This is a genomic window from Anabaena sp. CCY 9910 (assembly GCF_963920875.1).
Lineage (GTDB): Bacteria > Cyanobacteriota > Cyanobacteriia > Cyanobacteriales > Nostocaceae > Trichormus > Trichormus variabilis.
On the sequence record NZ_CAWUDJ010000039.1, the window covers coordinates 1 to 57,671 of the forward strand.

Consider the following 57,671-nt stretch of genomic DNA (forward strand, 5'->3'; position numbering starts at 1 on the left):
TGGACATTGCACAGTAGATGACCTCAATTCATCCCTCTATTATGCAACGCCAATATTTCATATCCCCCTAAATCCACGCCACTGGCTACAACGGGGAATTAGGGGGATCAGTAAATGCTGACAATCACAACCAAGAACTTGTTAAACAATCTCCTAACGTTCAACGCTTAGAAGTGAATGGTTATATTTATTCTGTTTGCTTAAACTCAGAAAAAATAAAACAAAAATAACCATCATTAGCATAAAAATATATTGCGTTCCGAGCAACGTCATCACTATTGCCGATAAAATTGGCCCAGCCGTACATCCCGCACTATAAATGGAGGTAAATAAAGCACTACCAGAAGACAATTCATCAACTGCCAATTTTGACCCAATTAAAGCCAAGGATAAGGGAAAAACGGGACTCATTCCTACACCAGAAATAAAAGCTAAGAAAGGCGTGATATTAGGGTCGTCGATAAAAGATAAACCGATAACCGAAATAATCACTACAATCACACTATACTTCAATACTTTAATTTTACCTATGCGATCAGCTAAATGAGTTACCGGAATTGTTGAGATTAATCCTCCTAGAATAAACAGCCCGAAAATATAACCAATGCGCTCAACACCGTAATTTTGTTCTAGCAAATAGAGAGGGTAAAGAGATACTAATGTGGCAACACTAAACCCATAGGCAAAGGAACCATGTAAGGGAAGCCTCAGCTTTTTAATAATTTGAAATCGGGGGATTTGAAACTTAATTTCTTTTTCTGGTAGTCCTAAATATACAACAATAATGCCACTTAAAATTAACCCACTGCCTAAGAAGAATGTTGTTTTAGGGGAAGCATTGTAAAAAGCTGCTCCCATGACTGGCCCAATTCCAAATCCCAAGCTAAAACATAAAGCATCTAACCCGTTAACAATGCCCCGATTTTTATCATTACAGAAATAGTTGATAGCAGTTTGTCCAGAGATGAGATATAAACAACAAGCTAAACCCATGACTGCACGAATCAAAAACCAAGCGGACAATTGGTTTGTGAAGGGAAATAAAGGTGCAGTTATTCCCATGAGCAAAAACCCTGACATCATGGTTTTACGCAACCCTATTTTACGGATGACTTTGGTAACGAATGGGGTGCCAATAGCAATGATAAAAAAGTAGAGTGTAGAGTTAGCACCAATGACAATATCATTGATGTTATTTTGTTTCATTAAGGTGGAAATAAATGGATTGAATAACCCTAAGGACATTCCTGATAAAAATGCCACAATATAAAGGGCTGGCAGTCCAGGCGCAAAAGGAGAATCGATTGTTTTAGTAGTCATAAATCATTGTTAATATGTGTGGATTATTGAGCCAGAAGCTAAACATGGAATGGACGGTAATAGCAGTATTGAGATGGCAGGTTAAGACCTTGTAATTTCAAATTTTGTAGGCGATATAAATAGGCAGCACCTTGCATAATATGTGTGGCTACGTCAACAACTGTGCGATTTTCAGGTAATTCTAAATAGGAACCTCTCACCCATTCATTAAAGGAACCCATCGCGGGGCCGCACCAGATTTGATAATCCATTTGGCGCTGCTCATCTCCACTAGTTGACCAACGAGAAGATAATCCTAAATACCAGCGAAAAATCAGGGCCATTTTACGTTTAGGGTTGTTATTAGCCCGTGCAATTTGTTCAGGATCTCGTTGGGAAAAATAAGCAACGGTCTCATCCCAAACTTGATCTAAATTTTTGCGGAAAATTTGTGTTTCTAGGGTTTGACGTATCTCTGGGGGAATCTCTTCAATTCCTCCATAAGTTTTATAGAGGTCGTACAATTTTTGTGCGCGCATGGGGAACAAACTACCCCGTTTAAGTAGTTGTACCTTAACCCCCATTTCAAACATATCAGCGCAGGGTGCCATCACCATATCAGCCATGCTTGCTTGGGCTAATAATTGTTTGGTATGGTCAGAGGTTCCAGCTTCTATGCAGCTATGGTTGATCGAACCTGTAACAATGTAACTAGCCCCCATCATAAAGGCAGCTAAAGCCGCTTCCGGTGTGCCAATGCCGCCAGCAGCGCCTACTCTCACGGGATGTTCATAATGGTATTGCCGTTGAATTTCATCCCGCAGGGCGATAATGCTGGGTAGCAGACACACCAAAGAACGATTATCAGTGTGACCCCCTGAGTCGGCTTCAACGGTAATATCATCTGCCAAGGGGACTTTTTCGGCTAAAGCAGCTTGTAACGGTGTAATATATCCCTGTTCTACTAAGGATTTGAGGAATTTTAGCGGGGCAGGTTGGAGAAATTTTTGGGCTACTTCAGCGCGGGAAATTTTGGCAATGACTTTATTTTGGGTTTGAATTTCCCCTTGAGAATTTAGGTGTAGCCCGGCTGCCCGATAGCGGACAATATGAGGGGTTAAATCCATGTAAGCTGAGGCTTCTATTGTTCTCACCCCATGTTTAAGGTAAAGTTCCACAGCCCCTTGCTCTAGGGCTTCCTCTGAGGGGCTATGAATCAAATTGAAGGCATAAGGGCCGGTAGGCAGGGCTTGTTGAATTTGTAAAATAGCTTTTTCTACCCGTTGCGGTACTAATCCTGCTGAGCCGAAACTGGCTAAAAATCCCGCTTTTCCCAAAGCAATGACTAGGGTTTCCGAGGCAATACCCCCCGCCATCGCACCAGCCGCATAGGCGTAGTCAACTCCATGAAAGTCAAGAAAACTGCGATCGCCCAATTTTTGGGGTAAGATGGCATTCACCATCATTTGTGCTTGTATGCCTTCAATGGGTTGATGGGATATTCTTATTTGATTATTTTTTAAAAATACATAACAAGGTTGATGTAAGTCCAGTAATTTTTGTTGAATACCTGCATGATCAAAAGCAATAGAATCTGGTGGATTTAGAGTGGCGATGGATGTACCTTGAGGGAGCATTTTTGGTAACCTCAAATAATAATTGAATGGGTATTGTTGGTTTATGGCGAATTTCTTAGGAATGTTGAGACTGGGTGTAGGGGTGTAGAGGTGTAAGGGTTTAGGGGTGTGAGGGTGTGAGGGTGTTAAGTTATAAGGGTGTGAGGGTTGCAAACATTTATCTATACCCCTATACCCTTAATCTTGCGTTTTCATGTGTAAATCATGCTTCTACTAAGCACAGAGCAATATCTTTAATTTCGTAAATTCTTAAGTCTTCTTTCCAGAGGCTGGCATCACCAATAATTGTGATGCGATCGGATGAAACTTCAATCTTAGAAATATGAACTTCTAAGGACATCAAGTGATTTTCTGGAGTAATTTGTCCCCGATATTTCCAAGTTATTTCATGATTAATAGCTTGACCAAATCGAGGATCTTTGAATGATTTACCTAAGTCTAATTGCAAAGCATAGGCCTGCATAGCTTGGATAATTGATTCCACTCCTAAGGCTCCAGGCATGACTGGATCTTGATAAAAATGGAAGGGGAAATACCAATCTTGATGGGTAATTGATTTTCTAGCATATATATACCCTTTTTGATAGTTTCCACCACCTTCAATGATGAACATTTCATCCAGAAAATCTAAATATTTTTCTGATAGGCGATAATGGGGTTTATTCGGATTAAATTGATGGAGTTTCTGCCGCCAATTGGGTTCTTTTAAGGGAATTGTTTTTAAATTCAAAGCAGAAGTTTCATGTTCTTGATACCAAGGTTTCAGGCGTTTTCCTCCGTCTAACCCCACTTGATTGGCTAAGACGGCGGTGCTAAAGTCACCAAAGACCATATTGCCGCGATAAAATGGTTCTCCTTCACAAGATAATTCAAACTCATATTTTTGAATTATTGCCCCTTTCACAGCAGTCGTAGATAGAAGACGGACTTTATCAGTAATAGTTTTATTTCTGAGGTCAAGTTCTTTAAGAATTGTCCCCTGCCCATCTAAATTACGAAAATGTAGATCATCATCAGGAGATAATAAGGTTGCCCCCATATAAACCCCTAAGAAAATGCAAGGTTGTCCAGCAATTTCAATGTAGGTGCAGTAGGGCAAAGTGGGGTAAGCATTATGTTCGTAAAACCAAGCATCAGGTTTTACGTCATATTCTGTAATTATTTGGGAAGGTTTTTGCAGTTCATGACGCTTTCCTTCTATTTCTAAAACTCGACTAACTAACTGGAACTCTCCATTAGGTAGGCGAACAGATTGGCGATTTTCATATATATCAAATTCTGAACCAAGACAAGCAGCAACCGAGCCTTTGGCGAATTGCTTTAGTTGTTCTTCATTGAATAAAACGGGTTGATGATTAATCTCAGTGATAGAATTTTTGATGGCAAGTGGTTTTTCAACAAGCTGAACACCAATATTTTTAATAGTAGCAATGGTCTTTCCGCCAAAAATAACATCCACATTAGCCACAGCATATGGTTGAGGAGAGAGTCCAAGTTCTAATACCTCCATTTGATACATTAATGTGCCTGTTTGGGGGGTAACTTGTCCTCGAAAACGTGCTGCTTGAGTTTTGCCAGGAATGATTTGAAAACGAGCATCTTTGGTTCGAGTTTGTAACCCTAAAAATAAACAATAAAATTGAACTAGTTGGATACATCCTTCAATCATTAAATTCCCTGGCATAGTGGGATCATTGCGAAAATGACAGAAGAAATACCAATCTTCCGGTGTGACTTCTTTTGACCCAATGGCTAACCCTATTCCAGCTACTTCTCCCTGTGGATTAACCATCATCACATTATCTAACATGAGTAGTTTTTCTGGTGGTAATCTTAAGGATGGATTTAGGGAATTTTGTTGATATTTTTCCCCAAAACATTGACCCAAATTACCTATAGTTAAAGCAAGAATATCTTCTGATGTAAAGTTGGATTTAGAGCAATTTAGTAGAGGTGTAAACAGTTGTTTTGTAATTCGCTGACGTTCTCTTGCTTCACTTTCGGAAATAACAATTCCTTGCCCCTGTTCTAATTCTTCATCAGAAAACAGTCCAGCACAGCCATCATGGAGTTTCATCCACACTTGATCGCCGATTAAAGCTTCTCCTTGGAAAAAGATGAGTAAACTTTTTTCAGTTTTCACAGAGGAAGTAATCTTGACTCGACACTTCAATGTTTTTATCGATTCTGGCTGTTCAAAGAGGAACGTTGCTGATAAATCTAATAAGCGGAAAGAACGTTTACCTTGATTTTCAAAATCTGTTCCCAGATAACTTAATAACATCAACAGTCCGTGACCAGCTTCTTTACAGATGCCGACAGTTAATTGACCATCAATGGCATACCAAGCATCTTGGGGAATATCATATTCTGTTTCAATAAATCCTGATTTATAATCCCCTAATTTCCCTTCTAATTGAGTTACACGACTCACAAATAAAAAGGGAGGTGAGGGCATTCTTACTCGTCTACTGTAGTTGTCAATTTCTTGATAGTTTTCGCCAAAGACCTTTGATACTTTCCCTTCAATAAACTCTAAAATATCATCTTCGTTAAATAGACAAGGAGGAGAAGCTACCAAGGTAGGAACTGTTTCCTTCTGGGTGATAATTTGGGTTGATGTTTCTTGGGAAAGATAGAGGGGTGATAAATCTAGGTCTACTTGATGGCTCACCAATTGGGCTAACATTTTAACAATGGCAGCCAAATCATCTACACCTCGACGATTGACGCACATAGCGAGGTGATCTTGTGTCTGGAGAGTTTCTGTAATCCAACGGGAACAGCTACCGCCTGATCCTAACTCTAGGAAAATTCTGACCCCATCTTGATAAGCACGATCAATTAAACGGGGAAATTCCAAGGGTTGACAGACTCCTTGTGATAAGTTTTGCGCGATCGCTAACTGTTCTAAAGGAATTGGTTGATAATTAGCAGAGGAATAAAATACTGTATCCGGTGGTGTTCCCATGTTGACAGTGTTCAGCTGCATAAATGCGGCAAATTCTGACTGCATAGCTTCACAGTGCAGCACCATATCCGACGGAGAACGAAAAGCATCACATTGTAAGCGTTCAATCACCCGTAAACAGCCTTGGGGGTCGCCAGCAATCACCACTTCTTGGGGTGCATTAACATGGGTAAGATAAACTCGTGGTTCTTGTTCTAAGCATTGTTTGACTGCTGCTGGTGAAGCCATTAACACATGACTACTCCATAAATTTTCCCCAGCAGGTTCGCCCCAATATTCTGCTACTGTTTGTTTTGTCCCAATTAAGCGATCGCGGAACAGTGGGGAAGAATGAATATATTGACTCCCTGTATCAGCATTAGGCCAAACTCCCAAACTATACATCATGGTACTTTCCCCCATACTGTAACCAAAGGCTGCTTGGGGTTTAATCTGGAAATATTGCTGCATAATGTCCGTGAACATCACCGCAAAACCAGTTCCGGTTTCTAGTAGGGATAAAGGCTTGGCAATAAACTCAGTTTCTAAGGCTTCTAAATCTCGCTGTGATAGGGAATATTGGCTTCTGGGGTAGAGGTGTTTTGCTTGCAAGAATTGGTCGGGATTTTGAATCAAGCTAGTGATGCGGTTCCACAATTGGGGAAACAATTGGAACAAATCGCGTCCCATACCTAAATAGGAATTAAAAGCCCCTGGATAAACAAAAGCGATTTTCCCCTGTTTACCAAGGGGTTTGGGAGTAAAATAACTTCCTTTAGGGCTTTTCCAAGATTTTCCTTCCCTAAATGCTTTCTCAATACCTTTTTGCGCTTGTTTAATTTCCCGTTGTAGGGCTTCTTTGTTGTCGCCAACAATCGCTACAACATAAGGGGACTGGGAATTACGTTGAAACAGGCTAAAATTTTCTTGGGCAGTTTGAGGTAAAGATAAACTAGTTTCAATTTTGGCAGCTAAATCATCTAGTTGTGTCTGCAAAGATGAAGCCTCATCAGCAGCGATGGGAAAAAGGTAAAACGAAGCGTAGGGTAAATAACTAGGACTGCGGCTGGTTTGAGTCGTGTCTTCTGAGAGAAGAATATGACCATAAATGCCATCTTCTGCAACCATATTCACAGCAGCTTGGCGCTTTTCCTGATTTTTGGACAAAAACCAAGGATAAGAACTTGTAGGCACATAAAAAGGGCTATTTTGCCAGATTTCTGGGTGTTGGGGTTGCTGCCATTGGGGGTATGCTGGCAAATAACGATGATAAACACATAGGGCTGTTTTAATTAAGCTAATGACTCCCGCCGCAATACCCAAATCACCGAGATTTGCCTTGACACTACCTACAGCGCAGGTTAGGTCATGTTGATGGGTAGCGTAAGCATTTATTAAGCCGATAAATTCTGGGCTATTTTCTTCTGCTAGGTTTTGGTGGCAAACTTCAATATAGCCAACGTCTGGAGGGCTGATGTTGGCTTGTTGCAAAGCTTTTTGACAACTTTGTTGAATGGCTACTGATGAAGGAGAGAGGGTATCTGCAATGCGGGTGAAGCTTTCTAGAACCGCATAGATGCGATCGCCATCTTTTTGAGCCACTGCATAATCTTTAATAATAATGGCTCCACCATGAACACTGTTAGCATTAAGGTCAGAATTAACTACACTAATAATGACAGTATCAACTTCTTTTGCTGTTAACAGCAGTTGGGTAATTTCTAAAGCTTTAAGTAAACAATCTTTCTGACCATCTAAATTAAATGTAATTGCGGCAAAGTTCCATAAATTAGATAGCTGTTTTCCCAGATGGTCTACCGAATTTTGAGCATTTATAGTTTCATTATTGGCTGTAATGACAGCAACATTTTTATAACAATTAACTTGGCAGTCTTGCAGGGCTTGATGAGAGATTTTCGATAAAACAGTGAAAGATTCTAACTTATTATCAAGATGATTAATGTCTTTAGTGGTCTTGCCATCATAAATTAATGCCGAGAAGATTGCTGAATTAAAATACTGATTAAAAAAGCAATCTAAGCCAACAATAGCCAGTCGAGAACGTTCCATATATACTCCAATAAGACGGATACATGATTGGGTTTTTAGAACCAGACAACAACTACATACAAACAGTATTTTTAGAAGCGACCGTATTATTCAGGAATAGTTGATTTAAACGCGCACTTGTAGTTACCTGCATATTAGTAGCTTCCAGATATACTTTCCCTTGAGTATCACAGGCGATCGCACTGGCAACTACTTTAGTTTCGCTCTGCTCTTCAATAGATAAGTTAATCAAAAATTCCTGGTTAAAAGGGAGAGTGTAAAACTGTTTCAATGCCGTTAATTCCAGAGGTAAACTACCTAAGCCATAGGTTTGTCTTACCCAGATTAATAAACATTGAAAAAACATATCGGCTGTGTAAGGATTAAAAGACTGGGTTAAAAATTGCCCTTGTTCAGTAGGAGATATTTCTGGTAACAAACATGAAGCAATTAACTTATTAGGAGTGATTTCGAGAATCTTTTGAATACCTCTAAATCTCTGATGATGAAATAAAATCCCCTCTTGATAAGGATCTAAACTCAAAGAAGATTCATAATAGTTAAAATCTTCAAAAGTTAAAGCTTGTTGAGCATGGGATTTTTGACTAATGTTAATCAATGCCCGATAATGATATAAAGGAATACCTTTAGGAGTTTCACTCCAAATCAAAGCTTCTAACTGAATTTCTTCCTCAGATTTTTCTACTTCGGTTAAATCAAGACAGTATAAATTAGCTAAGTTATCATCAAAAACAATACCCTTAAGCACCTTATATTTTTGACAACTCAAAAAATGATAACCAGGATAAAATTGCTCACAAATATTTGTCATCCAAGCTAAGGCACAAACAGCAGGTAAAACAGCATTACCACCGATTACATGATCGTAAACAAAAGGATTACCCTGTAAGGTTAAGCGCCGATATAAACGATAACTATGTTTTTCTGGGCTAAAAGCTTTTGGTAAGACGGAAATCCCTTTACTCATAATAATAAGTTGGGGAACTTTTGAATAGTCTTGGGTTAACTCTTCCGCCAAAATTTCTGCCCCTACCCTGAGAGGAATTAGTTTAATATTTTTTTGTGCAAATAATTGTTTCAGTTGTGGCGTTACCATGCCTCCATCCCAAGGCCCCCATCCAAAGGAAACCACATGGCACTCTGGATATTTTACTTGTAATAAATAAGCATATTTATTTAAAATTTCATTAGCTAAAGAGTAGTCAGATTGACCGACATTGCCATAAAAAGAAACAAAAGAAGAAAATAAAGCAATAAACTTTAATTGTGAAATCTCTACACAATTTATTAAACTATGTAAGCCTTCTATCTTGACATTATAAACAGTTTCAAAATCTTGTTCTGTTTTATTTTCAATTAACTTGTCTGCCAGATTTCCTGCCCCATGAATAATGCCTGTAATTTTTCCCAAGCGTGCGACGACAGGAGCTAATGCAGATTTTAAAGCAGAGGCATCTGTCACATCAACACTTAAATATTCTGCCTCACCACCTCCTTGCTTAATATCAGCTAGGGTTTGATAAATTTCCCGACTTTGGCATATTTTTTTATAAATATTCTGCACTTTTATGGGGGTTGGTTTTTCTTTCTGCTCTATTAAATGTTGCATAATTCGTTTTTTTAATTCCGATTCATCAACACAACCAATACTCCATTCCGGTTCTGCTGCTAAAGCAGAACGACCAAGCAGAATAAATCTACACTGATACTGTCGAGCCAAATAAATAATACATTCCGATGTAATTCCTCTGCCACCACCACTGACAACAACGACAGATGATGAATTTAGCTTAGTATTAGTATTCATGGGTAAAATCAAGTAATTAGCAGTTATTATTTATTGACTACAAATGTTAAATGAAACGAGTAATAATATCATGCTCGTTCAAGTCCGAATAATATCTGTGGCGATTGGTATTTAGTAATGGGTAATAGTGAAAAATACCTGTGAGCTATTACCCGGTACATATCAAACCAAATTATACGTAATTAGCAGAACTTGATATAATCTATTGCTAATGGACAAAATTAAACAGGAGTTTAGTTGAGATCATTTTCCTAAACTCCTGACAATTTAAACTCCTAAATCAGCTAATTCACAAGTCAATGTAACACGACCTTTTTTGGTATAGCCCACTTCTTGAATTAAAGCATTGGGATCATGTAGTTCTGCGAGGATAATTTGAGCAGTAGTAGCTGCATCTAAATCAGGGCTAATATCAAGGGAACGACAAAATACAGCAGTCCACTCTAAATTTAAGGTTTTGGTTAATCCAAATAATCCGCCACTAACTGCACTAAAATCTTGTTGTCCACTTAATCCAAACTCTCCATCTAAATGAGCCAAAGTCATAAAACTACTCCTTCCTTGCCCTGCTGCTTGAGTGAGGCTAGATTTGAGATGTTTAGCTAATAAAAATACTTGCTTAAGAATAGCCTTATCAGGGTTTACTAGAGTGTTTGGTTGATGGTAAAGGTACTGGCTGATAGGGTGTAAATGGATAAAAGTTCCAATCAAACCATAAGTCTGAAAAATCCCTGCTAATTGAGCTTGTAAATGTTCTTCGCTCAAGTTGGTCAGAACTACTCGGTGAACTGTAGCCGGAAGGATAGGACGCTTAGGAACTAAAGAATTAGGGAAACTGAGAACTATAACCTGCCATCCGCGATCGCTTAAACATTGAGCCACTTCAGTCGTGGTTGATGAACCATCATCGGTTAATAAACAAGTTTGGTAAGGAGTGTTAGGAACATTCCAAAAATCAGGGGCGGGTAAAGACATCAGTTTCACCTGGTAACGTCCAATCTCTCCATGACTCCGAGGATTCGGAGCCACATTAACTAAGCTATTTTTTTTTCTGTCACCATGATTTGTCCTGCCAAATATTGGACAATTTGCGCCAGGGTACGCTTTTCCGCGAGTTCTTCGGGGCTGAGTTTGGGTAACTGAGGAAAAGATTCATGTAGAGTTCCCATAATTTCTACACGCTTGATGGAGTCAACCCCCAAATCCGCTTCTAAATCCATCTCTAATTCCAACATTTCTGTAGGATAACCAGTTTTATCACTGACAACCTCCATTAATGCTCGGCTAATGTAGCTTTCATTCGCCGCAGGAGAAGCAGTTTCAGTTACAACTGGTGTGGGTTGAGGAGTGGGGGCAGAATAACGAGGCTCTAAATAGCTGGCAATATGGGAGATATGAACGGGTTCAGCTACAGGTGCAGGAGTTACCTGGGGAGGTTCTACTACAGGTGCCACAGGGGTCTTGGGAAGTTCAGCCACAGGAACGACGGGTGTCTGGGGAGGTTCCACTATAGGTGCAGCAGATGTCTGAGGAAGTTGCACCACTGGTGCTGGTACAACAACTGTTTGCTCCGCAATAGCAGAGGTTGAACTTTGAGGAATAATAACTTCCTGTTGTTGCAGTAATTGTAGAAATGCTTGAAAACTCTGGGATTGAGTTTTTACGTATTGTTCGTGAACCTGTAGCATTTCTTTTTGATGTTGATAAAACTGTTGGAAAAGATAGGCGATAGTATTATGAGTAGAGTTATTCATGATATTTGTTTCGTCCTTAGAGATAATAAATTGGTAATCAGATTGATGGTAAATTTCTCCTAGAGATACCGACTCTTCCATCACAGAGACAGGGGTAATGGCAACCTCATCATTTGTGGAAGCAACGAAAAGTTGAGCAGGAGAATCTAAAACAACAGTTGCTGCATCAGAAGTAACCTGATCAAGAGGGGTGGAAGCTAGCTGCACTACAGGCTCAGGTTTGAAAGCAGATGCAAAGGCAGCTTTTGTTTTGTCACTGATGTAGTTGGTGGCATTGAGCTTAATAGATAATCCTTTAGATTTGCTTTTTTGGGCAGGCAATTTTCGGGGAGAAGCATCAAGATCCTTCAGGGACAATCCCATGACTCGGAGTTGGATGACTCCTTGACGCAGTTGGACATCACTGTCTTTTTGGCGACTGGGGTTGAGGGCAATGGCTACATGGGGGCGATCGCCTAATGTCTGCTTAACCAAGTTGGTCAGAATTTGTCGGGGGCCAATTTCAACAAAGCAATATCCTCCTTGGGCATACAGATTTTCGATTTCCTGTGCAAATTGAACTGCATTCAGAAGATGGGCTTCCAAAAGTTTCCTGATGGCAGTTGCCTCCGTCGGATAGGCATTACCAGTCATGTTTGCATAGACAGGAATTTGAGGAGTATTAAAGGTCACTCGATTGAGCGCCTCTGCAAAGGGTTGACTTGCATGGTGAACAAAGGGAGTGTGAAAAGCAGCAGAAACAGGTAAAGGGGTAACAGTATAGCCCTGTTTGCTTAATACTTTCTCTAGGGTGGCAATTTCCGGTTTAGAACCAGACAGTACTACTTGTTCTGGAGCATTATAATTAGCAATCTGCACCTTGGCCATACCGACGATCAGTTGCTTAATTTTTGCCACATCACCACTGACGGCTAACATCGTACCGTGATCGCAATCATGAGACCCTTGGGGAATAGTCATGGCTTGCCCCCTAGCTTTGATCAGGTAACAATAATCCTCATCACTAAACACCCCAGCCGCCCAAAGTGCGGTTAATTCCCCAAAGCTATGACCAGCCACAAAATCGGGCTTAAATCCCACGTTTTGCAAAATTTTATACAATCCCAGGCTCAAGGCTCCAATGGCAGGTTGAGCGTTTTCTGTGCGCTGTAATTCCTGGGACTGTTGCTTGATTACCTCTGGGGTAAAGGCAGGTATAGGAAAGGCGATATCAGACAAAGCTGGCAAGTTATCCTGAGCCATCAACTGATCCAGAGCTTGATAAGCTTGTTGTATCTCTGGGAAGTTCAAGCTAATTTCTCGCCCCATATTCAGATATTGCGACCCTTGACCAGGGAATAAAGCTACAACTTTGCCCTTGAGAGATAAACCAGTTTGGCGGTAGTAAATCCCTTGAGGATGTTCCCAGGCTTCAGCTTGGGGCTGTATTTGCAGTTGTTTGATTGCTGCTTTCAGTAATTTTTGGGCTTCTTCTAGAGAGGTAGCCACAAAGCCGACACGGGCAGATGTTTCGGGGATGAGGGCTGTTTTGCTGTGATTTTGCAGTTGGTGATATTGTTCGCCGCCGTTGTCAGATTGCAGTTGCTCAAGAGTAGCTTGACACTTTTGAGATAATTGTTGTGGCGTATCAGCCCACAATAAAATAGATTGGGCTGTGGAATGGATGCGATCGCCTCCTTGGGGGAGTGTCGGGGTATATTCTTCTAGAACCACATGATAGTCAGTACCGCCAAATCCAAAAGAACTAACCCCCGCCCGTCTGGGAGTGTCACCATTTTGTATCCAGGGACGAGTTTCTGTATTGATATAAAAGGGAGACTCTTCTATTTTGAATTTTGGGTTGGGTTGGGTAACATTAATGGTCGGTGGGAGAATTTTGTGGTGTAAGGCCAGGGTAGCTTTGATTAAACTAGCAGCGCCAGCAGCAGCTTTGGTGTGACCGATTTGAGATTTAACACTACCAAGGGCGATTTGTTGTCTTCCTGCCTGATTTTCCGTCAAAACTTGATTAAGCGCCGTAAATTCACAAAAATCTCCAGCTGGCGTACCTGTACCATGAGCTTCCATTAATCCTAAAGTCGCAGGGGAAAAGCCTGCATCTTCATAGGCTCGCCGTAAAGCTCGCACTTGTCCTTCTGTACGGGGCGCATAGATACTCTTATAGCGACCATCACTGGCAGTACCGATACCTTTAATTACTGCATAGATGCGATCGCCATCTCTTTCTGCATCTGCCAACCGCTTGAGAACTAACATTCCTAACCCTTCTCCTACCATCATGCCGTCGGATGTGGCATCAAAGGGATTAAGATAGTCTTTTTTAGAAAAAGCTGGGGTTTTACTGAAACACATATAGTTGAGGATGGAGTTATCTGTGTCAAAGCCCCCGCTCAACATCATGTCACAGCGACCTTCAATCAGTTCACTAATTGCCATTTTTAAAGCACTTAAAGAACTAGCACAAGCCGCATCAACAACACAGTTAGTTCCTCCCAAATCTAGACGATTGGTAATTCTTCCTGCGACCACATTAGGCAACATACCTGGGAAAGAATTTTCTGTCCAAGGTACAAAAGCAGCCTGCATTTTTTCAATAATTTTTTCGGTCTGTTCTGCTGATAGACCACTATTTTTTAAAACTTTTTCCCAAAGGGGATATTGTAAACGAGCAGTTAATGGAGTAATACTTTTCCAAAGCCCACTAGCTCCTAAAATTACCCCTGTTGTTTCTCGATTAAATTCTTTTCCCTCACCATAACCAGCATCTTTCAATGCTTGCTTCGCCAATACTAGCGATAGTAAATTTGCTGAATCTAAAGCTTCAAGAGTATCAGGTGGCAATCCAAATTCTAAAGGATCAAAATCGATTTCTGGGATAAATCCCCCGGCTCTAGCGTAAGTTTTATCAGGTGTGCTGGGGTCTGGATCATAATAATCTTTAAGGCTCCAAGCTGTTTCTGGAACTTCAGAAATACAGTTAATTTTAGCCAGTATATTGTCCCAGTATTGTTGTAGATTCTCTGCTTTGGCAAACAAGGCTGACATACCAATAATGGCAATAGGTGTTTGTTGCAAAACAGACTTTTTGGGTTTCAATTGTTGGTCAAACATTTTTGTTTTGTCTTCTCCAATAATTAGTGTTAACAATTCAAAATTCAAAATACCCTACGGGTTCTCCGCAGGAGTACAAAATTAAAGACGGTTGGAGTTAGGGATTTAAACCCCAACTCAACTGATACTACGTGTAGAAGTAGGGGTCTTAAACCCTTGAATTTACGATATGGTAAATATTAGATGCTTGAAACTGAAATTACCTATAAATCAATTGGACTAAATAAAGTTCCGTAAATTTAAGATTGTTTATTTTGAATTTTGCGGAAGGTCGTGGTGTAGGGGTTCCCACCGTTGAGAGAGCTTTTTCAGACGAATTTTGAACTGCTTTACGACTCTAGTTTAGGTTCTTTCAATCATTGAAACCATAGATTATTCTTTGTCAAAGATGGATATTTTTGTTTTCCCAGTTTTGGACGGTCAAGGGTATGTTGTATTAGTCTCAGTAATTTAGATATCAGAAAAGTAAAATATAAATAACCCTGCTCAACCCCTATCTTTCCAAGGGTTAGGCAGGGTTAATGTAAGAACTGCGATGGATATTATAGTTATAATTTTTGCGACATCAGGTAGGCTGCGACGCTTTGAAAAGACATAGTCACTTGTATAGTTTGTTGACTGCTGACGGTTAACTGTCAACAGCCAACAAAAAAAGATGCACAAGTTAAATCAAGGACAGCTTAGTGTACACAGATGTTAGCGCAGGGGAGGCTGAGACATAGAGACAGGAGTCAAGATATCCTCAAGCAATAGGAGATATTGTTTTCCTAAGGATTGAATTGTTGTAGCGAGATGAAAATTACGAGAGTATTCAATTGTGATCTCTAAATGACCATCAGCTACCAAAAGAAAAAATTCAATGAGTGTGGTACGTTTTTGATTGGGGAGTGACAAACGACAGTCTCGGACAGTATGTATAAACTCAAAGAGGTTAGACGGAGGAGCAGAACGATTCCCTAAATAATTGACCCGTATAGAAGTTAAATTGCTGTCAGGGTAGAGGTATTCAGGTAAGCGATCGCCTATCCAATCATAGGTTACACCATTCATAGGTAAACTTTGAAAGCGATCGCTAATCTCTTGAATAATTTTTTGCCAAATCGCAGATGAGTCCAAAGTTATACCTAGAGGGAAATTAATTGCATAATTCCCCATACTTTCCATGAAAGTACTTCCTTGTCCTAAATCTCTGCCATGACTACGATGACTAATTACCACCCCTGGGCGATGACTCCAATTAGCCATTAAACGATATAAAGGCGCGAGGAGTATCAAGTAAACGTTAGAACCATAATAAGATTTTCCTTGATTCAATAAAAGTTCTGTCTGTTGTTGACTAAGACGAAAACATTCTTTTTCCGCCGAGGCTTCAATATTGGCTCCTTTCACATGGTCGATAGGAATCTCAAATCTGCTTGTAGTATCAGGAAATTGAGATTGCCAATATTTAATATGATGTTCAAATGTTCCTTTATGATCCTCATTCACTAATAATTGAATAAAATCTTCATAGGATTCGGATTTAGCCTGTGGAAATGTGGGAGAAACACCCAATAAAAGTTGATGATAAGCACTCCAAATTTCTTTAAATAAAATTGTCGCGCTCAACATATCAGTAATCATATGGTGAGCAATCATCGTAATATCGTAACAAGTAGGACTTACCTTGACGACGATCGCTGCCGTCATTGGCCAACGGTCAAGCTGAATTTGTTTAGCTACCACTTCCATGTATTGCTCAATTTTCAGATTCCGTTCCTCTGGACTTACCTGACTACCATCCCAATATTCAGAAACAAAGGATGGCGTTTGATTGAGAATATGTTGTTGCCATTGTCCTTGGTTCTGCACAAAAACCGTGCGGAAAGCGTCATGACGATGAATAAGGAAATTAACCGCTTGATTGAAGATATCTACATCGAGGGATTGATGATAGAGAAAACGGGTATAACCCAACCACTGATAAGGAGGCTCAAAATATTTGACTAACCAACTTTGAGCTGGGCCTAGAGGTAATAAAGGTAGCAAAGAAGGAGAGGAATCAGAGGAAGGAGAGGAATCAGAGGTTAATTGAGCCACTAATGCCTTGCGGTCTAATTTCCCATTATGATTTTTGGGTAGACTATCCAGCCACAGAAACCTTTGGGGAATCATGTAGTGAGGAAGTTTCTGTTCTAGATATTCCTTGAGAAAACGATTTTTGATTTTATTTCCCGATATACAAGCAACTAATCGCTTTTGTCCTTCCCCATAATCAACGGCTAGAGCTGCGGCTTCCCGGACATCGGGATGAGTAGTTAAAACACTTTCAATTTCTCCCAATTCAATGCGGAAACCGCGAATTTTAACTTGATGATCTATGCGTCCATGATACTCAATGGTTCCGTCTGGCAATTCTTTGACCAAATCTCCTGTCCGATAAATATAATCGCCAGGAATATCAGTAAAGGGGTTAGGACAAAAAGCCTGAGCCGTTTTCTCTGGATCTTTGAGATAGCCTAATGCCAATTGGACTCCACCAAGCCAGAGTTCTCCCATGTTCCCTGGTTGTACAGGCTGCATCCCCTCGTCCAGAACTTTTAAATACACATTATCGATAGCTTTACCAATGGGAATTTGCGTCGTCACCCGTTCATCAGGACGTTCTGTAATTAAGTGACAAGTAACGTCAATGGAAGCTTCTGTAGGGCCGTAAAGATTGGCTAGTCCGGTTTTGAGTCCATGACGGTCAATCCACCTCTGGATAAAGGACATAGGTAATGCTTCCCCACTAAACATCAACCAACGTAATTGGGGAAAACTCCAAGTTTCATTTTCTAAAGCACTAATAAACTCCCCAAAAAGGGAAGGAACAAAGTGCATCACATTAATTTGAGTTTGTTGAATCCACTGAGCAAATTCCCAAGGATTGAGAACTACTTCCCGTTGCACAGGACAAATAGTCGCGCCTGACATTAATGTCCAGAAAATTTCCCAAACCGAGATATCAAAGCAAAAAGAGGTTCTTTGGGCTACGCGATCGCCTGGTTGTAATGAAAAAGTATTCTGCATCCATGTCAGACGATTCATATAACCTCGATGATTCAGCATTACCCCTTTGGGACGACCTGTTGAGCCAGAGGTGTAGAGAATCACCATTAAATCATCAGGACTGTTACACAGTTCTAAAGCATCGTCACTCAAGCCTTGCCAGGTTTCCGCAGTAATTTGATTTAAGGACTGAATTCCCCCTAAGGGTTCACCCTCATCTAAAAACATCACCGTTTGTAAAGGTAGCGCCTCCTGAACACAAGCCACCAATTGTTGACTAACTTGATGTTCTGTAAGTAAAGTCTGGATAGTTGCGTGTTCTAGGATGTAACGCAGTCGGTCAGTGGGATAACCAGGGTCGAGGGGGATATAACTCCCGCCAGCTTTGAGAATGCCTAAAATGCCAATCATCATTCTAGCTCCCCGTTCAGCCATAATCCCGACTCTCGTATTGGGGGCGACTCCTTGGGTGCGTAAATAAGTAGCCACTTGATTCGAGAGACGATCTAACTGTTGATAAGTCAGGGGATTGGTTTCATCAAAAACAGCGATCGCATCCGGTGTTAATTGCGCTTGCTGAATAATTTGATAATAGGGTATTTCTACAGTGAAGGTCATATTTAAAGATATCCTTGCTAATATAGCGTTTACTAGTTTGTTGAAATACAAATTTATCTGCGTTTCTCTGCGTTTAATTAATGTGAGTTCGACGAATATAAAAAACCCCTCTCCATAGCTTGCTTCCCGCAGGGTACCTCTCACGCCAGTTACTACCCTTCGGGTTCCGCTTTAGCGGTACAAGTCGGCAAAGCCGCCCAACGCACTGGCTCCCCTGCAAGGAGAGAGGCTTTAAAACCTTCATTTTTCCTCTATATATCTTGGTATTTACTCCCCTCTCCGCGCCGGAGAGGGGTTGGGGGAGAGGTCAAAAAAGATTTGTCGAACTCACATTTTAATTATTGTTTTCTGTACCTCATTAAAAATGGTGTTGCTCAAAACCAACGAAACCGGGTTTACAGTAAGTGGGAATAGATAAAACCCGGTTTCTAGTTCCTAAGCACTGATAGCTAGGGATTCAGTACTCAAAACAACCACCATCTCCTCTAAAGTGCGGCAATTCAGGAGGGATTGACGATAATTTTTGCCATACACACTTTCTAAGCGAGTTACTAAACGAATTAGCTCTAAAGAATCGAGTCCTAAATCCGCTTCTAAATCATCACTCATTTCTGATTCTTCAATCGCCCAATGGCAAATTTCAGAAGTAATTTGGCGTAAATTTCTCCCAATATCTTTATTGATAAAAATAGGAGAGACCAACGCTGAGGAAACTTGTTCTTCAATTGGTAAGGTAGCTAATTCTTCAATGTGTGTTAGATAGGATTTCATCAAACTATCAATCACAGACAAATCAAAGGTGTTGCTATCGTAGCTAGCAAACAAGTGCAGACGACTATCAAAAATTTCTTGCAAAATATCAATCGTTCCAGAAGCATTCATCCCTCCTGCTTGATACTCAGTCACAGATAAAGACCCATAATCAGGATGAATGTGGGTTTGACCTGTATAAGGCAAATACAAGTTAGATTTTAAGGCTCCTTGGATTAACGAAAGGCTGTGATCTGGAATCCTGCCATTTTCTAAGACGAAACTATCCCGGAAAATTACTCCCATCTGTCTGGTTTGCGCTCTGTCTAAACCACTACCAATATGTTGTTGTACCGTTTGCTGAATTTCGGTAAGAAATGTCTGCCAATCTTGCTGTGCTTGGGGTGGGGTAAAACTCAGGGCTAAATTTTGAGCAAAACTACTAATTACCCCTGACGCATCCACTCCCGGATACACCCGACCACTTGTAGGGATTTGAATACCAATTTTTTCTGAGGTGGTATCCAATTTGGACACAGTTTTAATAAATGCCCCTAAGAGGAGGGTATTCATCGGTACTCGCCATTCACGAGTTTTGGTGACTAACTTGGCAGTGGTTTCCGCAGACAGGATATATTTTTGATTATCAAATAAAGGAGTTTGCTGACCGGAAGAGGCAGGGGAGCAGGGAGCAGGGAGCGGGGGGAACAAGCTCTTTCCTTCTAGGGTGCTTATACGGGGCGGAGTCCAAGCTCCGTCTCGGTCTTCCCCCTTGCCCCCTGCCCCCTGCCCCTTTTCCCCTTCGTGGCGAATCTTTTGCTGGGGATTCCACAGATAAGCAGTGTGACGTTGAGAGTTGTTGTATGCTGCTAAAGCTCGATCTTCGTCAACATCTTGCCAAGCGTTCATTGCTTGCACCTGGGCTTGATAATCAGCGACTGATAAAGCCGGGGGAAGGTCAGGGGTATCTTGATCAATACAAGCGCGATAGATTTCCAGAAATTCTCGGATAATTACATGATTACTCAAACCATCAGCAATCAAATGTTCATTCCCCAAGAACAGTTGATAGACGGAATCAGATAGTTGTAACACTGAGAAATTATGTAGTGGCCATTGGGTTAATGACCAGCGATAATTTAACCAATAGTGTACTTCTTGAGCGATCGCTTGTGCTTGTTCCTCAGAAGCAAGATGTCTGATATCCTTGAGGGGAATAGCCGGAGGGCTGGGATTTTTCAACACTTGCAATTGATAGTCTGCAAAGCTTGTTGCCCCTTGCGGAATGTGAAACCGCGCCCTTAACATGGGATGTCTATCTATCAGTTTTTGCCAACTGTGTTGAGCAATTTCTAGGTTAAAATCTCCTGCAATTTGTACCTTAGTAAACAAACTATTAGAATTGAGACTCCAGTAGCTTACTAATAAGGGTAATTGACTATGGAGAATGTCTACAACATCACTTGTCTGATCGATTGCGGCAATATCAGCAGACGCGACTACATCAACTGCTGTGGTCTCTTGTAAATCAATAGTTTGCCACGGTTCTAGAACCTTTAACAGTTCCCCTAAATTCGATATTTGCATTAAATCCCGCAGAGAAAAGACCTGATGGAAACTTTCTCTTTGTGCTGGGGGAATGAATTTGATAATCCCATTCATTAATTGGGTCATCATAATTGAGTCTAAACCCAAACCCCCTTCTAAAGTGGCATCCAGACTGAGTTGTTGAGGATTCATCCCGGTAATCTTAGCGACTAAGGAGAGAATCTGGCTTTCTAAGGTTTCTGTGGCTGCAACAATTTTTGGTGTTTCCGGGGAAATGGCAACAACAGGTGCAACTTCTGGTTGAATAGATTCTGTTTCGGCTAACCAATACCGTTGTCTTTGGAAAGGATAGGTAGGTACAAGCAGACGACGACGAACATAATCTTGCTCAAACCCAGACCAATCAAGCCCTACCCCGTGAACTGATAAGGTGGCAACACTCTGTAATAAAGATTGCCAATTATCTTGTTCTCGATGTAGAGATGGTAGCCAGAGGATTTGATGATCGGATAAATTTTGTTTTCCCAATCTGGTTAAAACAGGATGGGGGCCGACTTCGATCAACACATCGTAACCTTGCTGGGCTAATGTCTCCATTGCGGGTGCAAACTGCACACAATCACGTATTTGCTGACACCAATATTCGGCATTGATACTGTGGGTAATTTCTGCCCCTGTCACGCTAGAAATCCAATCAATGCGAGGAGTTTGGTAATTAATCTTCCCTGCTACTTGTTTAAATTCTCCTAACATGGGTTCCATCATGGGAGAATGGAAGGCGTGGGAGACTTGCAGAAGACGGACATCAATTCCCTGGGCAATCAAATCAGCTTGTACCGAAGCAATTGTTTCTTTCACCCCAGAAATTACCACATTTTCCGGACTATTAATAGTAGCAATAGTCACTTCGTTAGCGTAAGGAGCGATCGCTCTCGCCACAGTTTCCACAGGGGCAAATACAGCCGCCATCGTCCCTGTTTGGGGTAACGCCTGCATTAGTTGTCCCCGTTGGGCAATTAATTCTATCCCTTCTTGGAGAGTATATACACCAGCGATGCAAGCGGCTACATATTCGCCTACACTATGACCAAGGACTCCCTGGGGTTGAATGCCCCATGATTGCCATAGTTTACACAAAGCATATTCAACGGCAAATAAGGCAGTTTGGGTATAAGCAGTTTGGTTGATTAGGGGGTTGGCTGTGGGAGTTTGGGGATATAAAACACTTAATAAGGATTCTTTTAAGTAAGGTTGTAATAGGCGATCGCATTCGTCTAAAGCTTGACGGAATGTGGGTTGGGTTTCATAGAGTTGTCGTCCCATACCCACATATTGAGACCCTTGTCCGGTGAATAAAAAGGCTATTTTCGGTTGTCGTCCCTTTTCTACTTCTTGACTAAAAACGTTCAAGGATGGTTGTTTTTGATTAAAAGCAGCTAAATTTTCCCTTGCTTGTGCGGTTGATTGGGCGATAATCACCAAGCGATGATTAAAGCTTCCCCGTCCGGTATTGGCACTAAACGCCAAATCCGCAAAATTCGTTTCGGGATGGTTGCGTAACAAATTTTCCCAATCAGTAGCTAAGGTGTGTAAAGCAGCTTCACTTTTTGCCGATAACATTAAAACATGAAGCGGGCGATCGACTTCCGCCTGAGTAACCGTTAACTGGGGTGGTTCTTCAATAATGATATGAGCATTAGTTCCACTTAACCCAAATGAACTAATTCCCGCCATTCTCGGTTGTTCTGTAGGTTGCCAAGGAATAACGGTGGTAGGAATTTTTAAAGACTTAGCCGAAGCCGCTAAATCGGGGTTGAGTTCTTGAAAATGAAGATGGGGGGGAATTTCTTGATGTTGCAAGGATAAGATCACTTTCAACAAACTTGCCATACCGGCAGCAATTTCTAAGTGACCAATATTGGTTTTCACCGAACCAAGAATCAGGGGATGATTTGGGGAACGTCCTTTACCAAAAACCCCATCAATAGCCCGCACTTCAATGGGATCGCCCAAAGCAGTTCCCGTCCCGTGGGCCTCCAGATAGCTAATTTGTGCCGGTGTCACCTTGGCATTAGCCAAAGCTTGACGAATCACTGCTTGTTGTGCTGTCCCATTGGGAACTGTCAACCCACTACTAGCACCATCTTGATTAACTGCCGAGCCACGAATTACAGCTAAAATATGATCTCCATCAGCAACGGCACTGCTGAGACGTTTGAGAACCACCATCCCACAACCTTCACCGCGTACATACCCATTAGCATCTCGGTCAAAGGTTTTACAACGACCATCAGGAGAAAGGGCGCGGGTTTTAGATAAATACAGGGTAACTTCGGGGGACAGCATTAAACTCACGCCTCCAGCTAAAGCCAAGTTACACTCACCATTGCGTAAACTCTGACAAGCCAAATGAATGGTAACTAAAGAGGTAGAACAAGCTGTATCAATGGCTAAACTTGGCCCTTGCAATCCCAAAAGATAGGATAAACGCCCCGCCGCAAAACAAAAAGCATTGCCAGATCCCGTATAGGCATCAATGGGAATATGATGTTTAATTTGCCGTTTAGCATAGTCATCTATACCAATCCCGACAAACACCCCCGTTTGCGTACCTGTCAGCTTTTGTGGGGCAATTCCCGCATTTTCTAAAGCTTCCCAACTTACTTCTAACAATAGCCGTTGTTGGGGGTCAAGGGCGATCGCTTCTCTGGGGGTAATGCCAAAAAACTGCGGATCAAACTGATCAACGTTGTGAATAAAGCCCCCATAACAGGCATACATTTTATTAGGAACATCAGGATCATCATCATAATAGGCATCAATATCCCAGCGTTGGGGTGGTACTGTGGTAATGCCATCTTTTCCTTGACGTAATAACTCCCAAAATTTTTCGGGGTTGTTGGCATCCCCAGGAAAACGACAACCCATGCCCACAATGGCAATTGGTTCGTTTTGCGTCCGTTCTAAGCTTTCAATCTTTGTACGGGCTTCTTTAAGGGCAATAATAGCTTTTTGTAAAGGTGTTAAGTCTTGAGTTTGCATTTAAAATTTCTCCTTTAAGACAGCAATGCTTGTAATTCGGCGAGTTCTTGTTCCATCAGGGCTTCAGTTTCTGCTGTGGATAATCCCTCTAGTTGGGCGATCGTATTTTCTATAACTAGGCTGGCTGGTGACTCCATTGCAGACTCATCACTAGCATCGAGTTGCCAAGTAAACACTTCCCGCATTAAATAACTAACCACATCACCAATAGAGGGGCATTCAAATACCAAAGTTGAGGGTAGAGATACAGCAAGTAAGGCTTCGAGACGATGGCGCAATTGCACAGACATCAGAGAATCCATCCCCATATCGAAAAAGCCCTGCTCAATTTCCGGCACATAAGACCCACTGTGGCCTAATACCTGGGCAACTTCTTGTTGTACTTGGGTGGTGAGTAAAGCAGCTCGTCTATGAAGGGGTGCAGCTGCTAATTTTTGACAAAAATCCTCACCATTGCTGCCATCTTGACTGTCTTGGGTCAATAGCGCCTCTAAAAAAGCTACTCGTCCTTTGGCAGCAACAATCTTCCCAAAAGCCGACCAATTAATGGCTGCTACCATCGTTTGCACCGATGCACTCCCCAACAAACCGCCGAGAACTTGCAGGGCGGCTGTGGGTTCTAAGGGTTCAATCCCCATCCGTTTTAAGCCCACCTCATAACCTTGGGTAGCCATACCTCCCTCAGCCCAAGGCCCCCAATTAATGCTTAAACCTGGTAAACCTAAGGTCTGACGGTGGTAAATTAGCCCATCTAAGAAAGAGTTGGCAGCAGCATAATGAAGTTGACCCCGCGAACCCAGTAGTGCAGACATGGAAGAAAAGCAAACAAAGAAGTCTAAAGATAAGTCCTGGGTGAGTTGGTGGAGATTCCAGGCACCTGTGACTTTAGGCTGAAATACCTTGGCGAAGGTTTCCCAATCCATTTGGGAAATCGAACAATCATTTAATACCCCGGCTGCGTGAATAATTCCGCACAACTTGGGAGAATTTAACTGGATTTGGGCAAACAGTTGAGACATCTGCTGATAATCACTCACATCAGCCGCTACAACTTTGATAGTTGCCCCTTGGTTTTCTAAGGCGCGGATTTTTTGTTGTTTCTCCTCAGACTGATTTAACAGCCCTTGACGACTAGTTAAAACTAAATGACGCGCTCCCTGTTGCACCAACCATTCTGCTAGAGTGAGTCCTAAAGCCCCTAAACCGCCGGTAATTAAATAACTGCCATCACTAATTAAGGGTTGGGGTGTGGGTAATGGGGCGGAAATAGGCATCAAGCGGGCAACATACCGTTTACCATCCCGAAATGCCACCCGGTCTTCTCCAGTTTTTGCAGTCATCTCTGCGATCATGGCAGTTGCCAAAACATCCTGCTTGCCGAAATCAATTAGTCCTCCCCAAAGCTGGGGATATTCTAGGGCTATGACCTGACCCATGCCCCATAACGGGGTTTGGGCAACATTAATTTGATGGCAACTCTGACTTTTCACGGGATCTGGAAAACCCCTATCCAAACCTCTCACGCCAGTTGCTTCAAGTCGGCAAAGCCGCCCAACGCACTGGCTCCCCTGCAAGGAGAGAGGCTTTGATTTCTCCCCCTTCCCTACTAGGGAAGGGGGCTGGGGGGTTAGGTCTGGCGTTAGCTTTTCCACATGACGTGAAAAGTCAGGATGGCAACTGGTAGTGACAGCTTGAGCTTGTTGTGTACCAATCCACAGTTTAGGTGCAATTTTGCTGCTAATTTTAGCTAAGGCTTGTACTAAATACAGCAAACTGTAGCACTGAGTTTGAGAATTATCTAACCCCCATAGATAAACTACTTTGGTTACGGTTTGAGAAATATCCGTTAATAATTTTTGAAAATCATCAGCTTGGTGCGGATTAATTTGATAGTGACTAGATGATAATTTTTGGTAAATCTCACCCGATGAAACTAAAATGCAAGAGTCATTAACTACAGCAGCTAGTTCCTTTCCTACTCCTTTGTTATCACTCAAAATTAACCAAGTTTCAGTCTGAGAGGTTTTATTATCTACAGTTAAAGGACTAAGTTGCCATTCAATTCCATAACGGGCATTACTTAAATCTTGAGTAATTTTTGCTGTAGATTTTCCTGTAGCTAATAATTCTAGTAATTGGGGAATAAATTGTTTAGATTCAGGAGATAACTGGTGATGATTACTTAATTCCTGGGTAAGTTGTTCTGTCTTTCCTGCTACTAATAAATTTAGTAAAGAAGAAGCTGGTTTTGCTTTTTGGAATTGGGGTTGAGATTCACTGACCCAATAAGATTCTCTTTGCCAAGGATAAAGGGGTAAATCCACCATTTGGCAGCCATCAGGATATAATAACTGCCAATTTATTGAATGACCAAGGGTATAAAGTGTCCCCAGACTTTTCAACAGGGTTGCCCGTTCTCCAAAACCCCGTTTTAAAGATGGTAAGACCACCCCATCAACTTCTTGCTTTCTCAAACAGGCATTGATATATCCTGATAATACGGGATGTGGACTAATTTCTACGAATTGGGTGTAGCCCGATTGAATCAAAGCTGTCAAAGCTGGTGCAAAGCAAACTGTGTGGCGGAGGTTCTGACCCCAATAATCACCATTAAATTTCTGACCAGCTTGTTTATCTCCTGTCACGGTAGAGAAAATTGCTAGGCTACCTGTTTGGGGTTGGATGTGTGATAATTTCTCAACTAAAGCCTCAGCAAAGGGATCCATTTGTTGGCTATGGAAGGCATAATTAACGGGTAATTCTTTATAAAAAATATCGGGGTGTTGCTGTTGTAATTGGGTGACAAATGCTTCCAATGCCTGAGACTGTCCAGAAATTACCGTTGCCGTGGGACTATTAATGGCGGCAATTTCCAATTTACCAGCCCAAGCCGCTAATAAGGGTTCAACTTCAGTCACTGGTAATTCCACTGCTAGCATCTTGCCATTACCAGTGGCTTGCTGCATTAACCGTCCCCGGTGACAAATTAAATATATAGCATCTTCTAAACTCAAAACCCCGGCGAAATGGGCAGCAGCCACTTCTCCTAAACTATGTCCTACCACGGCTTTAGGTTCAATTCCCCAAGTACGCCACAAATGGGCTAATCCGACCTGCAAAGCAAACAAGGCAGGTTGAGCAATTTCGGTTTCTTGGAAGCGAGACTGAGACTCAGGAACGACAAACTCTGCTAATAATGACCATTGGGCATACTTTTGAATTAAAGTATCACATTCCTCAATCACAGCCCGAAAAACAGGTTCTTGGGCTAATAATTCCCGTCCCATCGCCCACCACTGGGGGCCTTGTCCAGAAAACACAAAGGCAACTTTGTGTTTGCGTTTTACCTGTTTTATTTGGGTGGTAATATCTGCGGTTGCTAGGGCTTGTAAACAAGATGGTAAGTCTTCTGGAGAATTGACGACAACGGCGCTACGATAGGACTGATGGGTGCGTCTGACACTAGCACTGTAACAAAGATTCTGCACAAATTCTGGAGTCAGTTTTTGTGCGTTAATCAAGTCTTGATACCCTAGCGCTAGGGTTTGCACTGCGGCGGGTGTATGGGCTGATAAAGGTAATAAATGGGGAAGTGTGCCAGTTGGTTGTTCAACAGGGTGGAATGATGAATATCCTTCTAAAATCACGTGGGCATTAGTTCCCGAAAATCCGAAAGAACTAACTCCGGCTTTCGCACCATACTGACTTTTTGGCCAAGGAATGAGACTAGTCTGCACCCGTAAAGGTAACTGATCAAAAGGAATGTAGGGATTAGGTTGATGACAATGCAGGCTGGGAGGAATTTGTTGATATTTGAGGGCAAGAGCCATTTTAATGATGCTAGCAATCCCCGCAGCTGCTTCTAAATGTCCTATATTAGTTTTAACTGCTCCTACCAAACAAGGATGCTCTGGGTCTCGTCCTTCCCCTAAGACTGCACCTATAGCCGTAGCTTCAATCGGATCGCCTAGAGGTGTGCCGGTTCCGTGTAGTTCTACATAACTAATTTCCTGGGGCTGGACTTGTGCTTGTTGCAATGCTTGCCGGATCAAGGCTTCTTGGGCTGGCCCATAGGGAACAGTTAATCCTTTACTGCGACCATCATGGTTAATGGCACTACCCCGGATGACTGCATAGATGGGATCATGATCTGCTAAGGCTTGGGCAAGAGGTTTGAGAATAATACAGCCAGCACCTTCACTCCGCACATAACCATTGGCACTTTCATCAAAGGTTTTACACCGTCCATCTGGGGAAAGGGCTTTAAGTTTACTTAACGCAATATTACCAATGGGAGAAAGAACCAAATTGACTCCAGAGGCGATCGCCATGCTAGACTCTTGATTCCAGATACTTTGGCAAGCTAAATGCACCGCCACCAAAGAGGAGGAACAAGCCGTATCTACAGCTAAACTCGGCCCCCGTAAGTTAAACAGATAGGAAAGACGACCCGCAGCAATATTAATACAGTTTCCGGTGAGATCGTAACCTTGAGGATTGCTATCAAACTCAGGATGGATGCGGCTATAATCATTGGTGGAAATGCCAACAAATACGCCAGTTTTCGAGCCATTCAGTTGTTCGCGGACAATTCCCGCATCTTCTAAAGCTTCCCAAGCCACTTCTAATAACAGCCTTTGTTGGGGATCCATTAATAAGGCTTCTCGCGGAGAAATACCGAAAAAATGGGGATCAAAGCGATCGACTTGGGAAAGAAACCCGCCGTAACGGGAGTTCATTTTCCCTGGAGTTTCTGGATTGCGATCGTAGAACTCATCAATATGCCAACGTTCAGCTGGTATTTCTGTAATCGCATCAACTCCCTGAGACAACAATTGCCAAAATGCTTGCGGGCTATCCGCGCCAGGAAAACGGCAACCAATACCAATAATTGCAATAGGTTCCATCTTAAAAATCCGTGACTCTACATCATGATGAACAGGAGAAATTAAAACTTCTGGCTCCTCACATCCCTTAATCGATTTAGAAATTGATATAAACTTTTTCTGAAAATTCTCACGAGGTTTATGTCAGCCAATAATTGACCTTAGGTTTTTCCTCGCTCTACAACTTCATTAATTAAATTGTTTTGTTTATAGAGTAAATGTCGGGCTTAACAAACACCTACAAAACTATAGGAATCCAATTTGATTATTGTTGACATAGCCTGTGCTTGTGCATAAATATTTAAGTATCTGTAGTGTGTATCATGGTTGTAGTGGGTATTGCCCAACGCCACTGGCGTGACTGCCGGAAAACCCCGAAGTTCTGATGCCTGGGGCGAGCTACCCCAAGGAAGGAAGCCTCCGCTAACGCAATGGCTCCCCTACCTATATTTCAGAAATCAAATATTAGTCCTATAGCTTCAACAATAACAACATCGTAATTGTGAATATAGGTGATAACAATAAATCTATTTTTACTCTAGTAAATTGAGTTATTGATTCCAGAATGATATAGGTAATTAAAGATATAATTCTCCCAAACGTTTGGCTAATTCAGTAATGGTTGGGTAGTTAAAAATTAAAACAGGATTCAAATCTTTACCTAACCATTTTTCTAATCGACCTAGTAAAATTAAAGCTTTACTAGAATCTAGATCATAATTATCAAATGATTCTTCCATATCAATATCATCTGGCTCAACATCGAGTTGTTGAGCAAACTGATCGATTAACCAACTTTGAATATCTTCTACAGAGCAGGGTTGAATAGTTTTCATGTTGTTTAGTAGTTTAGGCTAAAAAAGAGCCAACAAGAAATTTACTTCAGCCAAAATCCTATCTGACTTAATACCTAGTTTATGAATTTTTCTTTCAGTAAACCATAGGTTATTTTTAGGGAAAGATGGATTTTTATTAGTTTATCGTTTGCAAATAGTGATATTTTTGTCTCCAACTTCTGGGTGACAATTTATGATATTGGCTAAAACGACGAGAAAAGTAATAAGCGTCTGTGAAGCCAACAGCCATAGCAATCTCTGTTACTGACTTGTCGCTGTTAATTAATAATGAACGAGCTTCTAGCATTTTTCTTTCGAGAATCCAATCAATAATCGTTAATTGGGTTCGACGCTTAACTAAATTAGTTAAATATGCAGGAGAATAACCGACTGCTTGAGCAACATCATTAAGACTAATGGGTAAGTGATAGTTTTGCTCAATAAACTCAAAGATTGGTCGAAGCTGTACACAATTAGGATAAAAGTCAGCACTGGACAAAGACTTATTAGATGAGTTAGCAGGCTGATTTTCTTGTTCCAGATATAAATCTTGATCACAGGCAATGTCTGGATTATTTGTTGAGAATGTATGGGCTAAAATACAGCCTAAAAGTTCACTTCCATGTTCTAGAAACTTAATAGTGACTTCTATGGATTGATATTGTTGAGAAGAACACACCTTCTTAAAAGTTAAGGAAGTTTGTTGTTTAAGCAATTGCCAGTAATATGACCAACTTGAGGGAAGGAAATCCATCTCTACTTCATCAATGGTCATGTTCAATAATTTCTGTCTAGAATGTCCTAATAAAGAACAGGCAGCATCATTAATGTAGTAAAAGTGTCCTTGATAATCTAAACAAAATATTGCTTCCTTCACTTGATTTATCAAATGCTGGATTAAAGAAACAGATTCAGCTAAGTTTGGTTGAGAATATGTGTTAGTAGAGGAAAGATTTTGGCTGGAAAACATAGTGTTAGTTTTTTGTAATTGATTGATAGTTGTGGCTAGATAGATTTTGAACTTTGGGTGGAAATAACTTTTGTCCAGATTTTCAGGTCGTATATTTGTTGTTTTTATCTACTTATTCAGGATATAAATTACATATCTTTTGTCACTTGTGTAAAACTTCTCGCACTGTTTTTGTAGTCTAATTCAAGTGAGATGCTATCTTCTCTACGTACCAACGACGTGCGCTCAAGCGGATAACTTCTGCTCTGTCTTTCACTTTCTGCGGTACATCTACCATTCTCAGTTCCAGAAGAATTACTCCCTTTCGCTTGTAGGCGAAGATTTGGGGGTTAGGTTTGGGAAAAATTTGTACATAGCGTTAATTTAGTAGCTATGCTTTTTGTTTCACCACGAAATAGGTTATTGGTTTAATATTAAATCCTATTTATAAATAATTTAAGTAGAAATTAATTTATATATATGAAGTGCTTTGTTTAGATTTGTAATTTATAGTTAATAATTTAAATTATTGAACCTTGAACTTATATAACAATAACAAAAATAAGTGATTTATTTTTGTATTTCGATAAAAAATAAATCATAAAAACTGCAAACAAGACAATTTTGAAACCATACTAATTTGCCAATCAAGACGTTTTAAAGACCTGCCTGAGTATTGGTATCTATTAATACAAACTAAAATTGTAGAGATGGCAATGGTGATGACTGAGTAAGTCGCGGAAAAATTTATACGTAGGTAACGAACAATTAAGCGGAATAAATTGAGTTAAATATGATACATCGTATACGGCAGTTACCTTTTTCTCCTTTGTTTTGAACTTCCTTCATCACAGCATGAGGCTTGGGTCTAACTCTACATAAAAAATCTCCATTTCTGGCAGAAAATAATCCATTGTATGAGCATTCAAAAAAAAGTAACCTCAAGTTACCAATGATAAATATTGTAGGAAATCTACATCGTACGTAAGTCAATAAAGTGCAGTTAAGGCTCAAAACTTATACCAATTTGAGAAAAGACTGCGACAGATACATATGGACATACCTTGATTCTGTTCGGCTTTTTGAATTTTGAATTGGTATTAGACTGGTGTTGCGTTGAGGAACGCAGCCCAACATCCTCAAGACTTTGTTGGGTTCCGCTATTGCTATACCCAACCTACCATTCTCTTAACTTAATCGGAATTTACGGATGAGCATAAAATATTTGACGGCTGTGTTGGGATTAACTTCTGCAATTGCTCTAAATACAGTTCTTCCTGTTCATGCTGAACCTCAAGTGTACTTAGAAGTTGGGGGTCGAGAAAGTCTCGAATTAAATCCTGATACCCTCGATATTTTAAAAGATATCGGATTAACTTTTCTGAGTAGTGAGAATACCGCACTTCCTGCTCCAGGTTTTTCCATTGGGTCTGCTTTACTACCCCCTAGTTCTGTTCCTGGAGTTCGTGGAACAACATTCACTTTCCTCTATGAAGATGATTCTCTCCTCTACGTCCCTTTGGGTGGAACCGAAGAATTTTCAGGAAGTTTTGCCTTTAGTGTCGATACCAGCAAGCTCACTGGACTGGGGAGTGAATTAAGAATTGGTAACTTTTCTAATGCTTTTGATGAAACCTTTAACTTCTTTATTACCGATACATTAACCACTAATTTACGAATTTTAGATGTCACCTCATCAGGAGTTCCCAAGGTTGATCTTAATTCCCGGACTTGGGAACTTGAAGGTCTTGAACTATTCTTTTCTCAAGAATTTAGTACTTTCTTGGAAAGGGCTGGCGCAACTCGGTCTGTGGTTGGTTTGAAATTTGCTGATGCTAAGGGCGATCGCTCTTTTGTACCGGTCTCAGTTCCTGAATCTAGTACTGTCATTCCCCTATTCATTTCTATTTCAGTTCTTGGTGCAATCAATTTCAAAAATCGCTTTCAAAAACTCAACTAAGTACAATTTTCCACAAGTTTGTAGCGTGATTGAGTCACTGTAACCCTTGCTATATAAAGAAAATCTCAATTTGCTATGAACGTGTGTAACCTACATTTCTCACCAACTTCAGGCCTTTGATAGAGCAGAGGGGTGGAGGGGAAAGAACTTTTACAAGAACTCTCCCCTACACAAGCGCAGGCGTTGAGAGGTGTGGTGAGAAATTCGAGGTAAGAGTGTACTAAGCCAACGAAAAAACCACGAGAAATAATCCCATGTCTAAGTTACATACATTTTTACGAGCCAACATAATAATAGCTGCCACAGTGTTAATGCCCATCACGGCTCAAGCAGCTTCCTTTGATTATGATCAACTGACACTTTTTTCAACAAGACCAATTGACTCTAATTATGTTTTGAGTTTTTTTGGAGATGTGTCTAATAATGAAGGATATACTCTGATCAATAATGCTAGTTCTACTGCTCCAGATAGCGGCCATGTCAGTACAGCTAAGAATGCGCTTCCTGGGAACTCAGCGTATTACACAACAGGTCGTGATGCAAGCCCTGATTCGGCTACTGCTGGTGGACGTTCAGCAACACTAGAAAGTGTGATGGGGTTCCCTAACTTTTTTAAGTATTTAGAAGATAACAATATTTCTCTGAGTACTATTGGCTATAGTTATGGGCAAAAAGCTGGTCTCGATTATAGAAAAACTCTCAATTTAGGAAAAGACGAGCTAGGAAAGGATTGGTGGGCTACGCCAGATTCACCCATCGAGCAAAGAATATATCGGGCTAACCCAGGTGATACCAAAAGTTTTATCACCTTTGGGACTACTCCGATCATTACGTATAACAATTCACCTATATATTTTGCAGTCGATAACGGTGATACACCAGACTTCACTGATAATTTCAATGTCTTTTTGGGCGATCCAAAAAAACCTAATAAAGTAACTGGTTTAAGCCCTCTAGAATCAGGTCTAGCTGATGCCTTTTTAAAGGATGTTGCTGCTGCTGGTGGACTGATCCAAGAAGTCTCAGAAGATATTCTGAAACCAGATCAGGTGCAGACTTCCTTGGTTCAGATCGACGGTGAGACTTATGATATTACCTATATTGGCTTTCCTATAACTATAAGAGCAGTGCAGGGAAGTGTCAGTGTACCTGAACCATCAACTACTTTAGGTTTCATGTTATTGGTAGGAGGTGGCGTTGTTACCCAAATAAAACGACACAAAAGAAGTGTTCAATAAAGATTTTTCATGAAAATTGATCAATAGAACTTGATTTTATCAATTCCTCAGTAGGTTATAAAGAATCAGCGAATTTAGCTAAAGATTCTCCATTTCTCTGAGGAATTTCTGTTTTATAGTAAATTTTAGGAATGAATTCCTTCTAGGAATACTGAAAATTAAACTATTTGTGAAATAAAGTCTTAGCCCATTTGATTGTTAAAAATCAAAAAATATTCCCACATCATCATTTGGAGTCAAACAACTAATCTATGCGAACCCAATACCTTTCTATATTACTTGGGATGACTGCCACCGCAACCGCAACTATGCTATCCGCAGTACCAGCTCGTGCTGCAAGTCTGACTTGCGAAGCTGGCAATATATTCGATTATAGTTCAGTCCAATTTATCAAAACTCGACCACTTTCATCTAATAACTGTCTACGGTTATTTGGAGAGCGCGTGGGTGCGACAGATCCCGACCCTCAAGGATTTGTCGCATATGGATTCGCACATATAGAAATGAGTCTCAATTCTCCTAATAATCCTGCTCCCTATTATGCTGCGGGAATAGACTTTAGCCCTGAAAATCTACCAGGGGCAAGACAAGCAGCCACTCTACTTGATGACATTACAGGTTTTGGCAATTTTGCGACCTTCTTAACTAGTAATAATATTACGGCTGATCGGATTGGATTTAGTTTTGGTGCCAAAGATAGGGACTTTACCAAAGCTTTGAATTTAGGAGAGGATATCAATGGAAAAAACTATTTTTCTTCTCCTAATTCCACATTAGAAGAGCGTATCTATTCGGCTAATCCTGACGAAGTAGAAAGTTTTCTTGTGCTAGATGGTAACAAATTTATCACCTTTGGCTATAGCGATATTTATTCATTTTTGGAATATGGCGCAACCCGCGAGCCTGACGATGACACAGAAGCTATTATTAGTAACCCCTTTAATGCGTTTAAAGTTGCGGGACTTAATGGCTTAAGTAATGGTTTAGCTGATGCGTTTTTAGCAGATTTAAGAGGGAATAAAATCCAATTGGTGAGTGAAGATGCTGGTGTTGTTCCTGATTTCGTATCTGTCTCCGACCCTTTCGGTCCTCTAGATCCCATTGTCTCGATTCGTTTTCCAGTTCAATTAAGAATTGTGAATGTTCCTGAACCTTCTATAACCATTGGCTTTTTGGGGCTTGGTTTACTAGCTTTTGGCTCTCGGCTCAAAAATAAAAATCGTCATCGTTGTTAAATTCATCCTGGGGCAATATTTCTTGCGTAATTAAGACCCAAGGAGATGATAGTGATAATGACCTTCAAATACTGCTTTAGGAAAGAAAATAGTTGATATGCAAGATACCAATCCTGCTTCGTGTTCATCATCGGAAGAAACTTTAGAGATTGTTGCCTCCTCTGTTGAACAAAATAAAACTCCTAAAAAATTAAAAAGGGAATTTTAGATCCCCCCAGAGAATTAGCTTTAGTGAATGGTCGTCGAGCGATCGCCATCTCTGCGTTTGTTGAATCACAACAACGTTTGGATGCTTGGGCAGCGATCGCCAACACAACCTTGAAGAAATTTCAGCAACAATTACCAAAGGGCATTGGTCTGCAAATACTATTTGACCAAAGTCATTACGTAGAACAGCGTCTCAACGAAGTGTTAATGAATTTAATCACTGGAGCTGTTTTGGTGGTTGGCATTACCCTATTCATGATGGGCTGGAAGTCTTCGTTAATTGTTGGTTCTGCTTTACCTCTGTCTGTTTTCATGGTCTTTGCTAGCATGAAGCTTTTAGGGGTGCCACTACATCAAAATTAGTTTATAGTTAGGACTTACGCATGAACACGCAAGATCAAGGCTTTGGACACTTAGAAACCCAGTATAAAATTTTTTCTTAAGATATTTGCTTGATGGAAGCGATCGCCTAATCTAAGTCTTGACTCATCTCATCATTAATTGTGCTGAGTAGTAGCTTATATGATAATCATTAATGAGTTGGGAATGAGTAGATTTATCACTAATCAAATAGGCAACATAAAAAATGTTAGTTTCTTGCTAGACATTGATGATAATGGATCACAGGATATATGCTTCATGTCATAGTAACTTCTTGGGCAAGAATTTATAATTTAATTTTTATTTTTTATATTGCTATGATTACGTACACATAAGGCATTTGATATAGGAAATATTGCCAAGAAAATATTAACAATATTTATAAATATTATTTAAACTTACGCAAATACACTGAACATTATGGATACGTGACATTCCTAAATTATCTAGTTAATATATAACTTGATATATCACTTATTACATTCCTCCAGTTAATGGGTTAGGAAGTCGAATGTCTCGCCAAAAGAAAATAATATTTGAACAACCAAAAATTGGTCAGTTCATTCAAGAAATTAGGCTGGTTATGGGTTTAACCCAAGAAGAATTTGCAGTAATTCTTGGTGTAACTTTTCCGACTGTAAACCGTTGGGAAAATGGGCATACTAAGCCTTCAAAACTCGCTATTCAACAAATAGAAGCTTTGTTAGATAAGCTTGGTAAAGATGGTCAAAATATTTTGGCTAAATATCACTCAACATAGCTCTATTGTCCATTAATTTCTAGAAAAAGTCATAAATTTATGACTGGAGACATCTATCCATGAATTTTAACTACTTGAGATATTTTTTGCAATTTACTTCAATACCCAGTATTTGTCTCTTGTTGATATTGTCAATTTCTCAATTTTCTAAAGTATTGGCTCAAAATCCTAAAGGTGGAATTGACTGGATTGTAGTAGTAGATACTTCTGCTTCCATGCGTGGTGTCGGTGGTACAAGAAATATCTTTGCTCAAGTCAAGAATTCTATTAATGAATTTGTCAACACTGCCAAATTAGGGGATACAGTTACTATTTATAACTTTGATAGTGATGTAACTTTGCAAGCCCAAGAAATTCCTATTGTCAGCAATCCAGATCGGGGTAAGCTCAAACAAATTATTAACAACCTCAAAGCTGATGGTGTGCGTACTCACACAGGTAAGGCAGTACAACAAGCGCTCTCTACTTCTGCCAAATTAAATCAACGTCCTAATACTGCGGATAGGACTGTGAGTATAGTTTTTTTAACAGATGGATTGGAAGATGTCCAAGGTATTCCTAATCCTGTACCGATTCCTCAAAGTACGCAACTTTTACGCGAACAAGAATGTAAACCTTATGTATTTTTCGTATCTTTAGGATTGAAAGAACACGAAAAACAATTAAATGAATTTGCTAATAATCCAGCACTTTGTGGCAAAGGAAGGGTCTTACGTGACCCTGGAGGAGTGCAATTAAACAAGTTGGCTCAAAATATTAGACCAACACTAATTCAACCTCAGATTGATTTTAGTTTATCTACTGTTGATTTGCCGCCCGTATTGCCAGGGACAACGACAAAAGCGCTAAATATTAATAGCATTAGCAATGTCAATGCTAAGGTTAGTTTGCAACTAGAAGACCTAGAAAAAAGTGGTATCAGCCTAGTCTCACCAAAGATAATTAATTTAGCTGCCAATAAACAACAAGTTATTCCTATTAGTTTACAAATCCCCGTAAATGCACAGGGAGGTAATCGGAAACTGCGCTTATTATTGACGGCAACAGATAAAGCTATTTCTCCACAAACTATTGATTTATCTGTCACGATTAAACCGCAATTGTCAGTGCAACCAAGTAGCTTTAACTTTGGTTCTGTAGAATCAGGAAAAACTAGCCAAACGCAAACGTTAATAGTTAGTAGCAGCATATCTGGAACAGCTAGCTTACAACTGCAAGGCAAGACTAAAGATATTTCTTTAAAAGAGCCTTCAACATCTGTATCTTTGGCAGTCGGAGAAACTAAAATACCTATACAGATTGAGGTGGCTGATAATAGTTTTGATGGTAAGCGTAAATTCAATATAGTTGTTACTCCAGATAACCCGCTTACTAGTCCCCTCAGTGCGGAAGTTCAGATGCAAATCTTGATGCCATTGGGACGAAAAATCGTTATTTGGTCGCTATTGATATTACTGCTTTTCTTAATTACCTTAAGCATAATTTGCTTGATTCAACGTAAAACTCCTTGGGAATTAGCCCAAGAGATTGGCACTCGCAACCATCTAGAAGGGGAACTAGAACTATTAGAACCAGCCCCAATATCACCGGAAGAACAATATATCAGCCTTACCCACCAGCATAAGCAAAAAGTTAACTTGAGTGTATTAGTTCCAGCGATCGCCTCTACAAATAGTGATGCAGAATTAGTCATCAATTGGCAATCTGGGAAAAAATATGTATATATACGGAGTTTAAGCGGTATTACTTTTGTCAATAATGAAAAGATAACTACATATCAACTTTACGATGAAGACACAATCCAGGTTGATAACGTAAAGCTGCGATTTAACTGGATTGGCAATCAACGGCCCTATGAACAAAACAGTGGGCTGACAGATTTTTAAAAAAATTAGAGGAAATTAAATGTCACGTCCTACAGTTGTTTTTCGCCCTACTGTTGTCATCGGTTTAGGTGGTACGGGTTATGAAGTTACACTCAAGTTGAAAAAGCGATTCATAGATGTTTACGGTTACGTACCAGAAATTATTCGCTTTCTTTCTATCGATACCACTGAAAATATTCAAAGCCGGGAAAAATCACCTGATGGTACTAAGGTTATCTTAGAACCTAATGAACTTTATGCGATTTCCGTCGCCAATCCATTACCATTAATACGCAACGATCACATTGATGAATGGTGGCCTAGAAATATTCCCACATCCAGTTTGATTAGTGGTGCAGGTCAGATTCGCGCCCGTGGAAGGTTGGCTTTTTTTGCAAAAGTAGGCGATATCAACGGTTTAATCAATCAGGCGATTAATACTGTCAGGGAAATTCGCAGTAGTAAACAAGCATTCTCAGATAACTTTCAAGTATCTAATCGTGATGGTGTGGAAGTTTTTATTATTGGTAGTTTAGCTGGGGGAACGGGTAGCGGTACTTTTTTAGATGTGGCATTTTTAGCTCGACAATATCTTAATAGCTTTTCCAATATTACAGGACTATTTGTTTTACCTAGAGTGTTTGCTAATCTTCCCCAAACTCATCTAGTCAAATCCAATGCTTATGGTGCGCTGAAGGAGATTGAACACTTTTGGAATTTGTCACCATCGAATCCCTTAGAGATTGATTATGGTATTACCAAAGTCAAAGCCGATCGCCCTCCTTTTGATGCAGTATTTTTGATGGATGGTATGAACAAAAATGGTACTGTAGTCAGCCGTCCTAATGACCTACAAAACTTAATTGCTGATGGTTTGTATATTCAAATTGGCTCCCAAATTGGTCTAGATGCTGCCAACGTTGCTGATAATATTCGGGCTTATTTGGCTACTGGTGAAAAAGTCCGAGGAAGGAATATAAATTATTGTAGTTTTGGTTTTGCTACCTTGACTTTGCCAGTACAGCAGTATGAGCGAATGAAACTAGAAGATACGCAGAACTTATTGAAAAATGAGTTGATGGCTACGACTGCAAATATTGATGTAGACAGCGAAATTGAGCGTTTTTTACAAGACTGCAAATTAGGAGAAGCGACGACTGTATTAGATAGTTTGACAGAGAGCGATCGCGGTGGACAAATCAAACCAGAATTCCGCATCGGAGAAATGAAATATGACCGCACATCTTTACCGACGATTAAAGAACTGTACAAGCGCCAGTTAGATCAAATGGAGCAACGGACGGCTAAAGATTTGGCGATGAATTTTCATCGTTTGGAAAAGGCAGCAACAGCTACTATTTTGGACTGGTTAGAGAGGAGTCTGAACCGTCCCAATGGTTTAGCTTCTACCCTACAATTCGTGAATATTCTTTATCAAAAGATAGATGAGTTACAACAAAATGTGCAGCGCAAATCCAAAGAAGCACAATCTAATTTTTCCACTTTAAAATTAGAACCCCAAGAAGAAAAAATTAAAGAAGCCTCCGAAGCTTGGTTTACTAATAAGAATACTATTCAAGCAGCTTGTCAGAGATATAAAGAACGGGCTGACCAAAAGTGGCGGATATACCTACATTGGAAACGCTGTGATAAAGCAGCAGAACTCTGCGGAATGCTGCGAAATAAGATCGAAAAAATTCAAGAACAATGTCAACGCATACACAGCAACCTAGATAAAGTTTATCGAGATGTAGAACAAAATTACGCCGAAGTTAGCCGCCAAGGCAATTCTGATAATCCGTTTATTCATACCATTCAGCGCGTTGATTTAGAATCGAAACGCCCCAAAGTCAGTGGCGAGGATTTCATCCGTTGGTATCGAGAAAAGTCTCAAAGTTTAACTAATTGGTCTGAGAAAAAAGCGGAAGATGTGAAGGACGAAATCTTAGCCTTTATGGAAGAAACTTATCGTCCACTCACTAGTATGAACGTTGAGCAAGTATTAGCCGATGGTAACCCGGAAGATGCAGGAGAGGATTTACAACAACTTGGTAAACTTGCAGTTCCTTTGTGGCAATATCAAGATTCGGAAATTCCAGCCAAACAGCAACACGTCATTACAGAATTTTATTACTACGGAGTCGAAAGTAACAATACTATTTTTAGTAATCCACCCCTTTCTAATCGTCTACCTAAAGGCAAAGGAAATGTTTCTTTTGTACCTACAGGCGAACCCCATAAACTCACACTGTTTCGTATAGAAATAGGTGTACCTTTGTTTACCCTGAATGGGATGAAGGATATGGAGTTAGCTTATCTAGATCCAGATAAAGTCTTCAAACATCTACACCGTAATTGGACAAACTTAGCAAATTTGATTCCTCCAGAAGATGATGGTGGGGCATTACGTTGGTTTGCTTTAGCTTTAGCGCCCAATCCATATTCTTTAATTGTCAATCAAAAGCGGCAATACTTTGTACATACAGACCAAGCAAGAAAATTAGAAGATGGCATATTGCTATTGGGTGATGACCGCAGATCAGCATTTAAAGCCTTCAAAAATAATGTTTCTTTAGTTAAAGAAATTGCTCAGAAAGTTGATGAAATTACCCACGAAGACAAAGAAAAAGCGAGATTTTCTCTGGAAAGCCATATTAAGCAAATCAACGAGCTGATAAAGAATAATAAAGTCAGTTTACCAATTAAAGAACAGGTGGAACTAGAAATTCAAGAAATTGATTCCTACCTAGAAGATTTGGATGTGATTAGTTAATACATAGTGGTTTAAATCAAGCAAATATTTTCAGTTTTTCTCAGCCAAAATCAGCATTTAGAATTCCCATAGCGGTACTAGTCTCATGCCAAAACCAACTATTTTACTTGCACTCGATCCCCACAGTACCGCTTTATGTGCAGCTATCAAGCGGCAACTCGCACAACTTCCCAGCGCCCAAAGTCGGTTAATTCAGGCTTACACCCTGACTTGGGATGGTCAAACTTTTGGGTTTAGTAACGAGTTAGATCAGTTTGCTGATGCGAGTTTTGACCTGGCTTTGACAAACGCCAGACAAGCTTCTGTATCCCAATTAAGTAACCACTTCCAACAAGCGGCAAAGGATTTACAAACAACTTTAATTGATTTAATTAAATCAGTTAACCAATCTCCAGAAGCGATCGCCGCAAAAAATGCTGGAGTTGATATCAGTTCTTGGTATAGAATATACATCATGTTCTCCGCCAATGACCATCGGGCGCGAGAACTAGTATTTGAACTATCCCGCTTAATTCATTGGCTATTTAATGTCTACTTTGCCGATGTTCCCCATAGTTTAGAAGCTTTCATACTCTTACCAGGATTATTCGCCCAAGCGAGAACTGAAGATTATAGTGCAGCTTATCAACTCCTGAAGCAATTAGACGACAAAATGACTAAAGGAGTTGTCATTAGGGGTACTCAAAAAAGACCCCCTTTTGATAATTGTTGGCTGATTGACGAACGAATTGGGGAACTAGGAGTTAATTTAGATAGTTATGCTGACGCTTTTGCTGGTTTATTAACTGTTGAAGCCGAAACAGGCGGATTGTTAATTGGGGCGCATACAGTCCGGGGAAAACTTCCCGCTTACAGTTCATTCGGCTATGGGGAGTTATTTTTTCCCGCAGACATAGTTATAGACCGTTTGAGTACAGCCTTAGCAGGCGATATTATCACCCAGGAATTTCTCCCCCCAGCAAAACTAACTCCCGAAGCCAATCGCCAATTACTATTAGATGCGAAAGAATTTGTCCTCAGCGAAGATTATCATGATGCTTTGCAGCAATTAGAAAGAGACAATGGTAAACCAGTTTGGCAAGATTTTAGCCCCCGTCTTGATCTTCGTCCTGGTCAGACTCAAGAATATGGAATGGAATTGCAACGTGCTTATCAGCAATTTGAAAATAAAGAACTGATTTCATATAAGCGCACACTAGAAAGTTGCGGAAAACAAGCACAAATCGCCTTAAGCAAACTTTTAGATAGAAAAATTAATCAATATGCGGATGCTGCAACTAGTGGCTTACATGAAGCTGTTAGACTATTCAATGTTTTGAATAATCCTTATTTGGAATTGCAAACAGAGTCTATTAGCGATCGCCCAGAAAATCTGATTACAGAACTACGTGCCGCCGAAGCATTTTTAGATACTCGATTGCAAATAAAAATTAATCAAGAAAATAGCCAAAAGCTACTCAATCAATTTTTCACTCTCAAATCCCAAAGACAACAATTGCAAGACACGGCGGCTACAACTAATTCAGACGCACTTACCCAAGAGTTACAGAAAATTCAAGAACAACTAAGAGTGGTAGTTGCTGATTATCACCAAGCTATAAATGCAGAACTTGAACAAACTAGACAAACTCGCTTATTAGTAATTGAAGATGCCCGTTTCAAAGCACAAACAGAAATTAGTCAAACGCAAAAACAACTAAATTATTTAGAAAACCAATATGAAATAGCTACAGACCAATTAAATGAATTGATAGCAGAAGAAAACCGTTTTCGTTATCTGTATCTCATCGTTTTCCCTGCTGTCTTTGCTATTGTCTTAATTGGTATATTGTTGCTCACTGGGCTTTTTAGCCAATCAACCCTATGGGTATTATTACAACAAATAGGGGTTAACTTATTTAATTACCTACTTTGGGGTTTAGTTAGTATACTCGGTTACTTGGGTATTGTTTGGCTCAAGTATAGTACAAGCATCCGCGATCGCATTCAAAAAGCTCAAAAACAAATCAAACGCCTAGAAAGTAGTTTAAAAGCTACTGGCGTGGAATTACGCCGCAACTATAATGAGCAATTAAAGTTAGAATATGACCTCTACGCTCAAAATATCCGCGTTGAAGTAGCCAATCATTTAATTAAAATATCTAAACAGAAGACCGAGATTTTACGGCAAAGCTTATCTAACTTCTCTCAGTTATATGAGATTTTAATCGCTCAACATGATAAAGCATCAACAAATTATTCAGAAACTAGATTAGCTGTTTTGACCAATTCAGATATTGATATTTATTATCATCAAAATATTCTCAAAACTCTCCCAATCAATAAATTCACTAAAGAAGAAGTTAGTCGTTCTCAAGCATGGCAAATTTCCGCTACAGAATTTCAGAACAAACTGGGTTTATTTGCCAGAAAGCAGTTTGAACATTTAAGTAAGTTATCCATTGGAGATGTTTTAAAATCAGATTTGATCGCAGAAAATACAGCTAGTATTAGATTAAACCAACTTTATAACAGTGCGAAGCTCTTGTTGCGTCTTCAAGATACCGATGCTCACTTAAACCCAAATTCTCAACCAGAAATTACACTTTGGGTAGGAGCAAAAGATAAAGAAGAAATACTCCGACTTTATAGCCGCTTTAGCCGTACTGTAACTCCCTTTGTTGCGGAAGATGAAAGTAGTCTGTGCGTTTTGGTACGTTCTTTAGGTTTTCCGGTTTACTTTCTCAGCCAAATAGAGTTTTATCGAGACTGTTATGAACGTACTCAGAAAGGAGAAGAGGAAAATATTCCTGATTTAATACCCGAAGAAATTAGTTCCAGTAGAGAATTAATCTCGGCTTATGATACCTTATTGCTGGCGATCGCTCTGGAATTATTGTCTCAAGATGCACATGGAAATTATCAGTTCAAAGGTCAATTACTCGGTAAAGAACGAGAAAAAATTGCCTCAGACTTGACAAATGAGTTCAACTATCAAGAACTATATGGAGAACTTAAAGAACGTATAGAAACCTTTGAACAAGATTTAATTTACCAACAATTAGAAAAATCAGAACAATCTGCCCAAGTTTTAACCCATTACGAACGCAAGCGTTTAAATCATCTATTGTCAAAGTATAGTCCTCTAAATTAGTAGTTAGTTAACCCAAAATAGACAGGCTCAGGTAAGCATCATAAATAATTTCCCACTTTCTATTTGCAGAGAGGTTTAACTTCTCTACAATAATTTTATTGAGAAAAATCTGGGATAATTCAACGTGATGAAGACCAATACATCCAGTTACAACTCTTGGGTGATTTGTCCCAAGCCAAATCCTGTAGCGGCTTCGCGTTTATTTTGCTTTCCTTATGCGGGTGGTAGTTCTTTTATTTTTCGCACTTGGCCAAATTATCTACCTGCATCTGTAGAGGTTTGTGCTATTGAACTTCCTGGACGAGGAAGACAGATACAGTTAGCGCCTCTTCAGAAAATGGAACCGCTTGTGGATGCGATCACCTCCGCTATCTACCCATATTTAGACAAGCCCTTTGCCTTCCTGGGGCATAGCATGGGCGGCTTGGTCAGTTTTGAAGTAGCGCGTTTCCTGCAAAAACAGTATGATATTCATCCGGTTCACTTGTTCATATCCGGTCGTCGCCCACCCCACATTCCCAACTTACATCCACCTATTCATAATCTACCCGAACCAGCTTTTATAGAAGAACTACGCCATCTCAACGGTACACCATCAACCGTATTAGAAAATTCAGAACTAATGCAGCTATTTTTGCCGATTTTACGGGCTGATTTTGCAGTTTTAGAAACTTATATTTATACTCCTGAATTACCTTTAGAATGTCCCATTACAGTTTTTGGAGGATTACAAGATTCAGAAGTTAGTGGTGATGAATTGCAAGCATGGCGAGAACAAACAAAGGCTGACTTTAACTTACATATGTTCCCCGGCGACCACTTTTTTCTGCACTCTGCTCAATCTCTTGTACTTGAACAATTGGCTAAGTATTTGTCTGGAATTTAGGGGTATAGGGGTGTGGGGGTATAAATGTTGGTTGGAAACTCCCTGTGGATTTAGATAAACGGAATATTAGATATACCATTGAAGAAGAATCCAGAAGTCAGAATTCAGGAATCAGAATCAATTCGTGGGGGATTCAGACCCGCCACTAATTGTAGACCGCTAAATTTTTAATTTAGCGGGGCAGTAATTGAATCGGTCAATGATCATCTCAAAAATATCTGTCAAATTGTTCGCGAAGCGTTGCCGAGGGCTATACTCTCGTCATCTTAGTCTATTTAACTTTTTGGTTAATTTGATGGCTGGTTTAGCTGCTTATACCTATTTGCCTAAAAAACCTTCCATTGATATTTACCCAAAAGACTTATCTGCACTACCTCCTGCCATTTTTTAGTTCCATCGAACTCACGTTAATTTATGTTTTGGTATTCCCTAAACAAAAACCCCAGTTTTTTGAAAAACTGGGGTTGTTTGGAAAGAAAGTTTAAGCAGCTATAGTAATACTGCTACTAGTGATTGCGGGTTTATTAGATAACAAACCTATTTGAATTTTGGCTGCACCGCCAATGCCATCTTCATCAAAAAACAGTTGACCTGTAGTATTGTTGTAGATGAAGCGATCGCCTGCTGCTGTCGCATTACTACCGAGGCGGAAGAGTGCAGGATTAAGTGTACCCAAAGCTTGACTGAGTCCAAATTCTGTCTTGGAGATCAACATTGTATCTTGCCCGACTTTAAAATCAGTGATGATATCAAACTCTCCAGTTCTAGTATCACTCAGATAGAAGCGATCGCGGCCGTTACCGCCAATCAATAAGTCACTTTCCTGACCACCAACTAACAAATCATCGCCATTACCACCGATTAAGGTATCATTGCCGTCACCACCATACAGGGTATCGTTACCGTTACCACCTAGTAAGATATCTTTGCCTCTGTCACCATATAGGGTATCGTTACCGTTACCACCTATTAATAAATCATTACCACCCAAGCCCCGGATGAGATCATTCCTATTAGTGCCTGTGAGAATATCGTTATCTGGAGTACCAACTATGCCGCCACTAGCGTTGATCGTCAGACTCACAGATGCTGTTGCTGTGCCACCTTTACCATCACTAATACCATAAGTGAAACTGTCACTGCCAAGGTAGCCAGTATTAGGCGTATAGGTAATAAAGTCATCAGCAAAGTTACCTGGTGTACCATTGTCATTGACAACAGCAATACCGTTGACAGGAGTAGATACCAAACTCAGTTGTAAAGCATCACCATTCGCATCACTGTCATTAGTCAGGACGTTAATGTTGACAGCCGTGTTTTCATTGGTCGTAGCTATATCATTCACAGCTATGGGTGCAGTGTTTAAATTTAGCCCTACAATCACCGGGTCATGGTCTGAAGAACGGAAAGCATCAGGACTGTATAAGCTGGTTTGTTGTCCTACTGACTTGAAGTTGGTGTTGTAGTCGAGAACATTGGGTTCATCAGCATTAATATGCCACTTGACAGCACCACTTACTTGTGCAGTCAGTGAGGCATTAGCTAAAGCATGGTCTAAAGCACCCCACTGACCATCAAAAACATAGGAATAGGTGGTATTTGGCAACAGGTTGTTATATCCGGCATTTTCCAAAGCCTTAATTGGGTCTTCCTGGGCGTAGGCGTTGAGGTCGCCGAGAATGAGATAATCTGTGTCAGTAGTTCCCGTGGGATTGGTTGCTAACCATGCTGCTAAATCTTGGGATGCACGAGTCCGTGTCCCATTAGATAAACCTTGACCATCACCAGCGTCAGCGTCACCAAGATTTCCAGAACTGGAACCCTTAGATTTAAAGTGATTGATGACGGCTGTGAACTGTTCACCTGTGGAGTTTTGTCGGAAAGTCTGGGCTAGGGGTTTACGGTTATTGTTATTAAAGGCACCTTGACCAAAGCCATCGGCGACTGTGGCGGCTGCACCAATGGGAGTGACACTATTGGGTTTATAGATCAAACCAACGGCGATCGCATCCGTACCTAGTTGAGACAGTCCTGGATTAATAAAAGCGTAAGTACCCGCACCTGCAACGGCATTGAGTCCATTAATTAAATCTTGAATGGCACTATTAGCACCGTAACCATCATTTTCGATTTCAATCAGACCTACAACATCGGCATTTAACCCCAGAATAGCCGCAATTGTCTTGTCACGCTGGCGGTTGAACTCAGTCAGATTTTCTGCACCCCTTTGTTCAGAACTGGTGAAGCCGCTACCAGTACCATCACCGTTGAAGTAATTCAGGACGTTAAAGCTGGCAACCTTGAGTGTACCGCCTACATCTGGTGTGGTTGTTGGACGAGGATTGGCTGGTGTAAAGTCTACGCCTGTTGAGGTTTGAACGCGGTATCCTTCAAAGCGTTGGTCTAAAACGCCGGTGATACTAGCAACGGTATCGCCGCCCCGTAGGGTGTTGGTAGCACTTAAGGGTTCACCACCACGACCAAAGATAATGGATGCAGGGTTTTGTGTGCTGCTACCGTCATCTAAGATAATCCGTCGTTTGGCAATCTCGTCTAAATAAGCAGCGTAGCCAGCAACACTGGGGTCATTAAATTGGGTGTATTGTTCCAGCCTGCCATCCGTACCTGGTTGGTTACTAGTACCAGTTGCAGAGAGAACTACCTGACCGAAGCGACCGAGTTGAAAATGTTCGGTAACAGTTAAATCCCCACTACCAGCACTGATATTTACCCGCATCCCTTCGTAGCGTTCCAAATCTGCGACAGTCGTCACAGGTAACTGGATATTACTCACTGTCGGTAGTATGTCTGCACCCAAGTTGATAATGCTGCTGACGCTAGAAAGTTGGGTCAGGCTGCTGACACCGTTGTTGGTGCTAAATTCGCTCACAGTTCCAGTCACCCGGACTTTAGCACCAACGCTACCAGAGAACTGGCCTGTGGGGTCGAAAACAAAGATACCTTCAGAAGTTGTAGAGTCATTATCAGCGTCTGCATCTTCTTCTTGGACGAAAAAGCCATTCAGACCGGAACCACCGGGGAATGCGGCAACCACAACGCCTTCAATTGTGCGAATACCCCCAAAAGCAGAGTTAAAGGCTGTACCACTACCTTGAATTTGGTGAATTTTGGTAATGGTGAGGGCAACATCATTATCGGTAATTGTGGCAGTAACCGAGCCGATGTTAATACCGTTGTAGCTAGTATCATTACTAGTTACTGTATGGGTAATCACGCTGGTGTGTGTGCCTTCTACGAGGTCATCATTAACTGCGGTTACCGTTACAGTTTGGGGCGTATTCCAGTTAGCAGGGGTAAAGGTGAGAGTATTGACAGTAGTTGTAGTTTGAGAATCAGGGTTAATGGTGACAGTAACATCAGCTGTGGGCTGGGTATTCAGGACGATGGTGTAGGTATCCGTTGCCCCTCCTTCAGTAACGTTGGTGCTACTACCAGACTCAATTAAGGTAATGCTAGGTAATGGGGCGGTGGAAACTTTCACATCATCAATGCCCAAACCATGATCAGTACCTGGATGGTCAATGTCAACCCAACGTAACCAAATTTCCTCCCCAGGATTGAGGGATAAACCGCTAATTGTGCCGGAGATTAAACTACGGTTGGCACTTGCATTACCATTGAGTGCGCCAGCAGCCGTATTGTTGACCAAACTAGTAAAATCTAGATTGTTGACATCAACCCAAGTACCACCAGTTAAGCTTGCAGCACCAATTTGATATTGGAAATCAACGGTTTGAGGATTAGAAGTAGTACCACCACTGCGCCATTGTTCGCCGTAATAGTTAACATACAGCTGATTAACTACCCTACCAGTGTCGTTAAAAAACCTGCTACCCCAGTAAAATGTACCTGCGGCTGCGTTACCTGAACCGATAGAACCTAAAGCACGGTCTGAACCGTCTAAACCGAAGCTGTAGAGATTACCTGCGGTGTTGCTTCCAGTTGCGGCGACAATGGTTGTGCCGGTTCCGGTTCTAGCAGTATACCAACCAGCGATTGTAGAACTATCAATCCAGGTTTCTGAACCCGAACTAATCAGACTATTAAACTCTTGGGAGTAGGGAGTCTTGAGGGAAATTGCCCCGACTGGTAGAGTGAGGACTGGAGAACCAAGGGTTATGACTTCACTGCGGAATTTTTGGAAGTTATCCTGAGCTAAGTCTTTGGAAATTGTACCGTTGTTGTACCAGACGGTATCGCCGTTATCTACCAGCAATTGAATTTGGGTATCGTTGGTGAGGGAATCTGGCACTTCCACAATGGATTCAAAGCTACCGTTAGTATTCAACGCTGTTAAATCAGCAATACGTAATACAGGTGCATCAGTAGCATTACCAGTCCAAGTGTAGAGACGGAAATCATTGGGGGCTATGCCTGTAGCACCACCTGGGGGGCCAGCAATAATCAAGTATTGATTACTAGCGTTACGCTCAATACTGCGGATACCACGATCGCCTAAGTCCAAGAAGATAGGCGCACCAAAGCTAGCAGTACCAGATGTGCCGCCTGTGGTATTCAAGATACTGGTCAAATTAGTAACAGGAATAATTAGGGCATTAGTGCGATCGCTTGTTGGTTGATTGGGCGCACGGAAGGAAACGTAAGCGGTATTTCCATCGGGTGCAACTGTCAAGCCTTCAATGTTGAAGCCATTGCGAATTTCCGGCGATACACCATTTGCAGCACTCCCAGCCAGCCCTAAAAAGCCAGCACCCAAGCCATGACCGTTGTTATTATCCCAAGCAATTAAATCATCTTCGAGGAATTGATAGTAACCTTGGAATGTCAGGCTAGCACTTGCCCCTGTACCAGAAATCTGCGTGGCAAAAATCCGTTCCCGGTTGGGTGAATCGTTGCCATTACTGTTGTTGCTGTGGGAACCTGACCAGTAAATTGTGTTACCAATGCGGGTAGAAGCTTCGATGTCTACTTCACTGGAACCAGATAAGCCGAGTAATGAGGTAAAGTCAAAGCTGGCTAGTGGTAAACCAGAATTACGGCGATCGTACAGCCGAATTGTTTGGTCTTCGTCGTCAGCAACAAACATATAATTGGCATCAATAGCGATCGCACTAGAAGCGTCACTTGTCCCTGTCAGGAAACGGGTATCGGGACTAACAGATCCGGCTGAGGCGGCGTAGTTAATGATGTAGGAACTGCTGAGTGTACCGTCACTCACGGTAACGGTAATATTGGCTAAACCAACACCAACAGGATTAATTTTTAGATTACGTTCTGCACCAGTACCAGTTAAGGTCAGGTTGGCATCAGGGACAACCGCCTGATTGCTACTAGTAACTGTGATTGTCAGGTTTTCAACTGGCGTGTCAGTATCACTTAAGGTAAAGTTAATACCTAATGTCCTTGCTGGGTCGGTAGGATCGTTAATGACACCACTAATAGCACCAGCACCAATTTTGGGTAAGGGAACAGGTAGGTTTTGCCCATCAAGGAAGTCTGTTGTACTGGGATTAACTTCAATTTTCGGCGCGCCTACAGTGGATACAGGGTTAGGAATGTAAGTCCCTGGGTTACCCACATCATTACCTGTAGACAAGCGGGAATTTTGACCATCATTAATGGCAGAAAGCTGCCAGTTGGTAGTAATCTCAAAACCATCAAGATTCGCTGCTTTCGTCCAACCGCTAGCGTTTTGGGTGCGAATAGTCCCGGTGAATCCTTCATCATTGTAGGTGAGGCGGTCTATTAGCTGGCCGGTGCTGTCATACAGGTTAATCTCATCAGTGCGTCCCAAACCTTGGTTAGAGTTACCGATGATTTTTACTGAGGTGGGTAGGTTCCACGCAGTACGGAATGTCTCCGCCGCAGTTTCCGTTAAAATTACCGACTCCCCAGGCTGGACGATACCAAATGCACTGAGATTGAAGGAACCAGCAATGCGAGTATTGTCATCAAAACTCCAGCCAGTAAAGTCTACTGGGGTAGTACCAAGGTTGGTAAACTCGACGAATTCACCATTAGCACCGGTGTACATATACTCGGTGATTTGGACATTGACATTGGTGTTGGGTGGTGCGTCGTTGTCGGTAATATTTACATTGATGTTAGCGATCGCAATCCCGTTGTAATTGGTGTCACTACTACTAACATTGTGGGCGATCGTGCCAGTGTGTGTACCTTCAATTACATTGTCATTGACGGCAGTCACCGTTACAGTTTGGGCTATATTCCAGTTTTGGGAAGTGAAAATCAAGGCTGAAGAACTGGTTGTCACCTGATTATCAACAGTGATGTTAATTGTGACATCTGCTGTAGGCTGAGTTTTCAGGACTATGGTGTAACTATCTGTCACACCACCTTCAGTTACATCTGTGCTACTACCAGATTGAGTAATGGTTATACCTGGTAGGGGTGTGTTGTTAATGTTATAAAAGCCTGGGTTGCCAATATCACCACCTGTAGAGGTGCGAGAATTCTGAGCATCATCGACAGTAGAAAGCTGCCAATCAGTATTAATAGTAACAGCACCTAAATTCCCCGGCTCAGTCCAACCACTCCTAGTCTGGGTGCGAATCGTCCCTGTAAAGGTTTCATCTCCATAGGTGAGGCGGTCTATGAGTTGACCATTGTTATCGTACAGATTAATTTCATCACTCCGTCCCAAATTTCTTGTCAATCCGCCAATGACCTTGACATTAGCAGACAATCCCCAGGCGGCGCGGAAATCGGCTTCAGTCGCTTCTGTGAGGATGACTGATTCTCCAGGCTGCACAATTCCAAAGGCACTCAAACTAACAGTGCCATCTGTGCGACCGCTATCATCGTAACTCCAGCCAGTAAAATCTACGGCGGTAGTGCCAAGGTTGGTAAACTCCATGAATTCACCGTTAGTACCTTGGTACATATACTCGGTGATTTGGATGTTGGGTAAAGGCTGAGAAAGTGTGAATGATGAACGCCAATTGGTAATGTCGGTGATGGTGGAACTAGCTGTCCAATTTACTGGGTTGGAGATAGCCGCTAGTAGTTCTACCTGAGTTCCCACAGTAGAACCGCTATAGTAGCCGTTTGTACCAGTGATAGCCACTGTTGTCTTGCCAGTTTCTAGTGTGCCACCGTTTGTCACAGTGGGTTCAGCAGATGTGGCAGCACTAGTTGCATTAGTCCAGTTACCAGAACTCAGCGCATAAATTAAAGTTGGACTGGCTAATGTTCCTGTATAAACAATCAGCGAGTCACCACTAGCATTGAGGGCAAAATTACTAGGATTATTGGAGTTAAACCCTGGTGAATTACTACTGCTGCCATTTGTCCAAGTGAGAACTGTACCCGCAGAGATGTCTTGAGGCGCGGTATAAGTGAGAACTCCCTCCCCAGTGCGGAAGCTACCACTAGATTGCCAACCGTTATCTGTAATGTTGAAGGTTGTACCAGCACCAATGTCCACAAGTACCACTAAACGGATGCTATCAGGATTAGTGGTGTTATAACCAGCGATCGCAATATCTCCAGGCTTCAATGTTGTAGCTGTCATAATGATTAATAAGTAAGATGGTAAAAATCTGCAAAACCAACACAAAGCATCGCCCTGCCCTTGAATAGGGCTGGCTAGCTTGTGATATTTTCTTTAGCTAGGAAAAATTAATTCTTAGTAATTTTGTCCGTGTAAATAGGCACTGGAACTTTACTGAATTCAGATTAAGAGAATAATAGGAAAAGGTAAAATAACTAACTATTTTGGAAAAACAGTATTTTAACCATTAGTTCTTTTGAACTTATTTTTTTCTTAATCTTCAAATTCCCATAATTCCTTTCAGGACTTACGCACCCAGATTTTCTGTTGAGACGGGGTGTAAGGGTGTAAGGGTATAGGGGTGTAAGGGTTTCAAACATTTATACCCCTATACCCCTATACCCCCATACCCTTCTCCAAACCCTTGATCTTTCGTTTTCATGGGTAAGTCCTATCTTGAATAGTCAAGTTCTCTGATTGTGATGAGTGCGGAGTTCCTAACTCCCAGCGCCTCTTGCACCATTCATGATGTGTACCTAAAAATTTGAGGATTAAATATTGTGGTAAATGTTCAGTTAGTGGGCTTCGCTTCTCTCGCGGCTGATACCTATGCTGATGGGCCAGCTTCTGGTAATGGTATTTCCGGAAACGGTAGGACAGGCCCTTTCCCTGGACAGCCAGTGCAGGGCTTTAGTGCAGTACAATTCGCCAATAGTGGCTCATTTTACTTCTTGTCCGATAATGGCTACGGTAGTAAAGATAATAGTGCTGACTACCTACTACGTATCTATCGTTTAGACCCGAATTTTCGAGGCGTAGAGAATGGTGATGGCAGCGTTAAGATTTTAGACTACATCCAACTATCTGACCCCAATAACAAAATTCCTTTCCAGATAGTGAATGAAGGTAGTGCTGACAGATTACTGACAGGCGCAGATTTAGACATTGAGTCTTTTGTCATTGATAAAGATGGTTCTATCTGGGTAGGTGACGAATTTGGCCCCTATTTACTACATTTCGATGCTACGGGTAAATTGTTGGATGCACCTATCGCCACACCAGACCGCTTCAAGACTTTAGATGGTACAGCACCTGAAGTTATCGGACACCGGGGTGCAAGCGGCTTTCGTCCAGAACACACCCTAGAGTCCTATAAGCTGGCTATTGAACAAGGTGCAGACTTTATCGAACCAGACTTGGTTGTGACAAAAGATGGTGTGTTAATTGCTCGCCATGAACCTGCTTTAGCGGTGTTGAACGCTGATGGTAGTGTTAATTTCAGCAATACAACCACGAACGTTTACCAAATTGCCAAGTTTAGCGATCGCCTAAAAACGGTAAATTTAGATGGAACAGAAATTACTGGTTGGTTTGCCGAAGATTTTACTTTAGCGGAAATCAAAGAATTACGAGCCATAGAGCGTCTACCTTTCCGTGACCAATCATTCAACGGTCAATTTACCATTCCCACCCTGACAGAAATTATTGACCTGGTGAAACAGGTAGAAGCCGAGACTGGGAAAAAGATTGGTATTTATCCAGAAACAAAGCATCCTACTTATTTTGCTCAAGAAGCTACCTATGTAGGGACAACAGAGAAGATTAACCGCAATATCAGTCAGATTCTCATCGATACCCTCAAGGCTAATAACTTTACTGATCCTAGCCGGATTTTCATCCAGTCTTTTGAAGTTGGCAATCTTAAAGAGCTGCATGATGTGATCATGCCTAATGCTGGGGTCGATATTCCCCTGGTACAACTGTTTGATGCCATTGACGTTGATATCAACGGTAGGCTCATAGAAACTAGACCCTATGACTTTATCGTTAGTGGTGACACTCGCACCTACGGCGATTTACGCACTCCAGCAGGCTTGGCGGAAATTGCTGAATATGCTGATGGTATCGGCCCCTGGAAGCGCATGATTGTTAGTGTCAGAGGTACTGATGCTAATGGTGATGGACAAGCAGATGATGTCAATGGAGATGGCGCAGTCAATGATGCTGATAAGACACTGTTACCGCCAACTACCTTAGTTCAAGATGCTCACAATGTTGGTTTGCAGGTTCACCCATACACCTTCCGTGACGAAGAGCGTTACTTAGCGGCGAATTATCAAGGAAATCCAGAACTAGAGTATCAGCAATTATTTCAATTAGGTGTAGATGCTTTATTTACCGACTTTCCCATTACAGCAGATAGAGTACGCGACCTACTGAGCCTCCCTGGAAACAATATAGTCCGTTCTCCCCAAAACCCTGATGTGCTTTCAGGAGATGCTTTAGCAAATTTGGGTGGTTCTAGAGGTTTTGAAGGTGGCGCAATTAACGCCAGCAAGACCAAGCTCTATATGCTTCTAGAAGGAACAGTCCAAGGTGATCCTGTAGGTGCATTACGGCTGAATGAATTTGACCTAGCAACCCGTAGCTATACCAATAATTTACGCTATTACAGGCTGGAAAATCCTGCTCATGCGATCGGTGAAATCACCGTCATTAATGATAATGAGTACCTAGTTATTGAACGAGATGGAGGTCAAGGCGCTTCAGCTAGATTCAAGAAAATTTACAAAATCAACCTGTCTCAAACAGATGCTAATGGCTTTGTAGCTAAACAAGAAATTGCCGATTTATTAAATATCCAAGACCCTAACGACCTGAATAGGGATGGTAAAACAACCTTTGACTTCCCTTTTACCACCATTGAATCTGTTGTAGTTGTTGACGCAAACACTATTTTGGTCGCCAATGACAACAACTATCCATTTTCCGTTGGTCGTCCTCCAGCTATAGATAATAACGAAATTATCTTATTGAGGTTAGAGCAACCCCTCAATCTTGCACCTGGTTTGGGACAGCCACAAGCTACAGAAATTAAGTTTGGCTCTCCTAGTAGCGATGAGATTACGGCGGAACCCGGTCAAATATTATTCACGGGTGATGGTGCAGATACAGTAGATTCCCCTGGGAATAATAATATCTCCACAGGCAACGGAGATGATACGGTATTTGTAGGTAGTGATGCTTCTGTCTCTACTGGCAATGGTAATGATCAAGTCTTCATTGGTGTGAATGGCCCCGCCAGCAATACTACAGCTAACGGTGGTAATGGTGACGACGAAATCACCGTGATTGAAGCAGGTGGAAGTAATAACCTTTTTGGCGCAGCAGGTAATGATACTCTGCAAGTCATCGAAGGTTCCCGTCAATTCGCCTTTGGTGGTTCTGGTAACGACACCCTCACCAGTAACGGTAGTTATAACCGTCTGAATGGTGGTTCAGGAGATGACAAATTATTCTCGAATGTGAATGACTCTTTGTTCGGTGGTGATGGTGATGATGTGCTATTTGCAGGTCAAGCCGGTAGTAATCGTCTGAGTGGTGGCGCTGGTGCTGATCAGTTTTGGATTGCTAATGGTAGTTTACCAATTAGCAAGAATACTGTGACGGACTTCGCTGTCGGTGTTGACAAAATTGGACTGGGTGGAGTTGGTGTGACGCAATTTAGTGCTTTGAGTTTGGTACAGCAAGGCGCTGATACTTTGGTGAAGTTAGGCGCGACTGACTTAGTTGCATTACAAGGAATTACCGCGACTAGTTTGACTGCGACTGACTTTGTTTTTGCTGTCAGTGTGGTGGGTTAGTAATGCGGTAATAAAAGATTGAGTATGCGAGGGGATTATATTCCCTCGTTTTTTACATAAAGTTGGTTTTTTCTCAACGCAGAGGCACTCGGAGATTTACGCGGAGGTACGCAAAGTTATCTAAAAAGTAAGCTATTTTGTAATACTCATTGGCATATTTTTTGTCGTTTCTATGGTGGTTAGGATGTATTTTAATCTTTTAATAATCTATCGATAAACATTTTTTAATTGTTGTATGGGTTCATATTTATTGGTGATTAATTATTTATTAATGCCGCAATAATTGAGCTATTTATATACAAGAAATAGGCGAAAAATATAGTATATGATTATTAACGGCACTTCTGGTGTGGATGAGTTATATGCCAACAAAGATAACCAAGTTTTTGGTTGGGAAGGCGATGATATTCTAGATGCTTCTAACGGTGAAGGAAATAATTTATTAGCGGGTGGTGCTGGTAGCGATCGCCTCTTTGCCAACAATAATGATACCCTCAAAGGTGATACGGGAGAAGATTATCTATATGCGTTGGGTAGTCTAGGTTTCAATACACTAGAAGGTGGCGATGATAACGACCAGCTGTTTGTGGTCGAGGGTGGAAATAACACCCTGGATGGAGGACAAGGAAGCGATCGCCTGATAGTTTTAGACGGTAGTGGTTACAATACCCTCTCTGGGGGACTGGGAAATGATTTATTAGATGTCTCTAACGGTACGGGTAATAACATCCTCTATGGTAATGAGGGTGATGATATCCTGATTGGTGGAATCAATACTGACCAATTATTTGGCGGTGCTGGAGATGATTTACTCTTCGGTGGTAGGAGAGGTAGCCAATTAACTGGAGGTACAGGTGCAGACAGATTTCTCCTCACCAGTGCAGCAGTTCCCGAAATCCCCATCGAAGTATTAGATTTTACTAAAAATGACGATAAAGTCATAGTTGCCGGCATCCCTGAAGTGCGGACATTCCAAGATTTGCAATTACAGCAGACCGGGGCTGATACAGTTGTCAAAGCTAGAATAAATAATACTGTGCGAGAGTTAGGCATTTTGAGAAACATCCAAGCCAACACTCTGACACCAGATGATTTTGACTATACAACCGCTATTTTCTCCATTACCAACTCTTCTGCCACCGAAGGCAATAGCATCACCTTCATCATTAACCGTACAGCAGATACCCAAACTCAGCAAACTGTGACGGTATCTACATCTATAACCACAGGAGACACAGCTAGTAATACTGACTTTGTAGCCAAAACCCAAACCCTGACTTTTGAACAGGGAGAAACCCAAAAAACTTTTACTGTAGACACCACTCAAGATTTCTTAGTTGAAGCAAACGAAAGCTTTACCGTCAGCTTGAGCAATCCTACGAATGGTGCAATTCTCAATCCTACAGCAGCTACAGCTAAAGGCACTATCAACGATGATGATAATGCAGGTGTCATCATTACCCAGACTGGTAATAACACTATAGTTACAGAAAATGGGACAACTGATAGTTACACCATAAAACTCACTAGTCAACCTACATCTGATGTCATTATCAATATCAGTAATGGTCAACAAATTCGTACTAATCCCAGAACTTTAACCTTCACTACCGAAAATTGGAATGTAGCGCAAAATGTCATTGTAACAGCAGTAGACGATTTCTTAGTAGAAGGTGACGGTAATGATACTATTAGCCATACGGCTATAAGTAACGATGTTAATTACAATAACATTCCCATAAATTCTCTAGCAGTAGGCATCACTGATAACGATATCCCATTATTTCAGAACCCTAACAGTGATATC

The 57,671-nt window shown here is 41.1% G+C and carries 23 protein-coding genes and 1 pseudogene (1 of these 24 running past the window's edge); 12 read left to right on the top strand and 12 right to left on the bottom strand.

Features of this window, described 5'->3' with window-relative positions:
• Positions 1 to 153: 153 nt before the first annotated feature.
• From ACM5QX_RS22860 to ACM5QX_RS22910, 11 genes are all read right to left on the bottom strand, one after another.
• Entirely contained in the window at positions 154 to 1,320 is a 1,167-nt protein-coding gene (locus ACM5QX_RS22860) for an MFS transporter (protein ID WP_414755649.1), read from the bottom strand.
• Positions 1,321 to 1,358: 38 nt separating this feature from the next.
• Positions 1,359 to 2,936, bottom strand: a complete 1,578-nt coding sequence (locus ACM5QX_RS22865) for a PfaD family polyunsaturated fatty acid/polyketide biosynthesis protein (RefSeq protein WP_414755650.1) — start codon at positions 2,934 to 2,936, stop codon at positions 1,359 to 1,361.
• Between the two features lie 202 nt (positions 2,937 to 3,138).
• Positions 3,139 to 7,956 carry a PfaB family protein gene (locus tag ACM5QX_RS22870; RefSeq protein WP_414755651.1) on the bottom strand — a complete coding sequence of 1,606 codons (4,818 nt, stop codon included), beginning with the start codon at positions 7,954 to 7,956 and terminating at the stop codon, positions 3,139 to 3,141.
• Positions 7,957 to 8,008: 52 nt separating this feature from the next.
• Positions 8,009 to 9,763: an SDR family NAD(P)-dependent oxidoreductase gene (locus ACM5QX_RS22875; protein ID WP_414755652.1), complete on the bottom strand. Its 1,755-nt coding sequence runs from the start codon at positions 9,761 to 9,763 to the stop codon at positions 8,009 to 8,011.
• 267 nt (positions 9,764 to 10,030) lie between these two features.
• Positions 10,031 to 10,792 (bottom strand): hypothetical protein, encoded by a 762-nt coding sequence (locus tag ACM5QX_RS22880; RefSeq protein ID WP_414755653.1) that lies wholly within the window; start codon positions 10,790 to 10,792, stop codon positions 10,031 to 10,033.
• Positions 10,793 to 10,797: 5 nt separating this feature from the next.
• Positions 10,798 to 14,628 (bottom strand): beta-ketoacyl synthase N-terminal-like domain-containing protein, encoded by a 3,831-nt coding sequence (locus tag ACM5QX_RS22885; protein WP_414755654.1) that lies wholly within the window; start codon positions 14,626 to 14,628, stop codon positions 10,798 to 10,800.
• Between the two features lie 696 nt (positions 14,629 to 15,324).
• The gene (locus ACM5QX_RS22890) at positions 15,325 to 18,276 is read right to left on the bottom strand and encodes an amino acid adenylation domain-containing protein (protein ID WP_414755655.1); all 2,952 of its coding nucleotides are present in this window, start codon (positions 18,274 to 18,276) and stop codon (positions 15,325 to 15,327) included.
• Between the two features lie 435 nt (positions 18,277 to 18,711).
• Entirely contained in the window at positions 18,712 to 23,616 is a 4,905-nt protein-coding gene (locus ACM5QX_RS22895; protein ID WP_414755656.1) for a beta-ketoacyl synthase N-terminal-like domain-containing protein, read from the bottom strand.
• A gap of 14 nt (positions 23,617 to 23,630) precedes the next feature.
• Positions 23,631 to 28,523 carry a type I polyketide synthase gene (locus tag ACM5QX_RS22900; RefSeq protein ID WP_414755657.1) on the bottom strand — a complete coding sequence of 1,631 codons (4,893 nt, stop codon included), beginning with the start codon at positions 28,521 to 28,523 and terminating at the stop codon, positions 23,631 to 23,633.
• Between the two features lie 557 nt (positions 28,524 to 29,080).
• Positions 29,081 to 29,338, bottom strand: coding sequence for an acyl carrier protein (locus tag ACM5QX_RS22905; protein WP_414755658.1), 258 nt, complete (start codon positions 29,336 to 29,338; stop codon positions 29,081 to 29,083).
• Between the two features lie 136 nt (positions 29,339 to 29,474).
• A complete protein-coding gene (locus ACM5QX_RS22910; protein ID WP_414755659.1) occupies positions 29,475 to 30,308 on the bottom strand; it encodes a helix-turn-helix domain-containing protein in 834 nt (277 codons plus the stop codon).
• Positions 30,309 to 31,497: 1,189 nt separating this feature from the next.
• On the opposite strand from ACM5QX_RS22910, the gene ACM5QX_RS22915 reads away from it, so the two are divergent.
• The 10 genes and pseudogenes from ACM5QX_RS22915 to ACM5QX_RS22960 form a co-directional block, all read left to right on the top strand.
• On the top strand, positions 31,498 to 32,247 hold the full coding sequence (locus ACM5QX_RS22915; RefSeq protein ID WP_414755660.1) for a PEP-CTERM sorting domain-containing protein: 750 nt from the start codon (positions 31,498 to 31,500) through the stop codon (positions 32,245 to 32,247).
• Positions 32,248 to 32,501: 254 nt separating this feature from the next.
• A complete protein-coding gene (locus tag ACM5QX_RS22920) occupies positions 32,502 to 33,485 on the top strand; it encodes a PEP-CTERM sorting domain-containing protein (RefSeq protein WP_414755661.1) in 984 nt (327 codons plus the stop codon).
• Positions 33,486 to 33,736: 251 nt separating this feature from the next.
• On the top strand, positions 33,737 to 34,720 hold the full coding sequence (locus tag ACM5QX_RS22925) for a PEP-CTERM sorting domain-containing protein (protein ID WP_414755662.1): 984 nt from the start codon (positions 33,737 to 33,739) through the stop codon (positions 34,718 to 34,720).
• A 231-nt stretch (positions 34,721 to 34,951) separates the two neighbouring features.
• Positions 34,952 to 35,290 carry an efflux RND transporter permease subunit gene (locus tag ACM5QX_RS22930; RefSeq protein WP_414755663.1) on the top strand — a complete coding sequence of 113 codons (339 nt, stop codon included), beginning with the start codon at positions 34,952 to 34,954 and terminating at the stop codon, positions 35,288 to 35,290.
• A 529-nt stretch (positions 35,291 to 35,819) separates the two neighbouring features.
• The gene (locus ACM5QX_RS22935; protein ID WP_011321396.1) at positions 35,820 to 36,068 is read left to right on the top strand and encodes a helix-turn-helix domain-containing protein; all 249 of its coding nucleotides are present in this window, start codon (positions 35,820 to 35,822) and stop codon (positions 36,066 to 36,068) included.
• Between the two features lie 155 nt (positions 36,069 to 36,223).
• A complete protein-coding gene (locus ACM5QX_RS22940) occupies positions 36,224 to 37,954 on the top strand; it encodes a VWA domain-containing protein (RefSeq protein WP_414755664.1) in 1,731 nt (576 codons plus the stop codon).
• A gap of 19 nt (positions 37,955 to 37,973) precedes the next feature.
• Positions 37,974 to 40,706 carry a tubulin-like doman-containing protein gene (locus ACM5QX_RS22945; protein WP_414755665.1) on the top strand — a complete coding sequence of 911 codons (2,733 nt, stop codon included), beginning with the start codon at positions 37,974 to 37,976 and terminating at the stop codon, positions 40,704 to 40,706.
• An 85-nt stretch (positions 40,707 to 40,791) separates the two neighbouring features.
• A complete protein-coding gene (locus tag ACM5QX_RS22950) occupies positions 40,792 to 43,839 on the top strand; it encodes a hypothetical protein (RefSeq protein WP_414755666.1) in 3,048 nt (1,015 codons plus the stop codon).
• A gap of 127 nt (positions 43,840 to 43,966) precedes the next feature.
• Positions 43,967 to 44,725, top strand: a complete 759-nt coding sequence (locus tag ACM5QX_RS22955; RefSeq protein ID WP_414755667.1) for a thioesterase II family protein — start codon at positions 43,967 to 43,969, stop codon at positions 44,723 to 44,725.
• A 180-nt stretch (positions 44,726 to 44,905) separates the two neighbouring features.
• Positions 44,906 to 45,116, top strand: a pseudogene (locus ACM5QX_RS22960) (hypothetical protein); the annotation flags it as partial.
• 90 nt (positions 45,117 to 45,206) lie between these two features.
• Here ACM5QX_RS22960 and ACM5QX_RS22965 read toward each other — a convergent pair.
• On the bottom strand, positions 45,207 to 52,241 hold the full coding sequence (locus ACM5QX_RS22965) for an ExeM/NucH family extracellular endonuclease (protein ID WP_414755668.1): 7,035 nt from the start codon (positions 52,239 to 52,241) through the stop codon (positions 45,207 to 45,209).
• 539 nt (positions 52,242 to 52,780) lie between these two features.
• Between ACM5QX_RS22965 and ACM5QX_RS22970 the strand changes: the two genes are divergently transcribed.
• Together ACM5QX_RS22970 and ACM5QX_RS22975 are read left to right on the top strand one after the other, a co-directional pair.
• Positions 52,781 to 55,864, top strand: coding sequence for an esterase-like activity of phytase family protein (locus tag ACM5QX_RS22970; protein WP_414755669.1), 3,084 nt, complete (start codon positions 52,781 to 52,783; stop codon positions 55,862 to 55,864).
• 325 nt (positions 55,865 to 56,189) lie between these two features.
• Positions 56,190 to 57,671, top strand: partial view of a DUF4114 domain-containing protein gene (locus ACM5QX_RS22975; RefSeq protein WP_414755670.1) — the 5' portion only. 999 nt of this gene lie beyond the right edge of the window; 1,482 of the gene's 2,481 nt are visible here — the first part of the coding sequence; its start codon is at positions 56,190 to 56,192; the stop codon falls past the right edge of the window.

What these genes read in the sequence shown, in the direction of transcription:
- ACM5QX_RS22860 (WP_414755649.1), bottom strand. Translation starts at nt 1,320, where the DNA reads ATGACTACTAAAACAATCGATTCTCCTTTTGCGCCTGGACTGCCAGCC.
- ACM5QX_RS22865 (WP_414755650.1), bottom strand. Translation starts at nt 2,936, where the DNA reads ATGCTCCCTCAAGGTACATCCATCGCCACTCTAAATCCACCAGATTCT.
- ACM5QX_RS22870 (WP_414755651.1), bottom strand. Translation starts at nt 7,956, where the DNA reads ATGGAACGTTCTCGACTGGCTATTGTTGGCTTAGATTGCTTTTTTAAT.
- ACM5QX_RS22875 (WP_414755652.1), bottom strand. Translation starts at nt 9,763, where the DNA reads ATGAATACTAATACTAAGCTAAATTCATCATCTGTCGTTGTTGTCAGT.
- ACM5QX_RS22885 (WP_414755654.1), bottom strand. Translation starts at nt 14,628, where the DNA reads ATGTTTGACCAACAATTGAAACCCAAAAAGTCTGTTTTGCAACAAACA.
- ACM5QX_RS22890 (WP_414755655.1), bottom strand. Translation starts at nt 18,276, where the DNA reads ATGACCTTCACTGTAGAAATACCCTATTATCAAATTATTCAGCAAGCG.
- ACM5QX_RS22895 (WP_414755656.1), bottom strand. Translation starts at nt 23,616, where the DNA reads ATGCAAACTCAAGACTTAACACCTTTACAAAAAGCTATTATTGCCCTT.
- ACM5QX_RS22900 (WP_414755657.1), bottom strand. Translation starts at nt 28,523, where the DNA reads ATGGAACCTATTGCAATTATTGGTATTGGTTGCCGTTTTCCTGGCGCG.
- ACM5QX_RS22905 (WP_414755658.1), bottom strand. Translation starts at nt 29,338, where the DNA reads ATGAAAACTATTCAACCCTGCTCTGTAGAAGATATTCAAAGTTGGTTA.
- ACM5QX_RS22910 (WP_414755659.1), bottom strand. Translation starts at nt 30,308, where the DNA reads ATGTTTTCCAGCCAAAATCTTTCCTCTACTAACACATATTCTCAACCA.
- ACM5QX_RS22915 (WP_414755660.1), top strand. Translation starts at nt 31,498, where the DNA reads ATGAGCATAAAATATTTGACGGCTGTGTTGGGATTAACTTCTGCAATT.
- ACM5QX_RS22920 (WP_414755661.1), top strand. Translation starts at nt 32,502, where the DNA reads ATGTCTAAGTTACATACATTTTTACGAGCCAACATAATAATAGCTGCC.
- ACM5QX_RS22925 (WP_414755662.1), top strand. Translation starts at nt 33,737, where the DNA reads ATGCGAACCCAATACCTTTCTATATTACTTGGGATGACTGCCACCGCA.
- ACM5QX_RS22935 (WP_011321396.1), top strand. Translation starts at nt 35,820, where the DNA reads ATGTCTCGCCAAAAGAAAATAATATTTGAACAACCAAAAATTGGTCAG.
- ACM5QX_RS22945 (WP_414755665.1), top strand. Translation starts at nt 37,974, where the DNA reads ATGTCACGTCCTACAGTTGTTTTTCGCCCTACTGTTGTCATCGGTTTA.
- ACM5QX_RS22950 (WP_414755666.1), top strand. Translation starts at nt 40,792, where the DNA reads ATGCCAAAACCAACTATTTTACTTGCACTCGATCCCCACAGTACCGCT.
- ACM5QX_RS22955 (WP_414755667.1), top strand. Translation starts at nt 43,967, where the DNA reads ATGAAGACCAATACATCCAGTTACAACTCTTGGGTGATTTGTCCCAAG.
- ACM5QX_RS22965 (WP_414755668.1), bottom strand. Translation starts at nt 52,241, where the DNA reads ATGACAGCTACAACATTGAAGCCTGGAGATATTGCGATCGCTGGTTAT.